Source organism: Streptomyces sp. NPDC050264, from assembly GCF_040655895.1.
Lineage (GTDB): Bacteria > Actinomycetota > Actinomycetes > Streptomycetales > Streptomycetaceae > Streptomyces.
The window spans coordinates 1-56,057 of sequence record NZ_JBFAKV010000036.1 but is presented as its reverse complement, the minus strand read 5'-3'; the positions used below and the strand labels follow the sequence as shown (position 1 = coordinate 56,057).

49 protein-coding genes, 1 pseudogene and 1 riboswitch are annotated in these 56,057 nt (G+C 72.1%); of the genes and pseudogenes, 26 read left to right on the top strand and 24 right to left on the bottom strand.

The annotated features are described in order from the left end of the window. Positions 1-89: 89 nt before the first annotated feature. On the bottom strand, positions 90-872 hold the full coding sequence (locus tag AB0J02_RS39800; RefSeq protein WP_363198786.1) for a hypothetical protein: 783 nt from the start codon (positions 870-872) through the stop codon (positions 90-92). 189 nt (positions 873-1,061) lie between these two features. On the opposite strand from AB0J02_RS39800, the gene AB0J02_RS39795 reads away from it, so the two are divergent. Both AB0J02_RS39795 and AB0J02_RS39790 read left to right on the top strand, forming a co-directional pair. Next, positions 1,062-1,649, top strand: coding sequence for a winged helix-turn-helix domain-containing protein (locus AB0J02_RS39795; RefSeq protein WP_363198785.1), 588 nt, complete (start codon positions 1,062-1,064; stop codon positions 1,647-1,649). Continuing rightward, positions 1,646-2,857 carry an MFS transporter gene (locus AB0J02_RS39790; RefSeq protein ID WP_363198784.1) on the top strand — a complete coding sequence of 404 codons (1,212 nt, stop codon included), beginning with the start codon at positions 1,646-1,648 and terminating at the stop codon, positions 2,855-2,857. Before AB0J02_RS39795 ends, AB0J02_RS39790 begins: the two co-directional genes overlap by 4 nt. On the opposite strand, the gene AB0J02_RS39785 is transcribed toward AB0J02_RS39790, so the two are convergent. Continuing rightward, positions 2,828-4,009, bottom strand: coding sequence for a methyltransferase (locus AB0J02_RS39785; RefSeq protein WP_363198796.1), 1,182 nt, complete (start codon positions 4,007-4,009; stop codon positions 2,828-2,830). The two genes, AB0J02_RS39790 and AB0J02_RS39785, sit on opposite strands and share 30 nt — an antisense overlap. Before the next feature lie 124 nt (positions 4,010-4,133). After that, positions 4,134-4,481, bottom strand: a complete 348-nt coding sequence (locus AB0J02_RS39780; protein WP_363198783.1) for a tetratricopeptide repeat protein — start codon at positions 4,479-4,481, stop codon at positions 4,134-4,136. Positions 4,482-4,730: 249 nt separating this feature from the next. Here AB0J02_RS39780 and AB0J02_RS39775 point away from each other — a divergent pair, with 249 nt between their 5' ends. Continuing rightward, positions 4,731-7,913: an amidohydrolase family protein gene (locus AB0J02_RS39775; RefSeq protein ID WP_363198782.1), complete on the top strand. Its 3,183-nt coding sequence runs from the start codon at positions 4,731-4,733 to the stop codon at positions 7,911-7,913. On the opposite strand, the gene AB0J02_RS39770 is transcribed toward AB0J02_RS39775, so the two are convergent. Continuing rightward, the gene (locus AB0J02_RS39770) at positions 7,910-8,434 is read right to left on the bottom strand and encodes an ABC transporter permease subunit (RefSeq protein WP_363198781.1); all 525 of its coding nucleotides are present in this window, start codon (positions 8,432-8,434) and stop codon (positions 7,910-7,912) included. The genes AB0J02_RS39775 and AB0J02_RS39770 overlap by 4 nt on opposite strands. Here AB0J02_RS39770 and AB0J02_RS39765 point away from each other — a divergent pair. After that, a complete protein-coding gene (locus tag AB0J02_RS39765) occupies positions 8,433-9,257 on the top strand; it encodes an N-formylglutamate amidohydrolase (RefSeq protein WP_363198780.1) in 825 nt (274 codons plus the stop codon). The two genes, AB0J02_RS39770 and AB0J02_RS39765, sit on opposite strands and share 2 nt — an antisense overlap. A gap of 604 nt (positions 9,258-9,861) precedes the next feature. On the opposite strand, the gene AB0J02_RS39760 is transcribed toward AB0J02_RS39765, so the two are convergent. From AB0J02_RS39760 to AB0J02_RS39750, 3 genes are all read right to left on the bottom strand, one after another. Further along, a complete protein-coding gene (locus AB0J02_RS39760) occupies positions 9,862-11,025 on the bottom strand; it encodes an alpha-hydroxy-acid oxidizing protein (protein ID WP_363198779.1) in 1,164 nt (387 codons plus the stop codon). Between the two features lie 99 nt (positions 11,026-11,124). Beyond that, the gene (locus tag AB0J02_RS39755) at positions 11,125-12,003 is read right to left on the bottom strand and encodes an alpha/beta hydrolase (RefSeq protein WP_363198778.1); all 879 of its coding nucleotides are present in this window, start codon (positions 12,001-12,003) and stop codon (positions 11,125-11,127) included. After that, complete coding sequence (locus tag AB0J02_RS39750; protein ID WP_363198777.1) at positions 12,000-12,557, bottom strand: quercetin 2,3-dioxygenase; 558 nt, start codon at positions 12,555-12,557, stop codon at positions 12,000-12,002. The genes AB0J02_RS39755 and AB0J02_RS39750 overlap by 4 nt, the downstream gene beginning before the upstream one ends. A gap of 118 nt (positions 12,558-12,675) precedes the next feature. Here AB0J02_RS39750 and AB0J02_RS39745 point away from each other — a divergent pair, with 118 nt between their 5' ends. Continuing rightward, on the top strand, positions 12,676-13,134 hold the full coding sequence (locus AB0J02_RS39745) for a MarR family transcriptional regulator (protein WP_363198776.1): 459 nt from the start codon (positions 12,676-12,678) through the stop codon (positions 13,132-13,134). On the opposite strand, the gene AB0J02_RS39740 is transcribed toward AB0J02_RS39745, so the two are convergent. Further along, the gene (locus AB0J02_RS39740) at positions 13,112-14,419 is read right to left on the bottom strand and encodes a phytase (protein WP_363198775.1); all 1,308 of its coding nucleotides are present in this window, start codon (positions 14,417-14,419) and stop codon (positions 13,112-13,114) included. The two genes, AB0J02_RS39745 and AB0J02_RS39740, sit on opposite strands and share 23 nt — an antisense overlap. 346 nt (positions 14,420-14,765) lie before the next feature. Between AB0J02_RS39740 and AB0J02_RS39735 the strand changes: the two genes are divergently transcribed. From AB0J02_RS39735 to AB0J02_RS39705, 7 genes are all read left to right on the top strand, one after another. Continuing rightward, a complete protein-coding gene (locus tag AB0J02_RS39735; RefSeq protein ID WP_363198774.1) occupies positions 14,766-15,419 on the top strand; it encodes a GntR family transcriptional regulator in 654 nt (217 codons plus the stop codon). A 43-nt stretch (positions 15,420-15,462) separates the two neighbouring features. Beyond that, positions 15,463-16,215: a PIG-L deacetylase family protein gene (locus tag AB0J02_RS39730; protein ID WP_363198773.1), complete on the top strand. Its 753-nt coding sequence runs from the start codon at positions 15,463-15,465 to the stop codon at positions 16,213-16,215. Then, the gene (locus AB0J02_RS39725) at positions 16,215-16,931 is read left to right on the top strand and encodes a 4-carboxy-4-hydroxy-2-oxoadipate aldolase/oxaloacetate decarboxylase (RefSeq protein WP_363198772.1); all 717 of its coding nucleotides are present in this window, start codon (positions 16,215-16,217) and stop codon (positions 16,929-16,931) included. The genes AB0J02_RS39730 and AB0J02_RS39725 overlap by 1 nt, the downstream gene beginning before the upstream one ends. Then, positions 16,928-18,052 carry a 4-oxalomesaconate tautomerase gene (locus tag AB0J02_RS39720; RefSeq protein ID WP_363198771.1) on the top strand — a complete coding sequence of 375 codons (1,125 nt, stop codon included), beginning with the start codon at positions 16,928-16,930 and terminating at the stop codon, positions 18,050-18,052. The genes AB0J02_RS39725 and AB0J02_RS39720 overlap by 4 nt, the downstream gene beginning before the upstream one ends. Continuing rightward, positions 18,049-19,017 (top strand): catechol 2,3-dioxygenase, encoded by a 969-nt coding sequence (locus AB0J02_RS39715; protein WP_363198770.1) that lies wholly within the window; start codon positions 18,049-18,051, stop codon positions 19,015-19,017. The genes AB0J02_RS39720 and AB0J02_RS39715 overlap by 4 nt, the downstream gene beginning before the upstream one ends. Before the next feature lie 213 nt (positions 19,018-19,230). Then, positions 19,231-20,565, top strand: a complete 1,335-nt coding sequence (locus tag AB0J02_RS39710; protein ID WP_363198769.1) for an aromatic acid/H+ symport family MFS transporter — start codon at positions 19,231-19,233, stop codon at positions 20,563-20,565. A 162-nt stretch (positions 20,566-20,727) separates the two neighbouring features. Further along, positions 20,728-21,147: a glutaredoxin domain-containing protein gene (locus tag AB0J02_RS39705; protein ID WP_363198768.1), complete on the top strand. Its 420-nt coding sequence runs from the start codon at positions 20,728-20,730 to the stop codon at positions 21,145-21,147. 490 nt (positions 21,148-21,637) lie between these two features. Here AB0J02_RS39705 and AB0J02_RS39700 read toward each other — a convergent pair whose 3' ends face one another. Beyond that, on the bottom strand, positions 21,638-23,224 hold the full coding sequence (locus AB0J02_RS39700) for a DHA2 family efflux MFS transporter permease subunit (RefSeq protein ID WP_363198767.1): 1,587 nt from the start codon (positions 23,222-23,224) through the stop codon (positions 21,638-21,640). A 127-nt stretch (positions 23,225-23,351) separates the two neighbouring features. After that, on the bottom strand, positions 23,352-23,825 hold the full coding sequence (locus AB0J02_RS39695; RefSeq protein ID WP_363198766.1) for a MarR family winged helix-turn-helix transcriptional regulator: 474 nt from the start codon (positions 23,823-23,825) through the stop codon (positions 23,352-23,354). A gap of 374 nt (positions 23,826-24,199) precedes the next feature. On the opposite strand from AB0J02_RS39695, the gene AB0J02_RS39690 reads away from it, so the two are divergent. Continuing rightward, positions 24,200-26,410: an MMPL family transporter gene (locus AB0J02_RS39690; protein ID WP_363198765.1), complete on the top strand. Its 2,211-nt coding sequence runs from the start codon at positions 24,200-24,202 to the stop codon at positions 26,408-26,410. A 260-nt stretch (positions 26,411-26,670) separates the two neighbouring features. Here the strand turns inward: AB0J02_RS39690 and AB0J02_RS39685 are convergent, their stop codons facing one another. After that, complete coding sequence (locus tag AB0J02_RS39685) at positions 26,671-27,273, bottom strand: TetR/AcrR family transcriptional regulator (protein WP_363198764.1); 603 nt, start codon at positions 27,271-27,273, stop codon at positions 26,671-26,673. Positions 27,274-27,444: 171 nt separating this feature from the next. Here AB0J02_RS39685 and AB0J02_RS39680 point away from each other — a divergent pair, with 171 nt between their 5' ends. After that, on the top strand, positions 27,445-28,206 hold the full coding sequence (locus tag AB0J02_RS39680) for a class I SAM-dependent methyltransferase (protein WP_363198795.1): 762 nt from the start codon (positions 27,445-27,447) through the stop codon (positions 28,204-28,206). Positions 28,207-28,230: 24 nt separating this feature from the next. Here the strand turns inward: AB0J02_RS39680 and AB0J02_RS39675 are convergent, their stop codons facing one another. The 5 genes from AB0J02_RS39675 to AB0J02_RS39655 form a co-directional block, all read right to left on the bottom strand. Continuing rightward, positions 28,231-29,676 (bottom strand): glycoside hydrolase family 43 protein, encoded by a 1,446-nt coding sequence (locus AB0J02_RS39675; protein ID WP_363198763.1) that lies wholly within the window; start codon positions 29,674-29,676, stop codon positions 28,231-28,233. A 102-nt stretch (positions 29,677-29,778) separates the two neighbouring features. Further along, complete coding sequence (locus AB0J02_RS39670; protein ID WP_363198762.1) at positions 29,779-30,720, bottom strand: carbohydrate ABC transporter permease; 942 nt, start codon at positions 30,718-30,720, stop codon at positions 29,779-29,781. Between the two features lie 2 nt (positions 30,721-30,722). Beyond that, positions 30,723-31,628, bottom strand: coding sequence for a sugar ABC transporter permease (locus AB0J02_RS39665; protein WP_363198761.1), 906 nt, complete (start codon positions 31,626-31,628; stop codon positions 30,723-30,725). Between the two features lie 28 nt (positions 31,629-31,656). Further along, the gene (locus AB0J02_RS39660) at positions 31,657-33,000 is read right to left on the bottom strand and encodes an extracellular solute-binding protein (protein ID WP_363198760.1); all 1,344 of its coding nucleotides are present in this window, start codon (positions 32,998-33,000) and stop codon (positions 31,657-31,659) included. A gap of 87 nt (positions 33,001-33,087) precedes the next feature. Next, a complete protein-coding gene (locus AB0J02_RS39655) occupies positions 33,088-34,923 on the bottom strand; it encodes a sugar-binding domain-containing protein (protein WP_363198759.1) in 1,836 nt (611 codons plus the stop codon). 159 nt (positions 34,924-35,082) lie between these two features. On the opposite strand from AB0J02_RS39655, the gene AB0J02_RS39650 reads away from it, so the two are divergent. Continuing rightward, on the top strand, positions 35,083-36,096 hold the full coding sequence (locus AB0J02_RS39650) for a LacI family DNA-binding transcriptional regulator (protein ID WP_363198758.1): 1,014 nt from the start codon (positions 35,083-35,085) through the stop codon (positions 36,094-36,096). Between the two features lie 25 nt (positions 36,097-36,121). On the opposite strand, the gene AB0J02_RS39645 is transcribed toward AB0J02_RS39650, so the two are convergent. The 3 genes and pseudogenes from AB0J02_RS39645 to AB0J02_RS39635 all read right to left on the bottom strand — a co-directional run bounded on the left by AB0J02_RS39645 (position 36,122) and on the right by AB0J02_RS39635 (position 38,515). Beyond that, a complete protein-coding gene (locus tag AB0J02_RS39645; RefSeq protein WP_363198757.1) occupies positions 36,122-36,541 on the bottom strand; it encodes a VOC family protein in 420 nt (139 codons plus the stop codon). Between the two features lie 10 nt (positions 36,542-36,551). After that, positions 36,552-36,926: a helix-turn-helix transcriptional regulator gene (locus tag AB0J02_RS39640; protein ID WP_363198794.1), complete on the bottom strand. Its 375-nt coding sequence runs from the start codon at positions 36,924-36,926 to the stop codon at positions 36,552-36,554. 93 nt (positions 36,927-37,019) lie between these two features. Then, a pseudogene (locus AB0J02_RS39635) lies at positions 37,020-38,515 on the bottom strand (carotenoid oxygenase family protein). A 174-nt stretch (positions 38,516-38,689) separates the two neighbouring features. On the opposite strand from AB0J02_RS39635, the gene AB0J02_RS39630 reads away from it, so the two are divergent. After that, entirely contained in the window at positions 38,690-39,052 is a 363-nt protein-coding gene (locus tag AB0J02_RS39630; protein ID WP_363198756.1) for a hypothetical protein, read from the top strand. Between the two features lie 18 nt (positions 39,053-39,070). Here AB0J02_RS39630 and AB0J02_RS39625 read toward each other — a convergent pair whose 3' ends face one another. Together AB0J02_RS39625 and malX are read right to left on the bottom strand one after the other, a co-directional pair. Further along, a complete protein-coding gene (locus AB0J02_RS39625) occupies positions 39,071-40,240 on the bottom strand; it encodes a MalY/PatB family protein (protein WP_363198755.1) in 1,170 nt (389 codons plus the stop codon). Between the two features lie 2 nt (positions 40,241-40,242). After that, the gene (gene malX, locus AB0J02_RS39620) at positions 40,243-41,835 is read right to left on the bottom strand and encodes a maltose/glucose-specific PTS transporter subunit IIBC (RefSeq protein WP_363198754.1); all 1,593 of its coding nucleotides are present in this window, start codon (positions 41,833-41,835) and stop codon (positions 40,243-40,245) included. Between the two features lie 290 nt (positions 41,836-42,125). On the opposite strand from malX, the gene AB0J02_RS39615 reads away from it, so the two are divergent. The 8 genes from AB0J02_RS39615 to AB0J02_RS39580 all read left to right on the top strand — a co-directional run bounded on the left by AB0J02_RS39615 (position 42,126) and on the right by AB0J02_RS39580 (position 49,431). After that, positions 42,126-42,530 (top strand): hypothetical protein, encoded by a 405-nt coding sequence (locus tag AB0J02_RS39615; RefSeq protein ID WP_363198753.1) that lies wholly within the window; start codon positions 42,126-42,128, stop codon positions 42,528-42,530. 579 nt (positions 42,531-43,109) lie between these two features. Continuing rightward, positions 43,110-43,628 carry a lytic polysaccharide monooxygenase auxiliary activity family 9 protein gene (locus AB0J02_RS39610; protein WP_363198752.1) on the top strand — a complete coding sequence of 173 codons (519 nt, stop codon included), beginning with the start codon at positions 43,110-43,112 and terminating at the stop codon, positions 43,626-43,628. A gap of 105 nt (positions 43,629-43,733) precedes the next feature. After that, positions 43,734-44,459: a chitinase gene (locus AB0J02_RS39605; protein ID WP_363198751.1), complete on the top strand. Its 726-nt coding sequence runs from the start codon at positions 43,734-43,736 to the stop codon at positions 44,457-44,459. A gap of 100 nt (positions 44,460-44,559) precedes the next feature. Beyond that, entirely contained in the window at positions 44,560-45,399 is an 840-nt protein-coding gene (locus AB0J02_RS39600; RefSeq protein WP_363198750.1) for a GNAT family N-acetyltransferase, read from the top strand. A 35-nt stretch (positions 45,400-45,434) separates the two neighbouring features. Continuing rightward, the gene (locus AB0J02_RS39595; protein ID WP_363198749.1) at positions 45,435-45,812 is read left to right on the top strand and encodes a metalloregulator ArsR/SmtB family transcription factor; all 378 of its coding nucleotides are present in this window, start codon (positions 45,435-45,437) and stop codon (positions 45,810-45,812) included. Positions 45,813-45,820: 8 nt separating this feature from the next. Beyond that, a complete protein-coding gene (mgtA, locus tag AB0J02_RS39590) occupies positions 45,821-48,394 on the top strand; it encodes a magnesium-translocating P-type ATPase (RefSeq protein ID WP_363198748.1) in 2,574 nt (857 codons plus the stop codon). Between the two features lie 81 nt (positions 48,395-48,475). Then, positions 48,476-49,168 carry an HNH endonuclease family protein gene (locus tag AB0J02_RS39585; RefSeq protein ID WP_363198747.1) on the top strand — a complete coding sequence of 231 codons (693 nt, stop codon included), beginning with the start codon at positions 48,476-48,478 and terminating at the stop codon, positions 49,166-49,168. After that, positions 49,165-49,431: a hypothetical protein gene (locus AB0J02_RS39580; RefSeq protein ID WP_363198746.1), complete on the top strand. Its 267-nt coding sequence runs from the start codon at positions 49,165-49,167 to the stop codon at positions 49,429-49,431. Before AB0J02_RS39585 ends, AB0J02_RS39580 begins: the two co-directional genes overlap by 4 nt. Here AB0J02_RS39580 and tatA read toward each other — a convergent pair. Further along, complete coding sequence (gene tatA, locus AB0J02_RS39575) at positions 49,428-49,628, bottom strand: Sec-independent protein translocase subunit TatA (protein WP_363198745.1); 201 nt, start codon at positions 49,626-49,628, stop codon at positions 49,428-49,430. The genes AB0J02_RS39580 and tatA overlap by 4 nt on opposite strands. Before the next feature lie 146 nt (positions 49,629-49,774). Between tatA and AB0J02_RS39570 the strand changes: the two genes are divergently transcribed. Further along, a complete protein-coding gene (locus tag AB0J02_RS39570; protein WP_363198744.1) occupies positions 49,775-51,310 on the top strand; it encodes an LCP family protein in 1,536 nt (511 codons plus the stop codon). Here the strand turns inward: AB0J02_RS39570 and metE are convergent. Together metE and AB0J02_RS39560 are read right to left on the bottom strand one after the other, a co-directional pair. Then, positions 51,301-53,625: a 5-methyltetrahydropteroyltriglutamate--homocysteine S-methyltransferase gene (metE, locus tag AB0J02_RS39565; RefSeq protein WP_363198743.1), complete on the bottom strand. Its 2,325-nt coding sequence runs from the start codon at positions 53,623-53,625 to the stop codon at positions 51,301-51,303. The two genes, AB0J02_RS39570 and metE, sit on opposite strands and share 10 nt — an antisense overlap. Positions 53,626-53,790: 165 nt before the next feature. Next, a riboswitch (cobalamin riboswitch) is annotated at positions 53,791-54,013 on the bottom strand. A 53-nt stretch (positions 54,014-54,066) separates the two neighbouring features. Continuing rightward, entirely contained in the window at positions 54,067-54,279 is a 213-nt protein-coding gene (locus AB0J02_RS39560; RefSeq protein WP_363198742.1) for a hypothetical protein, read from the bottom strand. A gap of 180 nt (positions 54,280-54,459) precedes the next feature. Between AB0J02_RS39560 and AB0J02_RS39555 the strand changes: the two genes are divergently transcribed. Continuing rightward, positions 54,460-56,010: a glycosyltransferase family 39 protein gene (locus AB0J02_RS39555; protein WP_363198741.1), complete on the top strand. Its 1,551-nt coding sequence runs from the start codon at positions 54,460-54,462 to the stop codon at positions 56,008-56,010. The last annotated feature ends 47 nt before the right edge of the window (positions 56,011-56,057 follow it).

Here is a 56,057-nt window from a genome sequence, read left to right as displayed (position 1 = left end):
GGCATGGTCACCCGGAGGAATCCATTCCGACAAGCACGGGGAGGCCTCGTTGGGGCCGGACCCCCGTGCCCGCGTGCGTACGGCCCGGCCTATCGCCCCGCGTACTGGTCGCCGGTGACCGTGACCTGGCGCCCGGCTCCCGTCTCCGTCGACGTGCTGCTCAGGCAGCTGCCGGACGCCGGATCGGTGACCGTGGGCAGGCCGCCCGTGTACGTGACGCCGCCCTCGGTGCCGCTCGGCTTCCCGTACGTCACCGTGACACGCTGCGCGCAGCCGGCGGTCTGGTACGGCTCGACGAACCCGGCGTCCGACGCCTTGAAGCGGCCCGACGCGACGGGCAGCCGGAAGCCGCCGATGTGGGCGACGGCGGCGCCGGTCGCGGTGTTGACCACGTCGCCGGTCATCAGCTGTGTGGTGCCGTCATCGCTCGCCCGTTGCAGTACGAGGCCGTACATCGTGCCCTTGGTGTAGTCGAAGCGGACGGCGCAGCTGACGCCGGCGCCGCCGTCCGCACCGTACTGGCAGTTGCTGTCGGTGGTCGTGGCATCCGCGTTGAACGAGCTGAAGACCGCCTGCAGCTGGGACTTGCCGTTGCTGCCGACGGGCTTGGGCTGGAACCCGGCGTAGGGGCGGGTGCCGCTCTCCAGGGTCGTGTAGTACGCGAAGTAGATGCCGGACGCGTCGGGGGCCGCTCCGAACGACATCGGCAGGGTCAGCTTCGTGACCGGCGTGGGCGCCCCGGTCGCCCAGCGGACGGTGGGTGTCGAGGCCCAGCTCTGGCCGCTCGCGCCCAGGGTGAGCAGTGCGGTGGCGCCGAGCGTGGTGAGGACGCGACGGAGTCGTGTGGAGGGAAGTCGCACGGGAGATCTCATGGGCGGCAGGATGTAAGCGGTTGCTATCAACTCGCAAGAGGGGGTGGAGAGTTACTGCTTTTTACTATGGTCGGCGCCACATGGGGATGAGTAATCGTTTGCTCCACTCCGGGTGCCGGGACCGCATCTGCGAAGAAGTCTTCGCGAATGACTCTTCCCGAAGGAGTCTTCTGAATCTATGGTCGGCGCATGGCCGACATGCCGGAACCCCAACTCACCACGCCTCACGACGAGATCACTCTCGACGCCGCCGCCCTGCGCGTCCTCGCCCACCCGACGCGGCTCGCGCTGCTGAACCGGCTGCGACAGCAAGGCCCCTCCACGGCACGCCAGTTGGCGCGACACTTCGCTCTCGACTCCGGGGCCGCGAGCTACCACCTGCGGCGGCTCGCGGCGGGCGGGCTCATCGAGGAGGACGCCGAGCGGGGCAACCGGCGCGAGCGCTGGTGGCGGGCTCTGCATCGCGCCTCGCAGCATGACCCGGGGGAGCGCGGCGGTCCTGAGGGCCGCGCATACGCCCAGGCCGTGGCCCTCGCCGCAGCGGAGACACTGCGCCGGGCCGCCGCGCAGACGGTGCCGGGCATGTCCGACGAGTGGTTCGCGGTGTCGGCCTTCACCGATGTCACCGTCCAGGTCACCCCCGACGAACTCGGCGCGCTCAAGAGCGAGTTGTATGCCGTCATCGCGCGCTATCGGGACAAGGAGCCCGCGCCGGGCGCGGCAACCGCCCTCGTGCAGTTCCAGGCGTTCCCCGCGGACCGGGCCGTCGAACCATGACCGTGACGATGCGGGTCCCCGCCGCCCACCGGGACCCGAACGTGCTGCGCTGGCTCGGCGCCCACACCTCGTCCGTCACCGGGGACGTCGTCTACTTCACCGCACTGACCTGGGCCGTCGCCCAGGCCGCGGGCCCGGCGCGGGCCGGATTCGTGCTCGCCGCAGGAGCTGTGCCGCGGGCCGCCCTGATGCTCGGCGGCGGTGTGCTCGCCGACCGGTTCGGGCCGCGCCGGGTCCTGATCGGGAGCGATCTCGTGCGCTGTCTGACGATCCTGGCCGCGGCCGCGGTGACGTACGCGCGCGGCGTCGAACTCGGGGTGCTGTGCGTACTCGCAGTCTGCTTCGGCGTCGCCGACGCGCTGTTCCTGCCCGCCGTGGGCGCGCTGCCGACCCGCCTGACCGGCCCTGACCAGCTCACCCGCGTGCAGGGCATGCGGTCCCTCGCGGTGCGGTTCGCCAACACCACCGGGCCGTTCGCCGCCGCCGCGGCGCTGACGGCGGGCGGCGCGGCGGGCGCGTTCGCCGGGGTCGGCGCACTCTTCGGTGTCTCGCTCGTCCTGCTCGTCGCGCTGCGGGTGCCGGGCGCCGGGCAGCGGGCCGAGGTCACCGGCTGGGCCCAACTCCGCGACGGTCTGCGGTACTTGCGTGGACGGCCCCGGCTGGTCCGCCTCGTCGCCGTCATCGGGCTCGGGGAGATGTGCTTCAGCGGCCCGGTCGGCACCGCCCTCGTCCTGCTGACCGGGGAGCGCGGCTGGAGCCCCGGCACGCTGTCGCTGCTCCTCGGCGCGTACAGCGTGGCGGGCGCCGCCGCGGGCGTCGCGCTGACCGTCGTGCGCCGTGTGCGGGCGCCCGGCGCCGTGCTCGCCGGCTGCCTGCTCGCCACCGCCGCCCTGGTCACCGCCCTCGGCCTGGCCCGGCCGGGACCCGGCGCCGCCGTGGCGCTGTGCGCACTGCTCGGCGCGGCGAGCGGCATCCCGATGGTCCTCGGGCACGCCCTGCTCCAGCGTTGGACCGAACCCGGTTACGTCGGCCGGGTCAGCTCCGTCACCTCGCTGTGCACGCTGGGGCTCAGCCCGTTCCTGTACCCGCTCGTCGGACTCGTCGCCGCGGCCTGGGGGACCGGGATCTTCCTCGCGGGGTGCGGCGCCGTGTGCCTGCTGGCGGCCGTGCTCGCCGCGTCACCCGCGCTGCGCGCCACGCCCCCGTGAGCCGTCCTGCCGCACGGCCTTCAGAACCACGAACTTCGGGTCACCGGCGACCAGTTCACTGTTTCCGAAGAGGCGGCGCAGTTTCAGGTGGTAGCCGAGGTGCCGGTTGCCGACGACCCACAGTTCGCCGCCGGGGCGCAGCGCGGCGTGGGCCTGCGTGAACATCCGCCACGCCGTCGCGTCCGTCGTCGCCTGGTGCGTATGGAAGGGCGGATTGGTGAGGACCAGGTCGAGGCTCGCGTCCGGCACGCCCGCCAGGCCGTCGCCGACCCGGAAGACGGCCCGGCCGGGCCGGTCGCCGCGGTTCTGCGCGTACGTCGCCTCGGCCGAGGCCACCGCCTGGTGGGATTCGTCGGTGAACAGGATCTCCGCGTCCGGGTGGGTGAGCGCGGCGCCCGTCCCCACGACGCCGTTCCCGCATCCCAGGTCGGCGATCCGGGCGGCTCCCGAGCCCTGCGGCAGGTGTTTCAAGAAGAACCGGGTGCCGATGTCGAGGTGTTCGGCGCAGAACACCCCGGCGTGGTTGACGACCGGACGCCCCGCCAACAGGCCGATGTCGTCCGGCAGTTGATAGCGGAACGGCCACGGATCGCGGCCCGGCGAGAGCGACAGGTCCGGTGTGCCGAAGATGAGCCGCGCCTTCTTCTCGGCGAGCGAGGTGCGGGTCGGGCCGACGATCCGCTCGAACAGGTTCAGCGTCGAGGTGTGGATCTCCTTGACCATGCCCGTGCCGACGACCACGGTGTCCGCGTGCAGGGCGGGCCGCAGCCGGTGCAGCTGGTCCTCCAGCAGGGCGAGACTCTTCGGCACCCGGACCAGCAGGACATCCACGCGCTCCGGCGGGGCGTCCTGCGTGGTGAGCAGCCGGGCCCCGGCCCCGGCGGGTCCGTTGCGCGCGAGGTTCTCCTCGGTCGCCCGCTGCCCGACGTAGGAGTCCGAGATCAGCGTCGGCGAGCAGCCGTCGACGCCGGTCAGCGCCGTGCCGAGGGCGCCCCACCGGTCGCCGACCACCACGACGGAGCCGGACAGGTCCGTGCCGCTCTCGGCGAGGTGCTTCAGCAGATACGCGTCGGAGGCGTCCCAGGCGCGCAGCTGGTCGCGGCGGTCCGCCGGGAAGCGGCTGAGGTCGACGTCTCCCCACGGTGTGGTCAGACGGTGGGCGGCCGGAGCGGGCTGATCAGTGCGGTTCATCGTCCGACCAGGCTAACCGAGCCCCAGCTCACAGCGGTGCGGCCGGGCATGTCACACCCCGGCCGCACCCCCGCCCTGCCGTGGCTCACTCCTCCGGGAACTCCCCGGCGAGGGCCGCCGCCATTCGCAGGTGCGGGGTCGCCTCGGCGTCCCGGCCCTGGCGCTCCAGCGTCCGCCCGAGCATCAGCCGGGCGTACTGCTCGACCGGGTCGCGCTCGACGATGACGCGCAACTGGGCCTCGGCGCGCCGCAGTTGGGCCGAGTGGTAGTAGGAGCGGGCGAGCAGCAGACGCGGGCCGACCTGCTCCGGGACCTCCTCGACGAGGCCGTCAAGGATCCCTGCGGCGGTCGTGAACTCCTTCGCGTCGAAGAACATCCGCGCCCGCTCCCAGCGCTCCGCGGCCGTCCCCTGCGTGTAGTACTTCTGCTCCACGGTTGCCTCCTTTGCGCCCCTCAACGGAGGCGGCACCCGGCATATTCCCCGGGCCCTCCCGCACAGCTCGCCGGGGGGCGGACCTGCCGCGCGCCCCCCGTCGGCCGGCGGACACGGAAGGCGCAGTGATCCGGCCGTCCTCGCGCGGGCCGGGGCCTTTCCGTGCGGTCGCCCCGTATGTTGCTGTGGGTCTCCTGTCCGACTCGCGCACCCTCCGGTCCCGCACACCCTCTGCGCCTTGGGAGCCCCATGGACACCACCCGTCTCTCCGGTCCCGCCCTTTCCCGTCGTCGCTTCCTGCAGACCACCACGGTCACGGCCGGCGCCCTCGCCGCGGGCGCCGGCCTCGATCCGGGCGCCGCGGCGGCCGACGCCCGCCCCGTCGCGCTGTCGTTCACCGCGGCCACGAACGGAGCCGCCACTCTCGATCCGGCCGGCGGCCGCGTCGTCGCCGAGATCCAGAACATGCTCTGGTCGATCCCGCGCGAGGGCGGCCGCGCGACCCCGCTCACCACGCCCGAACTGGAGCCCACCAGACCGCAGTTCAGCCCCGACGGCGGCCGCCTCGTCGTCAGCGCCTACCAGGGGGGCGGCTTCCACCTCTGGCTTCTGGACGCCGACGGGGACACACCGCGACAGCTGACGGACGGGCCGTGGGACGACCGCGGCCCCGCCTGGTCCCCGGACGGCACCCGCGTCGCGTTCGCCTCCGAGCGCGGCGGCGACCCCGTCACCGGCAGTCCGTACCGCATCTGGGTGATCGACGTACGCGTCGGGAAACTCGTACGACTGACCGGTCTGCCGGGACAGCCGGGCCCCGGACAGGCCGGGTCCTGGGAGGACTTCGACCCCACCTGGTCGCCCGACGGGACGCGCGTGCTGTTCGTCCGCGGCGTCGTCACGGCGGCCGGAACGCTGCAGGCGTCGACGGTCGCCTCGGTCGGCGCCGACGGCACAGGACCCGTCGCCACCGAGCGCACCGACGACTCCGGAGCCCAGGTCATGACCCCGGCGGTCTCGCCGCGCGGCCGCCTCGCCCACCTGCGGACCACCCCCGCGCCCGCAGCGAGCTGCACCCTCGTGGTCGACGGCAAGCCCGTCGAGGTGTCCGGCGACCTCGCCCCCGCGCCGCCCCGCTGGACCGGCGACGACGCCCTGCTCCTCACGGTCGACGGCACGTTCCGCGTCGTGCGTCCCGACGCACCCGAGGACGCGGAGCGCATCGCGTTCACCGCACGGCACCCCGTCGACCGGCCCCGGTACCGCGTCAAGCGCTACGACTTCGCGGCCGGGGGAGTGCACCCGGTGCGCTCCCCGCACCTGCCCGCCCTTTCCCCCGACGGACGCTCGATCGCCTTCGCCGCTCTCAACTCACTTTGGATCGGAGCCAGTTCGGGCGGTCATGCCCCGCGCAGAATCGTCCGGGCCCCGGCGACGCGCTACGTCCTCGCCCCGACGTGGACCCCCGACGGCAAGGGGCTCGTCTACGCCGACGACCGCGCGGGCCTGTTCTCCGTGCGCCGCCACGACCTGGCCACCGGCAAGGAGACCGTCCTCGCCGAGGGCGGCCGGGTCTTCCCCGCGCTCGCCCCCGACGGCGCCCGGCTCGCGTGCCTCGACATGTCCGGCAACCTCGTCGTCCGCGACCTCGCGGCAGGAACGGAGCAGGTCCTCGCCAAGCCGCTGGGCAGCGGTGGTCTGCCCGGCCGGCCCTGCTGGTCGCCCGACGGCCGTTATGTCGCCCTGTGCGACCGTGGCCGCCTCAACCAGCGCTTCCGCGAGGGCTACAACCTGATCCGCGTCGTCGACACCACCACCGGGCAGGCGACCTCGCATGCCGTCGCCCCGCATGCCTCGCTCGCCGACCGGTACGACTCCGGGCCCGCCTGGTCCCCCGACGGCCGCACCATGGCCGTCATCGTCGAGTCCGCGCTGTGGCTGCTCCCGGTCCGCCCCGACGGCACCCCCGACGGCCCGCCCCGTCAGGTCACCGAGGAGGCCGCGGACCACCCGAGCTGGGCCGCCGACGGCCGCCGTCTTCTCTACCTCTCGGCCGGGAAACTGCGGCTCCTGAACGTCGCCACCGGCAGCGCCCGCACCGTACGCATCCCCCTCGACCAGCGCCGCCCCCGGCCTGCCGACACCGTGGTGCACGCGGGGCGCCTCTGGGACGGCACCGGCGACACGGTCCGTGACGACGTCGACATCACCGTCGAACGCGGCCGGATCACCGCCGTCGCACCGCACCGCGCGACCCACCGGCCCGCCGTCCGCCGCGTCGACGCCTCCGACCGGACGGTCCTGCCGGGCCTCTGGGACTCCCACACCCACCCCTGGCAGTCCACCTACGGCGGCCGGCAGACCGCGCTGCAACTCGCGTACGGCATCACGACCGCGGTCTCCCTGGGCGGCTTCGCCTACGAACAGGCGCGCATCCGGGAGGCCGTGAACGCCGGGGCGCTCGCCGGACCACGCCTGCTCGCCACCGGCGAACTCCTGGACGGCTCCCGCGTCGCGTACAGCATGGGCCGAGCCCACCGCACCCGCGCCGGTCTGCGCCGCTCCCTGGACCGGGCGGCCGCCCTCGACTGGGACTTCGTCAAGACCTATGTCAGAGCCCCGGGTTGGGTGATGAAGGAGGCGGCGCGCTTCGCCCACGAACGGCTCGGCGTGCGCAGCGGCAGCCACCTGTGCACGCCCGGCGTCCAGCTGGGACAGGATCTGACGACCCATCTGCAGGCCACTCAGCGACTGGAGTTCGGGCACGCCACGACCGCCGGCGGCCGCTCGGGCCAGGACGTCGAGGAGATCTACACCCGGGCCGGCTTCCACCTCATCGCGACGCCCTTCACCGCCGCGCCCCTGCTCGGCGCGGCCCCCGAGCTCGCCGACGACCCCCGCGTCACCGTGCTGATGCCGCCGTGGGACACGGCCCTCGTCGACCAGCTGGCCAAGACGCCGCCCTCCGACACACAACTCGCCACCCTCGAAAGGGAGACCGGAATCTACCGGCGCATCCTCGCCGCCGGCGGCCTGATCGCCCTGGGTACGGACCAGCCTCTGGTCCCGGTCGGCCTGCACCTCCACCTCGCCCTGCGCGCCCTGCACCGCGGGGGCCTCACCCCGGCCCAGGCGCTGCGCACCGCGACCGTGCTGCCCGCGCGGGTCTTCGGCGCGGACGCGGATCTGGGCACCGTGGAGGAGGGCAAGTTCGCCGACCTCACGGTGGTCGACGGCGACCCGTTCGCCGACTTCGACGACCTGGTCCGTACGACGTCCGTGCTGCGTGGCGGCATCTCCTTCCAACAGACCGACCTGGTGGACGCGTTCGAGCCGGTGGCCACCAAGGACCGCGCGGCCGGGGCGCAGGACGACTGGCTGGAGGTCGGGCGCCACATGCGCCGCGAGGGCTGCTGCGACCCGGGCTTCTAGAAGCCCGGCTTCTGGAGGCGCGCGTTCTGCAGGCGCGTGCCGCGCGGGGCGAGCCGGTTGCCGACGGCCCCGGACAGGCCGTCGGCTGCCAGCGCCAGGACCGCCACCCACAGTGCGGCCGCGATCACGCCCGACAGGCCGTACGACACCTGGTTCAGGATGATGTCGCCGAGTCCGCCGCCCCCGGCGACCGCCGCCAGGGTCGCGCTGGAGATGACGTACACGGCGGCGATCCTGATCCCGGTGAACAACACCGGGAGCGCGAGCGGCAGTTCGACCCGCCGCAGGATCTGCCACTCGGTCGGACCCATGCCGCGTGCGGCCCGTACGAGATCGGCGTCGACCTGCTCCACCGACAGATACGCGTGGGTGAGCACCGGCGGCACCGCCATCACGACCAGGGCGGTCATGACGTTGACGAAGCCGATCCCGAGCAGTCCGAGGAAGATCGCGATGAGGGCCAGGGACGGCAGCGCGCGGTGTGGGACACGTGGGGGACGGCCGGGGGAGAGTACGGACATGGACACCACGGACACCCGCGTACAGGGCGACGGGCCCGCGTACCGCCTCATGCCGGGCGACCCGGCCTCGCCGGTCATCCTCCACGTGCCGCACGGCTCCCGCGCCGTCCCCGCGGACGTCCGCGCCGGCCTCCTGCTCGACGCCGCCGCCCTGGAGCGGGAACTGGACCTCATCACCGACGCCCGCACCCAGGACATCGCGGAACACGCCGCCCGCTCCGCGCCCGTGACGCCATGGCGCTTCGTCAACGAGCGGTCCCGGCTGGTCGTCGACCCCGAGCGGTTCCCCGACGAGCGGGAGGAGATGCGCGCGGTCGGCATGGGAGCCGTCTACACGCGCACCACACACCGCGCGCCCCTGCGCCCCGAACCGCCCGCCGACGAGACCGACCTCCTCGCCACCTACTTCCACCCGTACGCGGAGGCGATGACCCGGGCCGTCGACGACCGCCTCGCGGCGACCGGCCGGGCCGTGATCATCGACGTCCACTCGTACCCGAGCCGCGCCCTGCCCTACGAGCTGCACGGCACGGACCCCCGCCCGGCCGTCTGCCTGGGCACCGACCCCTTCCACACCCCCGCTTCGCTCCTGGCGGCGGCCCGCGCGGCCTTCGCGCCGCTCGGCGGGATCGGCCTCGACACCCCGTTCGCCGGGACGTACGTGCCGCTGCGGCACTATGGCGAGGACGCCCGCGTCAGCGCCCTGATGCTGGAGCTGCGCCGCGACATCTACCTCGACGAACCCGTCACCCCGCACGACGGACTGGCCAGGGCGGCCGCCTGTCTCGCGGACCTGATCGACGCGGCGCGCCGGGGCGGCTGACAGGTTCCGCTGCCGTGGGTCACGGGGGAGGGGTCGTGCGGTTCATGAGGGAGAGGCTGTCACCGAGAGGGCGGAGGGTGGCCTTCGCCGGTCTGGCGTCGGTGCTCGTCGCGGTGGCGGCCACAGTCGTCGCGCAGCGTACGGGCGGGTCCGAAGACGGCCATCTCGCGGCGAACCGAGCCCAGTTGAAGCGGGCGTGCGGTGGCCCGCTGCGCTACCCGGACCTCGCGGACCGGGTACCGGATGCCGTGGCCGGGCGCGACCAGTACGGCACCGAGCTCGAACCGGGGCAGGAGAGCCGCTCGTCGGTGAACTGCGCTACCACGAGGAGCGCGGCCACGGCGAAGGACCGACCCGCGACCGACCGGCCCGACAGCGCACGGCTGACAGCCGGGTCGGCTGGACCAGGGCCGAACGCACGGAGGGGCGGGCCCTGTTCACCGTGCACGCCGGCGCGGTCGATGTGAGCGGCTCCGTGCGAAAGCCCCCTTCCGCGGCGGCGGCCCTGGCGGCGGAACGCACACTCCTCACCGCCTTCGCCGCCCGCTCCGCGAAGGCCCATGGCTGCTCGGCTCCCCGCAGGATCCCCGCGGGGTGAGGCCGCTCAGGCGCGCGGGACGGTGACGAGCGCCTCGGGGGTCAGGTCCGCGAGGGTCGGATAGCCGTCCACCGCCATGGTCAGATCGGCCTCGGCGAGCAGCGTGCGCAGGACGTGCGCCAGGCCGTCCTCGCCGCCGACCGCGAGGCCGTACGCGTACGGACGCCCGACGCCCACGGCCGTCGCACCCAGGGACAGCGCCTTGACGACGTCGGTGCCCGAGCGGATCCCGGAGTCGAAGAGGACCGGCATGCCGTCGGCGGCTTCGACGACACCGGGCAGCGCGTCGAGCGCGGGGAGCCCGCCGTTGGCCTGGCGGCCGCCGTGGTTGGAGCAGTAGATGCCGTCGACGCCGCCGTCCCTGGCCCGGCGCACGTCCTCGGGGTGGCAGATGCCCTTGAGGATCAGCGGCAGGTCGGTGAGCGAGCGCAGCCAGGGCAGGTCGTCCCAGGTGAGGGGGTTGCCGAAGAGGCCGACCCAGGTGGAGACGGTGTCCATCGGGTCGGTGCTCGGGACGAGGGCGCGGAACCGTGGGTCCGAGGTGTAGTTGGCCAGGCAATGGCCGCGCAGCTGCGGGAAGTTGGAGGTCGACAGGTCGCGCGGGCGCCAGCCGGTCACCCAGGTGTCCAGGGTGACGACGATGCCCTTGTACCCCGCGGCCTCGGCGCGCCTGACGAGGCTCTCGGCGAGCTCCCGGTCGGTCGGCGTGTACAGCTGGAAGAAGCCCGGGGTGTCCCCGAACTCGGCGGCCACGTCCTCCATCGGGTCCACCGACAGTGTCGAGGCGACCATCGGCACACCCGTGCGCGCCGCCGCCCGGGCCGTCGCCAGATCCCCGTGCCCGTCCTGGGCACACAGTCCGATCACCCCGACCGGCGCCATGAACAGGGGCGAGGGCAGCCGCAGCCCGAACAGGTCCACGGACAGGTCCCGTCGGGCCGCGCCGACCATCATGCGCGGCATCAGCCCGTACCGCTCGAACGCCCGCACATTGGCGCGCTGGGTGTGCTCGTCGCCCGCGCCGCCCGCCACGTACGACCACACGGACGCGGGCAGCGCCGCCCGCGCCCGCTCCTCCAGGGCGCCGAACTCCATCGGGAGGGTGGGGACGACACCGCGCAGTCCGTCGAGGTAGATCTCGTACTGGTAGTCGCCGAACTGCGGGCTCATCGCACACCTCGTCATCGAAGTCCTGAAGGGGAGACGCCGGATCCGGGAACCGGTCCGGCGTACCCCAATCTGCCAGCACTTCCGCGCCCGGCAAAGAGATCAGCCCACCTTGCGGGCGAACTCCAGCGAAGCCGTGAAGATCTCCTCCACTCCTTCCTCGCCGAGGCCGATCCAGCCGTGATTCGCCCCGGGAACGGTCCGCAGTTCGACCGGCGCGCCGGCCGCCCGCAGCGCGGCCGCAAGATCCTCGCCGTGCCCGCACGGGACCATCACGTCGTCCTCGCCGTGCACGATCAGGAAAGGCGGTGCGTCCGCGTGCGCCTGTCGCACCGGACTCGCGTCGGCGGCGAGCCCGGGGACGGTCGCGGGCGCGGCACCGAGCAGCAGGGCTTCCGGCGTGGCCGTACTGGCCGGGTCGAACGGCGGCCGCGCGGTCTCCAGATCCGCGGGCCCGTACCAGATGACGGCCCCCGCGAGCGGCGGCTCCGTGTGCGTGAGGGCGAGGAGCGAGGCCAGGTGGCCGCCCGCGGACTCACCCCACGCCACGGTGCGCAGGGGGTCGATGCCCAGCTCGTCCGCGCGTAGGCCCAGCCAGCGCAGTGCGGCGCGCAGGTCGTCCAGCGGAGCCGGGAAGGTCGCTTCCCCGCTGAGCCGGTAATCGACGCAGGCCACGGCGGAACCGGCCGCGGCGAGCCGCTCGAACGGGCCTGGCTCCCAGGGCCGGGTGTGCACGCCCATGTCGTCGCGGCGCCCCCGCCGCCACGCCCCGCCGTGCGCGAACAGCACCAGGGGTGCGGGCAGTTGGGCCTCCGGGCCGGGCAGCCACAGGTCGAGCTCCAGCGGCCGGCCGCCTTCCACGACACCGTAGGGGACGCCTCGCAGCACGCGGACCCCGGCCGCGCGACCGGCGGCCGGCGGCAGTGGCGCGACGTCCGGGTGCGGGGCGGCGATCAGGGCAAGCAGCTCACCCGGTGTCACGCGGTCCGCCACTGGTGGTCGGGGAGGAAGCGGACGTCGTACTCCTGCGGCACGGTGCCGAACTTGTGCGGCTCGGGGACGAACGGCCGGTGCGGCAGCCCGTGCTCCTCGGCCGGGGTGCCCAGGTTCTCGAAGAACCGCTCGAAGGTGCCGCCGGGACCGGCCGCGACGCCGACGACCTGCGTGTGGTGGCGCTCCATGCGGTAGGCGTGCGGGCAGTTCTTCGGTACGAAGCCGAAGTCGCCCGGCGTGAGCAGGCGTTCGGTCTGCTCGCCCTCGGTGTCCTCGACGAACAGGCGGACCGCGCCCTGCGTCACGTAGAAGACCTCGTACGTGTCGGCGTGCATGTGCGCCGGGATGATGTCGCCCTTGGGGCCCTCGCAGGTGAAGAAGTTGAAGGTGTTCTCGGTCTGCTCGCCGCCCGCGTAGACGGTGATCAGATCGCCGAACAGATGGGCCCGGTCGCCCTCGCCCTTCTCGATGAAATACGGCTTGCCCGGCTCGGGCGGGATGCGGGACGCGCCCCGGTAGCGTGTCGCGAACTCGATGGTCATGGCGTGCTCACCTTCGCTCTGTCAGGCTGCCTGACGACTTGTGTCAGGTAGCCTGACATGTGACGCGGGTGGCGGGCAAGTGTCCTGACCGAGACCGTGCGAGAGCGCGAGGAAAACGATGACCGGGACCCGACGAGATCTGCCGCAGCTGCTGGGCGAGGCCAGGCGCTGGTTCGAGGAAGGAATGCTCGCGGCGCTGGAGGGCGAGGGCGTTCCCGCGGTGACACCACCGCAGGTGCAGCTGTTCGCCGCGCTCGACGAGGACGGCACCACCGTGGCGGAGCTTGCCCGGCGGATGGGCGTCACGCGGCAGACCGTGCACCAGGCCGTGCACTCCCTGGTCGCCGGCGGACTCCTTGAGCAGGTGCCGGACCCCTCGTCGGCGCGGCAGCGGCTGATCCGCCGCACCGCCGAGGGGCTGCACGCCCATGAGCAGGCGCGCCGCGCCCTCGACCGGCTGGAGGAGCGGCTCGCCGACCGGATCGGCGCGGCGGCGGTCGCGGCGCTGCGGTCCGCCCTGGAGGAGCCGTGGGGCGAGCCGCCGGCTGCTCGGGTCAGTCGTCGACCGCGTCCGTGACCTTGCCCAGGTCCACGAACTTGAAGTTCGTGGAGGCGCGCTCGGGGTCGCCGGGCGCGTCGTGCCCGTCCTGGACGACCAGGAGGCCGTGCGGGTAGCGCCGGCCCAGCGGCGCGTTCAGCGCGGCCGCGCCGTCGCACTCCTCGGAGCCGTCGAGGGCCGCCGAGGCGGGGGCGACCCGGAATCCGCCCTCGTACTCGTTGCCGTCGGACGCCTCGCGGTCGTACGCCGCGAAGGTGTTGTCGCCCTGGCTGGAGGCGAGCAGCAGTCCGTCGCCGTCCTTCTCCGTGACCAGGGTCAGCCCCTCGACGTCGGCGGTGAGGTGTGTGCCGCCGAAACCGGGGTCGGTGCCCGCGGCGCACTCTTCGGTCGCCTCGTCGTAGGTGCCGGGGACCCCGTACTCGCGCACCGTGTCGACCAGCTTCGGCTTGCCGGTGAGGTCGGCGCGCAGCCGCCAGATGCCGACGTCCTCCTGCCCCGCGTACAGCGTGCCGTTCTCCGGGTCCACCACCATCCCCTCGACCTGCGGGAGTTCACCGGGTTCGGCGCACGGCGACCATGAAGTCCCGTTCGGCAGGCGGAAGGTGGAGGGCAGGTCGAGGGTGCGCAGCGGGCGGTAGCCGACGGTGCCGTTCGGCTGGGCGGTCAGCTCCAGCAGGGCGAGCCGGGTGCGCTCACGCCGGCTGACGAGCGCGAACGAGCGGCCCGTTGTCCGGTCGGTCCAGGTGGCCAGGCCGTAGGCGGTGCGCTGTGCGTTGACCTCTTCCTGGGACGACGAGAAGACCGTGGGCGCCTTCGGGTCGGTGACGTCCGTGAGCGGGCCGCCGGGGTGGTCGCGGTCGATGCGGTAGACGCGCAGCCGGTCGCTGCCGCGGTCCGTGGTGACGGCGAGGTCCGACAGGCGCGCGCTGTGCACCAGGTCGACGTTGTTGAACCGGCCGGGCGCGTCGTCCGGGCCCGGCGCGGCGGGCGCCGGCACCGACTGGACCTCGTGCGCGTCCAGGTCGTACACGCGCAGGCCGCCCTGCTTGGCGGTGGCGATGACGAGGCTGCGGTCCGGGTCCGCGCCGTTGCGCCAGATCGCGGGGTCGTCCGCGTCGGCGTCGCCGCCCGCCGCGTCGTCATGCAGGGCGACCGTCTCGGCGCGCGGTGTCACGGCGGGCAGCGGGGCGGCGGCCTGTACGGGGGCCGGGGCTGTCACGGCGAGTGCGGCGACGGCGGTGGCGATGACCGCCAGGGGCGTCCGGGCGATGACCACGAAGGGGCTCCTCAATGTCGGGAACATGACGACAGCATCGTGTGATCTTGGCGTGAGGACGGAGGGGGCGGAATGTGGCGCGGGCCGGTATGGCGGGTGAATTCGCGGTGTTCGGGCGGTAGTTGCCGGAACTGAGGTGCAGGGGGCGGAGTCGCGGGCGGCCGAATTCTCGGTCCGGGGGCCGTCGGGTGGCAGGAGCGGCGCCCAGGGCGCCCGCGGCCGGACGTCGGCGCCGCAGGGACCTCCGCATCGCCCCGATCCACCGAATCCACCCACCGTGGGTGAAATACCCGCGCAGCTTATGCAAACAAAATCGTTGACAATCTTGTTGGCCTAGATTTAGCGTCGACAGGCACTCACTCAGGGAGGGCAGATGCCGAAGGAAGCCCGTCCAGGCTCCGGAGAGCAGGCCAAGCAGTACGCGCTGGAGCGGTTGCGGCAGGCGATCCTGCGCGGCGAGATGTCACCGGCCCAGCGGCTGGTGGAGAACGAACTCGCCGAGCAGTACGACGTCACCCGCGCGAGCATCCGGGCAGCGCTGCTCGACCTCGCCGCCGAGGGGCTGGTCGAGCGGATCCGCAACCGCGGATCGCGAGTGCGCGTGGTCACGGTCGAGGAGGCCGTGGAGATCACGGAGTGCCGGATGGTGCTCGAAGGGCTCTGCGCGGCCCGGGCGGCGGTGGACGCCACGGACGTGCAGCTCGACGAGCTGACCGACCTGGGCAAGGCCATGTCCAAGGCGGTCGCCGACGGCGATCCGCTCTCCTACTCCGAGCTCAACCACGAACTGCACGCCCGTATCCGGGACATCTCCGGCCAGCAGACGGCCGTCGGTCTCCTGGAGCGGCTCAACGCCCAACTGGTGCGGCACCGCTTCCAGCTGGCGTTGCGCCCGGGGCGTCCGCAGCAGTCCCTGAGTGAGCACCTGGCAGTGATCGAGGCGATCCGCGCCAGGGATCCACAGGCGGCCGAACGGGCCGTCCGCGCCCACCTCAGCAGCGTGATCGACGCCCTGCGCGCCGGCTGACGCCGCCCGGGCGGGCGCACCCCTGTAGCCAAGGAGAAGCAGCATGACCAACGGCAACGCGCCCGCCGCCCCGCCACGATCGACACTGGTCGTCACCGCCCACGCGGGGGACTTCGTGTGGCGGGCGGGCGGTGCCATCGCGCTGGCCGCATCCCGGGGCGAGAAGGTCACCATCGCGTGCCTCACGTTCGGCGAGCGCGGCGAGTCCGCGAAGGCCTGGCGCGAGGGCAGGAAGCTCGACGAGATCAAGGCGATACGCCGCGACGAGGCCGAGCGCGCGGCCGCCGAACTCGGCGCCGAGGTCCGCTTCTTCGACGCCGGCGACTACCCCCTCGTCGTCACGGCCGAGCTGACCGACCGGCTCGTCACCGTCTACCGCGAGACCCAGCCCGACGTCGTCCTCACGCATCCGGTCGAGGACCCGTACAACGGCGACCACCCGGCCGCCAACCGGATGGCCCTGGAGGCCCGCGTCCTCGCGCAGGCCATCGGCTATCCCGGCGAGGGCGAGATCATCGGCGCCCCGCCCGTCTTCTACTTCGAGCCGCACCAGCCGGAGATGAGCGGGTTCAGGCCCGAGGTGCTGCTCGACATCACCGAGGTCTGGGCCACCAAGCGCAGGGCCATGGAGTGCCTGGCCGCACAGCGGCACCTGTGGGACTACTACACCGATCTCGCCGTGCGCCGCGGCGTCCAGCTCAAGCGCAACGCGGGACCGAACCTGGGCCTCGCCCACACCACCATGGCCGAGGCGTACATGCGCCCGTACCCGCAGATCGCGAAGGAGCTCGCCTGATGCCCGGCGTCATCGTCACCAACCCGCCCAAGGCCGAGACCAAGGACGTCGATGCGCTGGCCGGCTACGGCGTCGCCACCGTGCACGAGGCGATGGGCCGCACCGGACTGCTCGGCCACCACCTGCGCGCCAATCAGCGGGACACCCGCGTCGCGGGCACCGCGGTCACGGTCCTGTCCTGGCCCGGCGACAACCTCATGATCCACGCGGCGGTCGAGCAGTGCGGCGAGGGCGACATCCTCGTCGTCACCACCACCTCCCCGTCCACGGACGGCATGTTCGGCGAACTGTTCGCCACCGCGCTCAAGCAGCGCGGTGTGCGCGGAGTCGTCACGAACGCCGGTATCCGCGACACCGCCGAACTGCGGGAGATGGGTTTCCCCGCCTGGTCGGCCGCGGTGTCCGCGCAGGGCACCGTGAAGGCGACCGGCGGCAGCGTCAACGTCCCCGTCGTGATCGGCGGCGAGGTCATCCGCCCCGGCGACGTGATCGTCGCCGACGACGACGGTGTCGTGGTCGTATCCCGCGAGACGGCCCGCGAGGCCGCACAGAAGTCCCAGGCCCGCGAGGACAAGGAGGCCGCCACCCGCGCCGCCTTCCTGGAGGGCCAACTCGGCCTGGACCGCTACGGGTTGCGGCCCACGCTCGAGCGGCTCGGTGTCGAGTACCGCACCTACGAGGAGCACACGGGTTCTTCTGAGGCGGCCGGCTCATGACCGGTCCCGCGGAAGAGGTGCGCTGCATGCTCATGCGCGGCGGCACCTCCAAGGGCGCCTACTTCCTCGCCGGGGACCTGCCCGCCGAACCGGCCGCCCGCGACGACCTGTTGCTGCGCATCATGGGCAGCCCCGATCCGCGCCAGATCGACGGCCTGGGCGGCGCGCACCCCCTCACGAGCAAGGTCGCGGTCGTCACGCCCTCGACGGACCCCGCGGCCGACGTCGACTACCTGTTCCTCCAAGTCGGCGTCGACGAGCCCGAGGTGTCGGACCGTCAGAACTGCGGCAACCTCCTCGCCGGGGTCGGCCCGTTCGCCGTCGAACGCGGCCTGGTCGCACCCGGCGGGGAGGAGACCGCCGTCCGCATCCACATGGTCAACACCGGGGACCTCGCCACGGCGACGTTCCCGACCCCGGGCGGGCGCGTCGACTACACCGGTGACGCGGAGATCTCCGGCGTCCCCGGCGCCGCCGCCGCGGTCGTCATCGAATTCCCGCCCGGCAGCGGCCCGCTGCTGCCCACCGGCCACATCCGTGACACCGTCGCGGGCATCGAGGTGACCTGCGTGGACAACGGGATGCCGACCGTCCTCGTCCCCGCGGAGTCCCTGAAGGTCACCGGATACGAGGGTCCGAAGGAGCTGGAGGAGGACGCGGAGCTGACGGCACGGGTCCAGGAACTCCGGCTGGCAGCCGGTGAGTTGATGGGCCTCGGTGATGTCTCGACGACGACCGTGCCCAAGGTGAGCCTCCTCGCCCCGCCCCGGCACGGCGGCGCGGTCACCACCCGCACCTTCATCCCCGTACGCTGCCACACCTCGATCGGCGTCCTGGGCGCCGCGAGCGTGGCGGCGGGGCTCCGGATCGAGGGCAGCGTCGGCGCGCCCCTCGCGGCCCCACCCGCCGACGGCGACCGGCTCCGCGTCGAGCACCCCACCGGCTTCACCGACATCGAGAGCAGCCTCACCACCGGCCCCGACGGGCTGCCCCGCGCCCGCCGCACCGCCGTGGTCCGTACCGCCCGAAAGATCTTCGACGGCACCGTCTTCCCCCGGCCCGCCGTCCCGCCCCTGCCCGCACCCTCCGCATCCGAGCCCCCTTCAGGAGGTCCCCGATGACTCCGCCCCTCGGCGACATCGCCCACGTCGGCCACGCCCAGCTGTTCACCCCGGACCTGGACGCCAGCGTCGCCTTCTTCACCGACTTCCTGGGCCTCACCGTCAACGGCCAGGACGGCGACACCGTCTACCTGCGGACCTTCGACGACTACGAGCACCACAGTCTCGTCCTCACCGCCCGCGAGCAGCCCGGCCTCGGCCGGCTCGCCCTGCGCACCTCCAGCGAAGAGGCCCTCCAACGCCGGGTGAAGGCGGTCGAGGAAGCGGGCGGCACCGGCACGTGGGTCGAGGACGAACCCGGCCTCGGCAAGCTGTACGTCACCACCGACCCGGACGGCCACGAGCACGCCCTGTACTGGGAGAGCGAGCACTACCAGGCCCCCGACGGACTCAGGCCGGCCCTGAAGAACCAGCCGCAGGCCAAGCCCAACCGGGGCGTCGGCGTCCGCCGCCTCGACCACATCAACTTCCTCGCGGCCGACGTCCTCGCCAACGCCGAGTTCCAGCAGAACGTGCTCGGCGCCCGTCCCACGGAACAGATCCGGCTCGACACCGGCCGGGTCGCAGCCCGCTGGCTGACCTTCACGAACAAGTCGTACGACGTCGTCTACACCGAGGACTGGACCGGCAGCGAGGGCCGCCTGCACCACATCGCCTTCGCCACCGACACCCGCGAGGACATCCTGCGCGCCGCCGACCTCGCCATCGACTCCGGCGTCTTCATCGAGACGGGCCCGCACAAGCACGCCATCCAGCAGACGTTCTTCCTCTACGTCTACGAACCCGGCGGCAACCGCATCGAGTTGTGCAACCCGCTCACCCGCCTCGTCCTCGCGCCCGACTGGCCGCTCATCACCTGGACCGAGGCCGAACGCGCCAAGGGACAGGCCTGGGGCCTCAAGACCATCCAGTCGTTCCACACCCACGGCACCCCGCCTGTGCAGCCGCCTCCCGTCGAGGCCTGAGGCCTGAGGCCTGAGGTCGAGGCCTGAGCGAGACCCCGGGGGACTGTCACACGTCGCCCGGGGCCGAATTGTTTCTGAGATTGTCAACAAAAGTGTTGACGACAGGGTGCGCGACTTCTTAGCGTGCCGCTCACACCCCCCGCTCCGGCCGCCGCAAGGCCGTCCCCATCCACCGCTCCAGGGGCCCTCCTCCCCGGACGAGAGGAAACAACGATGTCCTCCTCTGTCACCCCGCCGACCGCGCGCCGCGGCGCGCGAATGGCCAGACTGGTCTTCGCCCTGTGCTGGCTCGCCGTCCTCTTCGACGGCCTCGACATGTTCATCTACGGCTCCGTGCTGCCGCACATGCTCGAGACGAAGGCGCTCGGCCTCGACCCGGACCAGGCCGGTGACCTCGGCAGCTACGCCACCTTCGGCATGCTGATAGGCGCCCTCACCGCGGGCACGGTCTGCGACCGCATCGGCCGCAAGAGGATGATGGTCGGCTGCGTCACCCTCTTCTCGCTGGCCTCGGCCCTCTGCGCGCTCGCCCCGAACGTCGCGACGTTCGGCCTCGGCCGCACCCTCGCCGGCCTCGGCCTCGGCGGACTGCTGCCCACCGCGATCACGATGGTCTCGGACTACGCCCCCCGCGGTCGCGGCGCGCTCATCGTCGGCGGCCTGATGACCGCCCACCACGCAGGCGGCATCCTCTCCGCGTACGTGGCCACGTGGGTGGTCGAACCCCTCGGCTGGCGCGCCGCGTTCTGGTTCTGCGTCATCCCGCTGCTGTTCGTGCCGGTGATCGCCAAGGTCATGCCCGAGTCCCTGAGCTTCCTCGTCGCCAGGGGCCGCACCGAAGAGGCCCGGCGGCTCTCCACCACGTACGACGTGGAACTGCCCGCCGTGAAGGCGCCGCGCCCGGACGGCGCCGGCCGCTGGGACGCGCTGACCGACCTGTTCCGCGCGAACCAATGGATCCAGACCCTGCTGTACTGGCTGGCCTCCTTCGGCGGCCTCCTCCTCGTCTACGGTGTCGCGACCTGGCTGCCCACCCTGATGCGCGCCGAGGGCTACGACCTCGGCTCCTCGCTGCAGTTCGTCGTCGTCTTCAACCTCGGCGGCATCATCGGCATGCTGCTCGCGGGCCGCGCCGCCGACCGCTTCGGCGCGCCGCGCATCTCCGCGGTCTGGTTCCTGCTCACGGCGGTCAGCGTCTACCTGCTGAGCATCCACATGGCGCTCGCGCTCACCTTCGTGGTGGTCTTCCTCGCGGGCGTCTTCCTCAACAGCGCGCAGACCATGATCTACGCGACGGTGTCGATCCGCTCCGCCCCCGAGAACCGTGCCACCGCGGTCGGCTGGACCTCCGGCATGGGCCGCTTCGGCGCCGTCTTCGGACCCTGGCTCGGCGGCCAGCTCCTCGCCTCCGGCAACGGCGACTGGGGCTTCACGGCGTTCGCCCTGACCGGTCTCTTCTCGATGGTCTTCATCGGTATCGCTTCCCTGCGCAAGGCGCAGCAGGCGCCGCGGCAGACGACGGACCTGCCGCTCCCGGCCGCGCACTGACACCGTCGGCCGACAGCAGTGCCGTGGCCCGGACCCGCACGGGGTTCCGGGCCACAACACTGTTGACGCATACGGCAGTTGGGCTACTTCACGCGGCCCGTAGCCTTGGCGACCCACGTGTGCCGCGCCTGTGTGCCCGTCGAGTCGATATCCTGCGGCACCATGACGCGCGCCTGGATACTGCCGATGTTGCTCGTGCTCTGTGGCTCGGCCGTCGCGACGGCGCTGACCCTTGGCGGGAGGCCCGCCGAGGCCGTAGTCCTCCTGCTGGTGTTCGTGCTGCTCGCAGCCGTGAACTCGCCCCTGATCCTCCCGAGGTCGGTCGGCGCGTCCGAAGCGCAGCGCCGCAGCGCGGTCGACGGCCGGCCGGGCTGCACGTACTGTCTGCGGCTGCGCCTCCGACTCGGCCGCGGCGCACGCCAGTTGCACTGGGTGAACATCTGGCGCGACCCGGCCGGAGCGGCAGCGGTGCGGGCGGTCAACGACGGCGACGAGACGGTGCCGACGGTCTTCGTCGCGGGCCGGCCATACGTGAACCCCGATCCCGCGTGGGTGCGCGAGCAGTTGTCCTCACCCGCGTAGGCGTGCGAGTCGGGCCCGGGCCGCGCTTCGGACCGGGTTCAACCGGCCCATAAGGCAGGGCTCTTGACCTCCGCGCTCAGTACCGTGCGCTCCATCCCGGCAGCGCGCCCGCCGAGGCGGCCGCGCACGGCACACCGGTCACTTCGTCGCGGGCCGGTCGCGCGTGAAGTCCGATCCCGCGTGGGTGCGCGGGCAGTTGGCCTCACCTGTGGAGGCGTGCGAGTCGGGCCCGGGCCGCGCTTCGGACCGGGCTAAATCAGACGGTAAGAGAGGCTGTTGACCTGCGCGCTCTGTCCCGGCAGAACACCCGCCGAGGCGACCGCGCACGGCACACCGGTCACTTCGTCGCGGGCCGGTCGCGCGTGAAGTCCGATCCCGCGTGGGTGCGCGGGCAGTTGGCCTCACCTGTGGAGGCGTGTGAGTCGGGCCCGGGCCGCGCTTCGGACCGGGCCCAATCAACGTTCTGCGACAGGGCTGCTGGCCCCCTCGTTCAGTGTCGCGCGCTCTGTCCCCGCAGCACCCCCGCCGAGACGACCGCGCCGAGTGCGCACAGCACTCCGGTCACGAGTACGGCGATGTGCACGCCGTTCATGAATGCCGCGTGGCTGCCCTCGGCCACTGCCGCCCTGAGCTGGGCGGGCATCGCGTCGGACACCGGTGCCGCGCCCATCGCCACGGCGTCCTTCGCTTCGGCGAGCCGGTCGGTCACCTGGTCCGGGACGCCGGCCGAGGTGAGCTCGGAGCCGAGGGTCGCGCCGACCCGGGCGCTGATCAGCGACATCAGTACGGACGTGCCGAGCGCGCCGCCCACCTGCAAGGCGGTGGCCTGCAGCCCGCCGGCCACTCCGCCGTCCTCGACCGGCGCGTTGCCCACGATCGCCGCGGACGACGCGGACATCACCATGCCGACGCCCAGGCCGAGCAGGATGAAGGGCGGCCACATCGCCGCGTACCCGGACTCGGCTCCCCAGTCGAGCATCAGGAACGAGGCGGCGCCCTGCAGCACCATGCCCAGCGGCATCGTCAGACGCGGTCCGAAGCGGTCGGTGAGCGCCGCGCCGAGCGGTGACGCGACGACGGACGCGAGGCTCAGCGGCAGCGTGCGGACACCTGCCTCGACCGGCGAGAACCCGCGCACGTTCTGCAGGTACAGCATCACGAAGAAGATCCCGCCGAGCAGCACGAAGAAGTTCAGCGCGGTGACGAAGGTGCCGACGCTCAGCGCCGAGCTGCGGAACAGCCGCATCGGCAGCAGCGGATGCGCGATCCGCGACTCGTACAGGCAGAACAGGACGAGCAGCACGAGGCCCGCGACGATCGCGCCCAGCGTGCCGGCCGAACTCCAGCCCCACGTCTCGCCCTTGACCACGCCGAACACCACGACCAGCATGCCGAGTGCGAGCAGTACGACGCCGAGCACGTCGAACTTCTGGCCGGCCGCCGCCGCGTTCCTGCTCTGCGGCAGGACGAGGACGCTGACGATCAGGGCGACGATGCCGACGGGCGCGTTGATGTAGAAGACGGACTCCCAGTTGACGTGCTCGACGAGCAGGCCGCCGACGATCGGGCCGAGCGCGGTCGACACCGAGGACACCATGGCCCAGATGCCGACCGCCATGCCGAACTTCCGCGGCGGGAACACCGCGCGCAGCAGTCCGAGTGTGTTCGGCATCAGCAGCGCGCCGAAGAAGCCCTGCGCGGCGCGGAAGGCGATGACGAGTTCGATGGAACCGGCCAGGCCGATGGCGACCGAGGCCAGCGTGAATCCGGTGACGCCGATCAGGTAGAAGGTGCGCCGGCCGAACCGGTCGCCGAGCTTGCCGCCGAGGATCAGGGCGGCGGCGAGGGCGAGCAGGTAGGAGTTCGTCACCCACTGCAGGTCGGCGGTGGAGGCGTTGAGGGAGCGGCCGATCTCCGGGTTGGCGAGCGCGACGACCGACCCGTCGAGCCCGACCATGAACAGGCCGAAGGCAACGGCGATCAGCGTCAGCCAGGGGTTGGCTCGCCGCCCCGTGGGCGCCGGGCCCGGTGGGGCCTGCACCTGGGCAGGGGAGGGGGCAACAGAAGAGGAGGGCATACGACTGCCTTGTCTGGTACGAGGTCCGACGAGCGGATGAGGGGAGGGCGCGTGCCGACGGGGGCACGGAAGCGCCCTGCTCCCGGCGGGCGGGGGCAGGGCGGAGGCGCGGCGGAGCTGCGGGGCGTCAGCCCGCGGTCGGCCGCAGCTGGGTGTCGAGCGAGTTCAGCGCGCCCAGGGCGGAGCCGAGCGCGTCCAGCTCGCCGCCGGTTAGATGCCGCAGCGCCTCGGCGAGATGGCGCCGGGCGATCCCTTCGGCCTCGGCGATGCGCTCACGGGCCACGGCGGTGGTGTGCAGATGGGCCACGCGCCGGTCCGCGGTGTCGCAGCGGCGCTCCAGGAGACCGGAGCGGGTGAGCTGCGAGACGAGCGCGCTGACATTGTTCGGCTGCATCAGCAGCTCGTGCGCCGCCTCGCGCACGGTGATGCCGTCCCGGTCCGCCACCAGACGGAGCAGGGCGATCTGCGCCTCGGGCAGCCGGTCGTGCGGGAAGTCCCCGAGGATCCGGCGGTCGAGGGTCCGGTGCAGCGTCGGCAGGGACGCCGCGAGCGCGGAGGCGACGCGGTCGATGTCCTTGCGGGCGGCACGAGAGGCGGGCATGACGGTGAGATTAGGTATGACGGCATAGGTATGTCAAAAGAGCTGTCCGGCCGGCGCCTCCCACCGGCGCCTCCCACCGGCGCCTCCCACCGGCGCCTCCCACCGGCGCCTCCCACCTGCGCCTGCGGACCCGTGGCCGCACTGTCGACTGCACCCGGGGGTCTACACGCATCGCACACGGCTCCTCCCCGGGTATGACACGCACCGCCCGCGCCTACCGCAGGCGTGGGTCCGGAGTCCGACTCAGAGGCTTACCCGAAGGCTTGCGGGAGCGGAGACGATGGAAGCCGATCCTGCCGACCGCCCTGACGTGCGACGACGCACTGTCGGGTAGTCGCTCCTGCCTCACAACTCCGACGGGAGCCCTTTTCGCCGTGGCTACGTTCCTGTACAAACTCGGGCGGCTGTCCTTCAGGCGCCGCCGCTATGTGGCTCTGCTGTGGGTGCTGCTGCTCGGCGGGATCGGCTTCGCGTCGTCGGCCGCGCCGGCCCCGCCCGCCGACTCGTTCTCGATGCCGGGCACCGAGGCGCAGAAGGCCTTCGACCTGCTCGACCAGAAGTTCCCCGCGGCCGGTGCCGAGGGGGCGACCGCCCGCGTCGTCATCCGCGCTCCCCAGGGCGAGAAGCTCACGGACCCGGCGCCCAAGGCCGACGTCCAGAAGCTGGTGACCGCCCTCGGCAAGGGCCCGCAGGTCTCCTCCGTCGCCGACCCGTACAAGGCGAACGCCGTCAGCAAGGACGGCACGACCGCCTACGCCTCCGTGGCGTACAAGGTCGCCTCGACCGAGCTCACCGACGAGGCGCACGACGCTCTCACCAAGGCGACCGACGACGCCCGCGCCGAGGGCTTCACCATCGAGTCCGGCGGCGACGCCGTAGAGGCCGAGCAGGAGATGGGCGGCAGCGCAGAGCTGATCGGTATCGCGATCTCCGCGGTCGTGCTGCTCGTCACGTTCGGCTCGCTGGTCGCCGCGGGCATGCCGCTGCTCACCGCGATCATCGGCGTCGGCATCGGCGTCTCGGGCATCGCGGCGCTCGGCAGCGTCCTGAACCTCTCCAGCACCACGTCCACGCTGGCGACGATGATCGGCCTCGCGGTCGGCATCGACTACGCCCTGTTCATCGTGAGCCGCTTCCGCGCCGAGATAGCCGAGGGCCGGGAGGGCGAGGAGGCGGCGGGCCGCGCGGTCGGCACCGCGGGTTCGGCGGTCGTCTTCGCCGGTCTGACGGTCGTCGTCGCCCTCGCGGGCCTGTCCGTGGTGAACATCCCGATCCTGACCAAGATGGGCATGGCCGCCGCGGCGACCGTCGCCATCTCCGTCCTCATCGCCCTCACCATGATCCCGGCCCTGCTCGGCTTCGCGGGCAAGAAGGTACTGCGCCGCAAGGACCGCAAGGCCGCCGTCCCCGCGCAGGGCGCCGCCGCCGGCAAGCCGAACCTGGGCACCCGCTGGTCCCGCTTCGTGATGCGCCGCCCGCTCACCGTCCTGCTCGTCGCCGTCCTCGGGCTCGGTGCCATCGCCGTCCCGGCCACCAGCCTCGAACTCGGCCTGCCCGACGAGGGCACGTCGGCTCCCGACAGCACGCAGCGCAAGGCGTACGACATGCTGTCCGAGTCCTTCGGCGCCGGCTTCAACGGCCCGCTGATGGTGACCGTCGACGGCAAGGGCGCGGCCGCCGCGGCCAAGTCGGTCGGCGCCTCGCTCACCAAGGTCGACGGGGTCGCCGCTGTCGCCCCGGCCCAGGTCAACGAGGCCGGCGACACCGCGATCATGTCGGTCGTCCCGACCACGGGCCCGAGCGACCACCAGACCGAGGAACTGGTCAAGACGATCCGCTCCGAGGCCAAGGCGTGGGAGGCGGACACCGACTCGGACGTCCTCGTCACCGGTCAGACGGCCATGACGATCGACTTCTCGCAGACCCTGAACAACGCGCTCGTGCCGTATCTGCTCCTCGTCGTCGGTCTGGCCTTCCTGCTCCTGATGCTGGTCTTCCGCTCGATCCTGGTCCCGCTCAAGGCGGCGCTCGGCTTCCTCCTGTCGGTGGCGGCGGCGCTCGGTGCCGTGGTCGCGGTGTTCCAGTGGGGCTGGCTCGCGGACATCGTGGGCGTCGACCAGCCGGGCCCGATCATGTCGATGATGCCGATCTTCATGATCGGCGTGGTCTTCGGCCTCGCGATGGACTACGAGGTGTTCCTCGTGACGCGGATGCGTGAGGCCTACGTCCACGGGGCGCGGCCGGGCGAGGCCATCGTGACCGGGTTCCGGCACGGCGGCCGGGTCGTCGCCGCCGCCGCGATCATCATGATCAGCGTCTTCTCCGGCTTCATCATGGAGAACAACGACATGATCAAGATGATGGGCTTCGGACTGGCCGTCGCCGTCCTGTTCGACGCGTTCGTGGTCCGCATGGCGATCGTGCCCGCGGTCATGGCGCTGCTCGGCAAGTCGGCCTGGTGGCTGCCCCGCTGGCTGGACAAGCTGCTGCCGAACGTCGATGTCGAGGGCGAGAAGCTCCAGAAGAACCTGACGGCGTCGCCGCCGGCCGAGGACGACCGGGAGCTGGAGCCCGTACGCGGCTGAGTCCCGCTCCATCCGTCGCACACGGGCCCGCTCCGATCCACCGGAGCGGGCCCGTCGCCGTCTGTCCACCCTTGCGTGGGCAGGCGGCGGTCACGTCGAACACACCCGCACAGTGCCGTGACCGCCGCCCGGACGCGCACACTCGGCAGGCCGCCGGGGCACATCCACAGACCTCAACTGCCGTGCCGGGCCCGGGGTGACGGGTAACCCGGCCATCCCCTCAAACGGTTGTCCGGTCGATTGGATGTGCCCCCGCGTCGCTAACGGGGGCCCGCCCCGGTCAGTACCCCGGAGACGACCGACGTGACGACCTTGCGGACCGCCGCCGCGTCCGGCGGACCCTCGTCCCCGCCGGTGAAGAGCAGATGTCCCGTACCGATGAGGGTGAGCGCCAGCGTGTCGATGTCGGCGTCCGGCGCGATCCGGCCCAACTCCCGTTCCGCGACCAGGTAGTCGACGACCATCGCGGTGGCCTGCGTGAGGATCGGGAGGCCGCGCTGCCCGGCCGCGCGCAACCGGGCACGCAGCCCGTCCCGGAACGTGATGAGGCCGACCATCGCCACGGCGGCCGGGGTGAACAGGTCGGTCAGGGCGTCGGTGAGGTGCCGGACGGCGGTGCCGGTGCCCGCGGACGCGCGCAGGGCGGAGGCGAGGGCGGAGATCCGGGACACGCGGTCGAGGACGAGTTCTGCCAGGAAGGCGTCGAAGTCGGCGAAGTGCCGGTGCAGCACGCCCTTGGCGCAGCCGGCCTCGGTGGTGACCGCCCGGCTGGTCAGCGCGCCCGCGCCGTCGCGCAGGAGCACGCGCTCGGCGGCGTCGAACAGTTGGGTGCGTACATCGCGCAGGGCCACACCGGTGGGCATGTGCGGCTCTCCTCTTGGTCGGCGGGACTGGAGCAACCGTAGACGAGAGAACGACCGTAGACCGAGTGGGCGACCGCCCATTAGAGTGGGCGCATGCCCACTCATCCTCGCGACGCCGAACTCTCGAACCCCGCCCGCGAACCGGTGAACGAACCGCACAAGGCCCGGCACATGGCCGAGTCCTTCGGCACGGACCCCGCGCGCTACGACCGGAGCCGCCCGCGCTACCCCGGTGCCCTGGTGCGGCGGATCGCCGCCTCGGCTCCCGGACCCGAACTCCTCGACGTCGGATGCGGCACCGGCATCGCCTCCCGCCAGTTCCGGGAGGCGGGCTGCACCGTCCTCGGCGTCGATGTCGACGCGCGCATGGCCGCGTTCGCACGCGATCAGGGATGCACGGTCGAGGTGGCCGCGTTCGAGACCTGGGACGCTGCGGGCCGCACCTTCGACGCGGTCGTCGCCGGACAGACCTGGCACTGGATCGACCCCGCGGCGGGAGCGGCGAAGGCCGCCGGGGTACTGCGCCCCGGCGGCCGGCTCGCCCTCTTCTGGAACGTGTACCGCCCCGCTCCCGACCTCGCGGAGGCCCTCCGCGAGGCCCACGAGCGCGCACTGCCCGACGCGCCCCGCAACCCCTGGGCGCGACCCGCCCTCGACGGGTACGCGGCGATCTTCGCCAAGGTGGCCGACGGTCTGCGCGCCGCGGGCGGTTTCGACGGGCCCGAGGAGTGGCGCTTCGACTGGGAGCACAGGTACACCCGCGACGAATGGCTGGAGCATGTGCGGACCACCGGCGACGCGGCGCACCGGACGCCGGAGCGGACGGCGGACCTGCTGGCGCGCACCGGCGCCGTGATCGACGACGCCGGTGGCGCGTTCACCATGCCGTACACCGCGGTGGTCGTCACGGCGGCGCGGAAGGACGCCCGTTGACCGTGTGAGGCCGCGCGGCCGGCGTCAGTCCGTGTACACCTCGGCCCGGTCGACGCTCACGAACGACGCCCCGGACGACCCGTTGCGCTCGCCCGTCACCCGGACCCGCAGCGTGTGCTTGCCGTTCGACAGGCGCGGGCTGAGGTACTGGAGCGTCTCGCCGGTACGGATCGCGTTGTAGTAGTCGACACGCTGTTCGGGGCCGCCGTCCACGCTGATCGCCGCGATGCCGTTGCCGGTGTCGCGGACGGAGAGCAGCGCGATCCGGGTGCCCGTGAAGGTGTACGTCGCGGTGTTCCCCGCCTGGTCGCTCCAGTGGTCGTCACTCCAGAAGCACTGCGTGGCACAGCCTGTCCCCGAGTTCCAGGTGCCGGTGTACGCGACGGTGCCGGCGCCGCTGGAGCGGCCGTCGTCGTTGATCCAGTAGTTGCCCGAGCCCGGGTCGCCCGAGGGCAGGTCCTGGGTCGCGCCCATGGCGAGGGGGACGCCGAGGTTCGGGCTGCCGTCCGCGTTCCAACTGATCTTCTGGGCACGGGTGGTGCGGTTGGTGTACGTGTTCGTCGAGGTGGTCTTGGCGTGGTAGATCAGCCAGTCCTGGGTGCCGTCGGGGGACTTGAAGAAGGCGTGGTGCCCGGGGCCGAACACGCCGTGGTCGTCGGCGCGGGAGAACACGGGACCGGCGTGCTGCGTCCAGTTGCCGGCGACGAGCGGATCGGCCCCGTTCGCCAGCGACATCATCCAGACCTGGTAGTCGGGCTTGCCGGTGTCACAGGCCGAGTACGTCATCCACGTACGGCCGTTGCGGTTCAGGAACTCGGGGCCCTCGCGGACCTCGGGGCAGCCCCCGGCGGCGTTGATCGCGGTCGCGTTGCCCGAGACGGTCCACGGGTTCGACAGCGGCGCGATGTTCAGGCCGTTGTGCTGATAGGCGTTGATGCCGCTGTACGCGAGGTAGAGGCGGCCGTTGACCTGGAGGATGCCCGGGTCGATGGCGAAGTCGTTCGCGTGGTTGGGCGGGACGAGCTTCGCCTTGAAGTGGTACGGGCCCGCCGGGTCGTCGCGCTCCGACTCCAGGACGTACAGGCGGTGATGGTCGTCCGTGCCGTCGTCGGCGGTGTAGTAGAGGTACCAGCGGTTGCCGGAGCGGTAGAACTCCGGCGCCCAGATGTGCTGGTTGCGCGTGGTGTCGGTGTCCGTCCAGACCGTGATCGGGTCGGCGTCGAGCAGTGTGGCCAGGGACGGCGAGCGCCACATCTTGATGCTGTCGCCCTGGGTCGTGGTGAGGTGGTAGGCCCCGTTCGCATAGGCCATGAACGGGTCGGGTCCCGTGTTGAGCGGATTGCGGAAAGTGCTCGAGGCGGCTGCGGCGGCGGGCGCCTGTCTCGCCGCGCCGGCCTGCGGCGCGCAGACCAGTCCGACGAGCAGCGCCAGGAGTGCGGTGACCAGAGCGGTACGGGGCCGGGTGCGCATGAGCGGCTCCTTACATCGATGTAAGTCTCACGGCTTCAGGACGGTAGGGAAGTGGCGCCGGGCTGTCAACGGGGCGCGTGGGCGGGTGAGTTGGCGGTCACCTCACTGGCCACCGAGGCCGGTGGTCGCCACGGACTTCACGATGTGCCGCTGGAAGAACACGAACACCACCACGAGCGGCAGCGCGGCGAGCACGGCCGACGCCATCGACTGCGCGTACTGGACGCCGTACGCGTCCTTCACCGAGGTGATGCCGACGGGCAGCGTCATCAGGGACGGGTCGGAGGTCGAGACGAACGGCCACAGGAAGTTGTTCCACGCGCCGATGAAGACGAAGATCGCCACGGCGGCGAGCATCGGCCGCGACAGCGGCAGCAGCACCGACCAGAAGATCCGCCAGTGCCCGGCGCCGTCGATCCTGGCGGCCTCCTCCAGCTCCTTGGGCAGCGAGTCGAAGTGCTTCTTCAGGATGAACACCATCACCGGCGCCACCGTCTGCGGCAGGATCACCGCCGCGTACGTGTCCAGCAGGTGCAGCGTCAGCATCTGCTGGAACCACGGCACGATCAGGATCTGCGGCGGCACCAGCACGGCCGCGATGGTGAGGACGAACAGCCAGCGGCGGCCGGCGAACACGGTGCGCGAGAAGGCGTATCCGGCCATCGCGGAGACCAGCACCGTGATCACGGTGACGGCGGCCGAGATGAGGAAGCTGTTGAGCATCCACAGCGGCAGGTCGCCGCGCTCCCACACAGTGCTGAACCCGTCGAGCGTGAGACCGTGCTTCGGCCACAGCCAGTGCAGCGGATCGCTCGCGTCCTGCTCGGACTTGAGGGCGGTCAGCAGCGCCCACGCCATCGGCAGCAGCCAGACCAGAGCGGCGACGGCGAGCACGGCGAGGGCGAGCACCCGGGCCGTGCGGCTCGCGCCGAGCGTGAGGTTCGTCTGCGACCGCTCGGGGCGCCGGGGCGCTCTCAACGGGCGTACGGGCTTGAGCACTTGCGGCTTGGGCGTGGGGCGGGAGGGGGCTTCGGTGGAGGTCATGGTCACTTCTCCCGGCGGCGGAGTACGGCGAACTGGACGGCGGAGGCGAGGACGACGAGGGCGAAGAAGATGTAGCTGATCGCCGAGGCGTAACCGAGCCGGTAACCGGTGAAGCCGACGTCGTAGATGTACTCGACGACGGGCCGCGTCGAGTTGTTCGGACCGCCCTTGGTGAGCAGATACACCTGGTCGAAGACCTTCAGGGACGCCAGGATCTGCAGGACCGTGATCACCACCGTGATCCGGCTCAGGCTCGGCAGCGTGATCGAGAACAGCCGCCGCCACGCCCCGGCGCCGTCGATCGCCGCGGCCTCGTAGAGGTGGTCGGGGATCGACTGGAGCGCGGCCAGGTACAGCAGGAAGTTGAAGCCGACCGTCCACCACAGGGTCGTCAGCGCGATCGCCCAGATGGCCACCGACTCATCGCTCAGCCAGGCGAGTTGGCCGAGGCCGAGCTTGTCCAGGAGATGGTTGTAGAGGCCGAGGTCGGGCTGGTACAGCCAGAGCCACAGCAGGCCGACGACGCCGACGGGCAGCAGGTACGGCGCGAAGAACGCGAGCCGCCAGACCCACTGTCCCGGCAGACCGGTGTGCACGAGCAGCGCCATGCCGAGCGCCACCACGACCAGCGGGACGGTCGAGATGAGCGTGAACAGGACGGTGTGCCAGAGCGCCTTCCACATCTCGGCGTCCTGGAACGCCTCGGTGAAGTTGTCGGCGCCGATGAACGACGGGGTGTGCGCGGACAGGGCCCGGTCGGTGAGGCTCATCCACAGTCCCTGGCCCAGCGGCCAGAGCATGAACACGGCGAACAGGATCAGGAAGGGCAGCGCGAAGAGCAGGCCGGGGGAGAGGAACCGCCGCACCGACAGGGCGCCTGGCCGGGGCGAGGCGTGAGGAGAGGACATCGTTGTGTCTCCTAGGGGGCGCGGCCGGTCAGGCCGGGCTGGGCTTGGCGAGGAAGGTGTTGAGGCGCCGCACCATCGCGCGCGCCGCACGGTCGGGGGAGAGACCGTCGAGCAGGGCCTGTTGGAGCACCTGCGACATGGCGTTCTGGAAGTCGGAACCGGCGCCGGCGAACCAGGCCTCCGGGTCGAGGACGACATGGTCCGCGGCCGCCTTGTAGTGCGCCTGCGGCAGCAGAGCGGCGTACTCCTTGGTGCGGGTGACCGGCGTGTACGCGGGGATGTGCCCCGCGGTCGCCCAGATCTGACCGGCCTTCAGGAGCGCGGCCACCGCACGGTGCGTACGGCGGCGGTGCTCGGCGTCGGGGTTCTCGCGGTGGGGCAGCACGAACGAGTGCGAGTCGGCGTACACGGCCGGAGTGCCGAAGACGGTGGGGAACGGGGCGGCGCCCACGTTCTTGTCCGCGGCCCGGTAGGTGCCCAGCTCCCACTCGCCCGACAGCATCATCGCGGTCTGCCGGTTGTTGAAGGCGGCCATGCCCGCGTTGTAGTCGAGCCGCTTGGGGTTCACCCGGCCGTCGACCAACTTGGCCATGAACGCGATGACTTCGGCCATCCGGTCCACGTCCACCTCGGCAGGGCCGCCCGGCGGCACCTTGAACGCGCCGCCCGTCTGCGTGTACAGGCCGTAGAACAGCCGCCAGCCCTGCGCGGTGTCGGTGACGTACCCGAACGAGATGCCCTGCTTCCCGGACGCCTTCGCCAGCTCCCTGCCGGCCGCGAGGAACTTGTCCGGCGAGGAGAACGCCTCCGCGTCCAGCGTGCCGTCCTTCGTCAGCAGCCCGGCTTTCTTCACCGGCTCCGGGTGGAAGAACACGATGAAGGGGTGGGTGTCGAGGGGGATCGCGTAGGTCTGCCCCTCGTACTGCGTACGCGACCACACGGCGTCGGTGAAGTCCTCGCGGTGGACGCCGTACTCGGCCAGCAGGTCCAGGTCCCACGGGTCGACCAGACCGGAGGGCGCGTAGCCCGCCAGGCGTGACATGTGGGAGACGGCCACGTCCGGGCCGCGGCCGCCGGCCGAGGCCATGGCGAGTTTCGTGTAGTAGGGGGTGCCCCACTCCAGGACGGTGCGTTCGATGCGCGTGCCCGGCATGTCGGGTCTCGCCGTGCGCACCATGTCGTTGAGCAGGCCGCCGTCGGCCCCGCTGAACAGGTCCCACAGGCGAACGGTCGAGTCGCCGGCCGCCAGCGCGCTGCCACAGCCGCTGAGTGCCCCGGCGCCGAGGACCGTGGTCCCGGCGGCGAGAGCGGCCGTCAACGCGCGTCGTCTGGTGAGTGCGGGGCGACCGACGGGTGCGGGTGTGCCGGTCATCTGGCTCCTTCCCCGGGTGACGGCGGCGGGTTGGACCGCCTCCGTCACCCCGGATATACATCGATGTAAATCGTGGATACGACGAAACTAGAGAGAGCCCTCGAAAGCCGCGGGACGGAGCTGGGCGGCCCGCAGCAGCGCGGTGTCGACCTTCTCGCCGCGGTCGAAGCCGTAGACGCCGTTGCGCTCCTGGAAGACGTCCGTGAGTTGGGTGTAGCAGTAGCCGAACATGTCCGGATCGTCGAGCAGTACGCCCGTCAGGCCGACGAAGCGGTCCACGAACTCCTGGGCGCTGCGCGGCCGTTCGCCGTAACCCCACGACTCGTCCCGGGCCTCGCCCGAGACCTCGGCCGCCGCCTGCGCGTCCCACCAGATGCCGCCGAACTCGCTGCAGAAGTACGGCTGTCCGGCGTACGGCACGGACCAGGCACGCCCGTCAGGACCGGTGTTGAGGTACGGCTTGTCCTCCGAGAGGCCCGCCATCGTCTTCGCGAACGCGGCCGGATCCTGCTCGTAGCAGTGCGAGTCGTAGACGTCGGTCTCCGGGACGCGGTGCGCGTAGCCGGATGCGTCGATGACCGGGCGGGTGCCGTCGGCCTGCTTGGTGGCCAGGAACATCGCGTGGGTGACGTCGTCGAGCTGGGTGATGCGGTCGTGCAGGTGCTGGTACGTCTCGTTGAGCGGGCACCAGCCGATGATCGAGGGGTGGGAGTAGTCCCGCTCCACGGCCTCCAGCCACTGCGTCACGTACGACGCGTCGGGGCGCTGGTTGTCGTCGCGGACGCCGACCTCGCAGCCCCAGTCGCCGAACTCGCCCCACACCAGGTAGCCGAGCCGGTCCGCGTGGTACAGGAACCGCTCCTCGAAGACCTTCTGGTGCAGCCGCGCCCCGTTGAAGCCGGCGGCGAGACCGAGTTCGATGTCGCGTACGAGAGCGGCGTCGCTCGGCGCGGTCATCAGGCCGTCCGGGTAGTACCCCTGGTCGAGCACGAGCCGCTGGAAGACGGGCTCGCCGTTCAGGAGCAGCCGCTTGCCGTCGACGGAGACCGAGCGCAGACCGGCGTAGGAGCGGACACGGTCCACCAACGCTCCCCCGGCGTCGAGGACTTCGAGGGTGAGGTCGTACAGGTGCGGGTCGTCCGGCGACCATACGCGCAGCCGGTTCGCGGGCATGACGAGGGCCAGGCGGGGCGTGAGGTCGAGGTCGGCGCGGGCCTCGGCCGTGACGACGACGCCGCTCTCGTCCGCCAGGGTCGCGCGGACCCGGTACCCCGGCGCGTTCCCGGTCAGGGGCAGCTCCAGGAAGAACGAACCCGAGGCCAGGTCGGGCGTGATGCGCGGCCGCTTCAGGGCCACGGTCCGCGGCACCGGCTCCATCCACACGGTCTGCCAGATGCCGGTGGTGCGGGTGTAGTGGCAGTGCGTGTTGGCGTACCAGGTGGCCTGCTTGCCGCGGGCCTGCGGGCCGTGGCGGCTGTCGCGGGCCCGCACCACGAGCGTCAAATCCCGCCCGGGTACGGCCACGTCGCCCAGGTCGGCGGTGAACGGGGTGAACCCGCCGCGGTGCCGCGCCACCTCGACGCCGTCCGCCCACACGGTGGTGTCGTGGTCCACGGCCCCGAAGTGCAGCAGCACCCTGGTCCCGCCGGCCGCGCTCCACTCCGCGGGCACCGTCACGGTCCGCCGGTACCAGACGGCCTCCAGGAAATCGGTGTCGCCGATCCCGGACAGCTCCGACTCCGGGCAGAACGGCACGGTGATCCGTCCGCTCAGCTCGGCTTCGCGCAGGCCGCGCTCGAGGCCGGTGTCGGCCCGGTCGATCTCGAACTGCCACTCGCCGTTGAGATTCAGCCAGGCCTCACGGGTGAACTGCGGCCGCGGGTACTCGGGCCGCGGCAGGGCCGTGGGGTGCGGGACGGGCATGGTGCTCCTTGCCTCAGGGTGCTGCTCCAGTCGAACTGAGGCTCATGGCACCATGGCGATTACATCGATGTAAATATCCGGGGCGGTGCGGAATCCGGCTCGAAACCGATTCGTGATGCTCGATACGATCGCGGGTGGCAGACGGAAGGAAAGAACAGCGTGGCGGCCAGACCCAGGATCAAGGACGTGGCGGAGTACGCGGGCGTCTCGCCCAAGACCGTCTCCAACGTGATCAACAACTTCGAGCACGTGTCGGACCGGACCCGCGAGGCCGTGCGCGAGGCCATCGACGCCCTCGGCTACCGCGTCAACATCGCGGGGCGCCAGCTCCGCCAGGGCCGCACCGGCATGATCACGCTCGCCGTCCCCGAACTCGACGTCGCGTACTTCTCCGAACTCGCCAGGCACGTGATGACCGAGGCCGACCGGCGGGGCCTGACCGTGCTGCTGCACCAGACCGGCGGCGTCCGCGAGCGCGAACTCGCCGCGCTGCACGGCTTCGACGCCCAGTTCACCGACGGCGTCATCCTCAGCCCGCTCGCGCTCCACCCCCGCGACCTCGCCACCCGCGACCGCAGGCTCCCGGTCGTGCTGCTCGGCGAGCGCCCCGCCGAGGGCAGCACCGACCACGTCGCCATCGACAACGTACGGGCGGCGCGCGAGGCCACCGAGCACCTACTGGCGCGCGGGCGGCGCCGCATCGCCGTCGTCGGCGGCACCGTGCGCGGCCGCCAGGGCACCGACCGGTTGCGCACCGACGGCTACCGCGAGGCGCTCAAGGCGGCCGGCGTCCCGTTCGACAGCGCCCTGGTGGTGCCGGTGGACGCGTACCACTGGAAGGACGGGGCGCGGGCCGCCGCCGCCCTCATGGACGCGGAGCCGCGCCCCGACGCGCTGCTCTGCCTCAACGACCACCTCGCCCTGGGCGCGCTGCGCGCCCTGCACGAGGGGGGCCGGAGCGTGCCCGGGGACCTGGACGTGGTCGGCTTCGACGACATCGAGGGCTCCCGCTTCAACGTGCCCAGCCTGACCACGGTCTCCCCGGACAAGAGCGAGATCGCCCGGGCCGCCGTCGAACTTCTGCTCGCCCGGATCGAGGAGCCGGCTGCCGGTCCGCTGCAGGACCATGTCGTGGGCCACGAGCTGAAGGTGCGGGAGAGCACCGGCGGCTGAGCGCCCGTCTTCGGCAGCGGCGAGATCAGTCCGCGAGGGGCTGGGTGAAGCGCAGCAGGTTGCCCGCGGGGTCGCGGAACGCGCAGTCGCGGACCCCGTAGAACTGGTCCATCGGCTCCTGCACCACATCGGCGCCCGCGTCGCTGATCCGTTTGAACGTGGCGTCGCAGTTCTCCGTCGTGAACAGCACGCCGCGCAGCAGCCCCTTGGCGAGGAGCTCCGACATGACCCGGCGGTCGTCCTCGGAGGCGTTCGGATCGGCCAGCGGCGGCTCCAGGACGACGCTCACGTCCGGCTGCGCCGGCGACCCGACCGTCACCCAGCGCATCCCCTCGTACCCGACGTCGTTGCGCACCTCGAGGCCCAGCACGTCGCGGTAGAACGCGATCGCCTTGTCGGGGTCGTCGACGGCGATGAAGCACGTGGAAAGCTTGATGTCGTCCATGGGACGCAGCCTACGACCGAGCGGCGGGCCCCGCGTCCCCGTTCCGCACAGGCCGCGTATGGATCTTCACGATGCAGGCCGGGATCATGACCGCGTCGTCGTGGTCGCGGGCCCGGTACACGCTCGGGGTCTCCCCGACCAGCTCGGTGAAGCGCGAACTGAACGAGCCCAGTGACGTACATCCGACGGCGAAGCAGACCTCGGTCACCGAGAGATCGCCGCGCCGCAGCAGCGCCTTGGCCCGCTCGATGCGTCGGGTCATCAGATAGCTGTACGGCGTCTCCCCGTACGCGGCGCGGAAGCTGCGCGAGAAGTGCCCCGGCGACATGAGCGCGACGCTCGCCAGCGCCGTGACGTCGAGCGGCTCGGCGTAGTCCCGGTCCATCAGGTCCCGGGCCCGCCGCAGCCGCACGAGATCGTCGAGCTCCTGCCTCTTCACCCCTCGAGTTTCCCACAGGGCGCGGGGCGGTGCGGGCGGCTAGGCATCCGCGACCCAGCTTCCGTGGAATCCCAGCGGGATCCGGCCGGGAAGGTGGACGCGGGCCAGGGGGCGGGCGGTGAAGTCCTGGGCGGAGAGGATCACGAGGTCGCTCGCGCCCCGGTCGGGGTCGTGGACGTAGGACAGGAGATATCCGTCGTCCTCGTCACGGGCGCCGCGCCGGGGGACGAACACCGGCTCGCTCGCCGCCGCGCCCCGCGGGAAGCGCTGCACCTGCCGACTGCCGCGCAACATGTCATGTTTCACGAGGCAGTTGGAGAACGTGCCGTCCGGGGGCACCCCGTCGACCGTCTCGTACGCGCGCCACATCTCGGCCGCGCTCGCCGCGTAACCGTAGCGGTGGCGACGGGAGACCAGGGCTTCGTTGACACGGGGAACTCCTGGGGCAGATCGTCCAGGCGGGTGCCGGTGACCCGGCCGGCCCGCAGGTCGACGACCCAGCGGTCGAGCGTCGGCGTGCCGGTCGTGGAGGGCCCGCCGTTGCCCCGGCCCGCCGCGTAGAACGGGGCGGGCATGGACGTGTACTCCAGGACCACCGTGTCGCCCTGGTCGTAGGCGTTGAGGGTGTGCGAGTAGAACACCGGGTCGATCTCGAACCAGCGGGTGGCGCCCCCGGCCCGCGGCATCACCCCGACCCGCATCGGATGGCCCTCGCTCCAGACATACGGCACCGGGACACCCGCCTCGGCCGCCGCCGCGTCGAACGTGACGGGCACGTCGACGACCACCACGTACTTCCCGGTGAGCGCGAAGTCGTGCATCATCGGCGCGCCCGCCACCGGGATCCGGTGCGACGCGGCGACCCGTCCGGTCCGGTCGATCATGATGTGCCGCACGTGGTCCCACGTCGGGTAGTACGCCACCGCGTGCAACTCGTCGGCCGTGGCGTCGTACTTGGTGTGCGCGGTGAACGCGCCGGTGAGCGTCGAGCGGAAGTCGTAGGGGCGCACGGTGGCCAGCTCGCCGTCCAGCTCGTAGGGCAGCGGCCCGCTCTCCTGCAGCGCCAGAATCCGTCCCTTGTACGGGATGACGTGCGTGTTGCACGCGAAGTCGTCCGGCGGCGCCTCGCCCGGATACGCCTCGCCCAGCTTCTTCGCCACCTGCGAGGAGCGCACCCAGCGGTTGCGGTACCACTCGGCGCGCCCGCCCCGCAGCCGCACGCCGTGCACCATGCCGTCGCCCAGCATCCAGTGGTGCGCACGCGGGTCCTCCAGGCCGAGCGCGTTGGGGCCGGTGCGCAGATAGCGTCCGTCGAGGTCGCGGGGGATGCGGCCGCTCACCTTCAGGTCGAAGGCCGTCAGCTCTTCGGTGACCGGGGCGAAGGCGCCCTCCAGGAACGGCAGCGAACCCGTGCCGCCCGCTGCCGGCCGCGCCGCGGCGACGGCGTCATGAGCGGGACCGAACCCGCCGACCACACTGCCCGCCGCCGCGAGCGCCGCACCGTGCAGAACCCTGCGTCGTGTAGGACCACTCATTGTCCGGCTCCCCGTCCGTCGATACGGCTACGGGACGAAATCCTGCTCCGGCGAAGACAGTTGGGGAGGAGGCCTGAGGCCCGGATCGGGGGTGTTCCCAGGGACACCCCCGGCGGCCGGACCGGCGCCGTCCGTGTGGCAGAGTGCGGCCGACGACCGAGGTACGGGGGAGCGGTGACGGACGACTCGACCAGGATGACCTGGGGCTTGATGATGGCGGCCCTGGGCGGGGGTCTCGGCGGTGTGCGGATGGTGACCCGCGCGGTCGGGCACGTGAGCGGGACCCGGCGCGAGGCGCGGGAGGCGCTGCACCGCCATGTGCTCGCCTTCGAGCCGAAACACCCGCTCAACCTGCAACGGCGTACGGTCTACGAGCACGGCGACGACGGGTACCTCGTGATCGCCGAGGGCATGACGCAGACCTTCGAGTACGAGTTCACGCTCGCCCGTGTCGTGCACGACACCCGGCCCGACATGCCGGTGGTGCCGCCGCAGCCGATGGCACCGCCGCCTCCCGTCGCGCCGCCGTACCAGTGACGCGGCAGGAGGCGCCGGTCAGCCGGCGACGGCCCGCAGCGCCGCGATCACAGCTTCGGTTCCGCGCTCCGCTTTGACGCGCGGGCAGCCCACGTTCAGGCGCAGGAAGCCGGGCGCGCCGTAGGCGGCTCCGGGCATCACGGCGACCTTCTGCGTCTCGATGAGCTCGCGCTGCAACGCCTCGTCGTCGACGCCCAGCGGCCGTACGTCGATCCAGGCGAGGTAACCCGCTTGCGGCGGCGCCCAGTTGAGTCCCGGGAACGCGGCGCCGAGCTGGTCGGCGACGGAGGCCAGATTGCCGCGGAGGTAGTCGCCCAGCGCGTCCAGCCAGCGGCCGCCCTCCCGGTACGCGGCGATGTGCCCGACGAGCGACAGCACGGCCGGAGACGAGAGGCCGTCCGCCTCCTTGAGGTGGCGCAGATACGCGTCGCGGCTCGCCGGATCGCCGATGATCCCGTAACTCCCGGTCAGCGCCGGGATGTTGAACGACTTCGACGCCGACGTGACGACCGCCCAGCGCGCTCCAGGACCGCCGTGCAGGGCCCACGGGCGGTGGACGTGGGGCGGGTGCGCGAGGTCGGCGTGGATCTCGTCGCTGATCACCGCCACGCCGTACCGTGCGCACAGGGCGGCCGTCCGGTCGAGTTCCTCCCGGGTCCAGACGTGGCCGGTGGGGTTGTGCGGCGAGCACAGCAGGAGGATCGCGGTGTCGGGCCGCGCCAGCAGTCGCTCCAGCGCGTCCCAGTCGCCCAACGGGCAGGCGAGCAGGCGCCGTTCGTGCGCGGCGATCGTCTTGGGGAACGCGTCGTACATCGGCGTGTGGACCACGACACCGTCCCCCGGCCGCGACCACAGGTGCAGCAGCCTGCCGATCTGGTAGACGACCGACGGACCGTAGACGATCGCGTCGGGGTCGACGGCGGTCCGGTGCCGGGAGCCGTACCAGTCGACGATCGCGGAGAGGAAGTCGGACTGGCGCCACCGGGAGTAGCCGAGCACGCCGTGATCCAGACGGCCGCGCAGCGCGCGCAGGACCTCGGGCGCCGTCTCGAAGTCCATGTCGGAGATGGTGAACGGCAGCAGATCCGGGACGCCGAAGCGGTCCTCGACGTAGTCCCACTGCGTGCACCAGGTGCCGTGCCGGTCCACGGGCGCGTCGAAGTCGTAGGCGGGGGGCGGGAGTCGCACGTTCAGTCCACCGGGACCATGGTGGCGAGCGCGTCCTTCACCGACTGCACCTGCGGGCCGATGACGACCTGGACGTTGTGGGCGTCGAGCTTGATGACGCCGACGGCGCCGAGCTTCTTGAGGCGTGGTTCGTCGACGAGTTCGGCGTCCGCGACGGTCATCCGCAGACGCGTGATGCAGTTGTCGAGCGACTGGATGTTGTCGGCGCCGCCGATCGCTCCGAGGATCGCCACCGCGTCGTACTTGCCGGCGACCAGTTGGCGGGGGATCGCGTCGGCGTCCGGTTCTTCGTCGGCCGCCTCCTCCGCGGGCTCGTCGCGGCCGGGCGTCTTGAGGTCGAAGCGGACGATGGCCCAGCGGAAGAGGAAGTAGTACGCGGCGAACCAGACGGCGGCGATCACCGGGACCAGGTACCACTTCGTGGTCGTGCCCTGGAGCACGCCGAAGACGAGCCAGTCGATGACGTTGCCGTCCGTGTTGCCGATGAACACGCCGAGGACGGCCGCCGTCAGGAAGCCGAGGCCGACCAGTACGGCGTGCAGGAGGTACAGCCACGGGGCGATGAAGAGGAAGAGGAACTCGAGTGGCTCGGTGATCCCGCCGACGACGCACGCGACGACGCCGGAGACGAGGAGCGCCTTGATCTCGGGCCGCATCGCCTTTTTCGCGCAGTGGTACATCGCGAGGGCCGCGCCCGGCAGTCCGCCGAGGTAGACCGCCATCTTCCCCTGGGACAGGAAGTGGGTGGCGTTCGTGACGGACGCGTTGGGCGCGTCCGAGCAGTTGAGCTGGGCGTAGAAGAGGTTCAGGGCGCCGGACACATGGTCGCCGCAGACGGTGCCGGAGCCGCCGACATCGGTGAAGCGGAACATCGCGACCAGGATGTGGTGCAGGCCGATCGGGCGCAGCAGCACCTCGCCCATGCCGAAGAAGAACGGACCGAAGACGCCCGTGTGCCCGATTCCCCGGCCCAGGTCGGTGATCCAGCCGTTGAACGTCGGCCACACCAGCGGGATCAGCAGACCGAGCACGCTGAGCGTGAGCGCCGAGACGATCGGCACGAAGCGCAGGCCGCCGAAGAAGGCCAGTGCGTCGGGCATCCGCTGGGTACGAAAGCGCCGGTGGAGGACGCTGACAACGATGCCAACGGCGACCGCGCCGAGCAGTCCCGTATCGATGGACTGGATGCCGATCACGTCGGCGATGCCGTAGTGGGCGATGGCGCGCTCGTCGTCGAAGTCGACGCCCTTGGCGGTGAGGTAGAAGTTCACCGCCAGGTTCATCGCGGCGAAGCCGACGAAACGGGAGAACGCGGCGACGCCCTTGTCCTCGCGGGCCAGGCCCAGCGGGATGGCTATCGCGAACATCACGGGCAGGAACTGGAAGGCGACGAGCCCGGTGTTGGCCATCCAGGTGAAGACGAGGTGGAAGCCCTCGCCGCGCAGGAAGGTCAGGTTGTCGGTGACGGCCTCGCTGGAGAGCGACGAGCCGATGCCCAGCATGATGCCGCAGAACGCGAGCAGGGCCACGGGGAGCATGAAAGTCTTGCCGAGCCCCTGGAGGAATTCCCAGAGTGCGGCCTTGGTCTTCTGCATGGGGGGTCTTTCGGCCTGGGCGGAAGGCGTGCGGGACGGATGAGATCACAGCAGGTGGGGGACTGTCCATGGGGTGCCCCGGCCACGGCGGACAGGTCGGTGGCAGGTGCGCCGGGCAATGGCCACCCGGCGGCCCTGTGCGCCGCCGTGTGCCTCAACCTCCGCTCCGGGCGCCCCGCGCCCTCTCTGCGCGTGCTGTGCGCCCCCCGTGCGGAGGTTCGCTCCGGGTGAGCGCCGGTGATAACGCTGGAGACATGGGCGCAGCGGTTGGGGTGATGAAAGGAATCGGCATGGCATCTCAGGCAGTTCTGGAGGCGGGCCGACTGTCCGCCATAGCGAAGATCCTCGACCGGGCGGGCGGCCATCTCAGCGCCGCGGTCCACGACGAGGCGGAGATACCCGGGGTCCAGTCGCTCCTCGCGCTCTCGCGCAGCGCGTCGTACGACGTGACCTGCGCGGTGCGGCACGCCGTCACCGGCGAACTCGGCCTGGCACAGCAGCACTTGGAGGCGGCCCGCACCGCCCCCGACAAGCACGAGGTGGCAGCCGCCGGCATGCCCCGCCCCCTGCCCGCCGGAGTGCGCACCGCGCTCCAGCTCCTGCGCGGCATCACGGGGTTCTTCAGCGCGGAGACGGAGGCCGCGTTCGTCCGGGCCCTGAGCGCGGACGGCAACGGGGGGCGCACGGGCGCCTGACGCGGCGCGGCCACATCGCGCGGGGCGCCGACGCTCCGCGCTGTCGCCGTTTCCTCCGAGTATTTTTCGCTGCCTGCTCGCGGTCTCGTGCGGGCGGCCCGTGGGGTCGAACTCGCCGCGTGGGCCGGGGAGCACCGCCGCGCGCCGGCCGTGCGCCGTGCTTGTCGCCGGCGTGGCGCGGCCGGGGATCCGTACGCGGAGGCGTCCGTACGCGCCGGTGAACTCGCCCGGCCGTGAAGTCCTCGCGATGAGCGCCGCTATGCCCGCGCTCCGGCCCCATCGGCGCGGCGGCCCGTGTGCCACCAGGACTGACCCGCCGCCGGTTGACCAGGGCGAGCACGGTTGCCGCGCCACGGGTGCCGGTGGCGCGTCGCAACGGATGCCTTGACAGGGTCACGACCGCTTGTATGGTCTAGTCCAAGCAGCAACGGCCGTTCCGCTTACGGAAGTTCGCCCTGCGTTCACGGGCGGACATTCCGCTGTCCCTTCGCGCCTCTTGGCCCCACCCACGAGAGGCCGGCCCGACCGCGCGCCCCCACATTCCGCGCTGTCGGGAAGACCTGCAGTGAAGGAGTACGTATGAACGCCAGAAGGAAGACGGCCGCGCTCATCGGCGCGGCGCTGGCCCCCGTCATCGCCGTCAGCCTGCCCGCCGGATCGGCGAGCGCGCACGGCTACATCTCGACCCCGCCCAGCCGTCAGGCGCAGTGCGCCGCGGGCACCGTGTCCTGCGGTGACATCACGTACGAACCGCAGAGCGTCGAGGGCCCGAAGGGGCTGACGAGTTGCAGCGGCGGCAACAGCCGGTTCGCCGAACTCGACGACGACTCCAAGGGCTGGGTCGCCACGTCCGTCCCGCGCAATGCCAGTTTCGAATGGAAGCTGACGGCCCAGCACGCCACCAGCACCTGGCAGTACTTCGTCGGCGGCCAGGAGATCGCCGAGTTCAATGACAACGGTGCCAAGCCCGGCGCCACGGTCACGCACCAGGTCGACTTCGGTTCGCTGACCGGCCGTCAGAAGGTGCTGGCCGTCTGGAACATCGCGGACACGACGAACGCGTTCTACGCCTGCATCGACGTGAACGTCGGCGGCTGACGCCCCCCGATCGGCGGCGCCGCGAGCCTTCCCCCCACGGCACGCATGCGCGTCATGGCTCGCGGCGCCGTACCCCCCACTTCTCCATCCGATTGGAGCACCCCCATGCGCCGTCGCATCCTCGCCCTGCTGACCGCCACCGCGTCAGCGGCCACCATCGGATCCCTTGCCCTGGCGGCACCCGCGTCCGCCGAGAAGACCGACGCCCAGGCCGACTTCGTCGTCACCCAGGCGCAGTTCGACCAGATGTTCCCGGGCCGGAACTCGTTCTACACGTACGAAGGGCTGAACGCCGCGCTCAGCGCCTACCCGGAGTTCACCGGTACGGGCAGTGACACGGTGCGCAAGCAGGAGGCCGCCGCCTTCCTCGCGAACGTCGGCCACGAAACGGGCGGCCTTGTCTACGTCGTCGAGCAGAACACCGCCAACTACCCGCACTACTGCGACACTTCGCAGTCGTACGGCTGCCCGGCGGGTACCGACAAGTACTACGGTCGCGGGCCCATCCAGCTCAGCTGGAACTTCAACTACAAGTCCGCGGGCGACGCTCTCGGCATCGACCTGCTCCACAACCCCGACCTCGTACAGAACGACGCGGCGGTCTCCTGGAAGACCGGCCTGTGGTACTGGAACACGCAGACCGGCCCCGGCACCATGACTCCGCACAACGCGATGGTCAACGGCGCCGGATTCGGGGAGACCATCCGCAGCATCAACGGCAGCCTGGAGTGCAACGGCGGCAATCCGTCGCAGGTCCAGAGCCGCGTCGACAACTACAAGAAGTTCTCGCAGATCCTCGGGGTCGACCCCGGTGCCAACCTGAACTGCTGACGGCGCATCAGGCCGGGTCGGCGTTCGTACGGACGACCGGCCCGGTCTCGGCGCGCACGCGCCCCGGGCGATTCGTCCAGGTGTGATGTGATCGACCACTATGAGCGCTCAGCCGGATTCCTCACGTGACACAGCCGACCTGTCGGACCGGACGGAGCAGAACCTCGCCGAGCACGCCGGCCATCTGCACCGCCGCCTCCCGGGCGCGACGGTCACCGCGACAGACGACCTCCTGATCGCCGACAGCGGTCTCGACGACGACACCTTCAACATCGTCGCCGCGGCCCGCTTCACCCCCGACACCGCCCAGGACCGGATCACCGAGACGATCACGGCTCTGGCCGCCACCGGCCGCCCCTTCTCCTGGTGGGCGGGGCCCGCCTCGACGCCGCCCGACCTCACGGCCCGGCTCACCGACGCCGGCCTGCCCGCGACCGAAACCGAGACGGCCATGTGGGCCGAGCTGACCGACACACTGCCCCAGCCCTACGTCGACGGCCTGGACGTGCACCCGGTGACCACGCCCGAGCGGCTCTCCGACTACGCCGCCGTCCTCGCCGCGAACTGGGAGCCGCCCGCCGGGACGGTCCGCAACTTCTTCCTGCGGACCGCGCCACAGGCCCTGGCGGCCGACTGCCCGGCCCGCTACCTGGTCGGCTACGCCGGGGGCCGCCCGGTCTGCTCGGCCGAGGTCTTCCTGCACGCGGGCGTCGCCGGGATCTACAACATCAGCACCCTCGCCGCCCACCGCCGTCGCGGCTACGGCGGCGCCATCACCCTCGCCGCCCTGCACACGGCCCGCCGCGGCGGTCACCCCCTCGCGGTGCTCCAGGCCTCCCCGGACGGCGAACCCGTCTACCGCCGGCTCGGCTTCCGGGCCTTCGGCCGCTTCACCGAACATGCCGTCGTCCCCGGAAGGGCGCCGTCCTCCGGCATCTAGACTGGGGCGTCGGTCTGCGCGGAAGGACGGAAACAGTGGCGGCAGGTTCACGAGGGTCGGCCGAGGCCGGGTTCAGCGACCCGTCCGCCGAGGTGCTCGACCAGGCGGCCGAGGCGTTCGGCCTGCTCGCCGCCCCCACGCGGCTGCACATGATGTGGGCCCTCGCCGGCGGCGAGTGCGACGTGACCGGGCTCGCCGAGCGGGTCGGCGGCGCGCTGCCCGCCGTCAGCCAGCACCTGTCCAAGCTCAAGCTCGCCGGCCTCGTACGGTCCCGCCGCGAAGGGCGCCGTCAGGTGTACTACGTAGACGACCCGGACGTCGTGACGGTGGTCCGGCTGATGGTCGGCCAGCTCACCGAGCGGGCCGAGCAGTCCGGCGCGTCGGTACGCCGGCTGCGCGGCGGCGGAGCCTGAGCGACGCGGTGTCCGTCCACGACCACGCCGTCTTCCGCACGGCCGAGGCCCCCGCCGTCGGCCCGGCCCCCGGTGACCTGTCCGCGCTGCAGGTGCTGCGCGCCCTGGACAGCACACCGCGCGGACTGACCGAGGCACAGGCGGGGGAGCGGCTGGCCCGCCGCGGAGCGAACACCGTGCCCGGCCGTCGTCCGCCTTCGAGGCCGGCGCGGCTGTGGCGGAGCCTGCGCGACCCGTTCACCGCCGTCCTGTTCTGCCTCGGCCTCGTCTCCGCCGTGGTCGCCGCGTGGGGCACCGCCTGTGTGATCCTCGCGCTGGTCGCCGTGAGCTGCGTGCTGCGGGCGCAGGGCGAGCACCGCGCCGACCGCTCCATGGACCGGCTGCGCGGACTCGTCGCCACCACCGCGAGCGTGCAGCGCCGCACCGCGTCCGGCGCCGCGCCGCGGGTCCGGGAGATCCCCGTCGACGACCTGGTCCCCGGCGACGTGGTCCGCCTCGCCCCCGGCGACCTGGTCCCCGCCGACGTACGCCTGCTCAGGGCCCGCGGCCTGACCGTGCACCAGGCGGCCCTGACCGGCGAATCCGCGCCGGTGCCCAAACAGCCGGTGGACCTGCCCGGCGCGGGCGACAGCGCGCACCTGCTCTTCCAGGGCAGCAGCATCGCCTCGGGCGCCGGCACCGGCGTCGTGGTGGCGACCGGCGCCGACACCCGCTTCGCCGCTGTGCGCACCGCCGGGCACGCACGGACGGGCTCCAGCGCCTTCGACCGTTCCGTGCACGGCATCTCCTGGGTGCTGATCCGCTTCATGCTGCTCACGCCGCCGCTCGTCCTGATGGCGAACGCGGCCCTGCGCGGCCGCGGCCTGGAGACCCTCCCGTTCGCGGTGGCCGTGGCGGTCGGCCTCACCCCGGAGATGCTGCCGGTCATCGTGACCACCTGTCTGGCCCGCGGCGCCTCCCTGCTCGCCCGCACCCACGGCGTCATCGTCCGACGGCTGCCCGCGCTGCACGACCTCGGCGCCGTCGACGTCCTGTGCGTCGACAAGACCGGCACGCTCACCCAGGACCGCCCCGTCGTCGACCCCGGCCGCACCGACGCCGAGGCCCTGCACTGGGCGGGCGCGTCGGCCTGGTGGACGCTGCAGACCGCGGAGCCCGCGGACCCCGACCCGCTCGACGAAGCCCTCCTGGCGGCCACGGGCCCCGACGACTGGGAGGCGTACGACGGTGTCGACGCACTCCCCTTCGATCCCGTACGCCGTCTCGCCACCGCCGTCGTACGGGAACCCGGCGTCCTGGGGACACACACCCTCGCGGTGAAGGGCGCGGCGCAGGAGGTCCTGGACCGCTGCGTGCTCGACGCGGACGAGCGTGCCGAACTGCTGCGCCGGGCCGCGGGCCGCGCGGCCGACGGGGTCCGTCTGCTGGCCATCGCCACCGCGCGGCGCCCCGCCCGCACCCGCGCCTACACCCCGGCCGACGAGCGGGGCCTGACCTTTCGCGGCTTCGTCGCCTTCCACGACGCCCCGGCCGACACCGCGCACGACGCCGTACGCGCCCTCACCGAGCGGGGCGTCACCGTCAAGGTCCTGACCGGCGACGACCCGGTGACGGCGGCCCGCGTCTGCCGCGACCTGGACATCGTGCCCGGGGACGTGACCACGGGCGAGCACATCAGGGACCTCACGGACGCGCGGCTCGGGGAGCTGGCCGCCCGCACCACCGTGTTCGCCCGCTGCGCCCCCGAGGACAAGGCCCGCGTCGTCACCGCCCTGCGCGCCCATGGCCGCACCACCGGCTACCTGGGCGACGGCGTCAACGATCTGCCCGCGCTGCGCGCCGCCGACGTCGGCATCTGCCCGCGCGACGGTGTCGGTGTGGCCCGCGAGAGTGCCGACGTCGTTCTCGCGGAGAAGGACCTCACGGCCATCGAGCACGCCGTCGTCGCGGGCCGGCACAGCAGCGCCAACATCGCCTCGTACCTGCGCATCACGCTCTCCTCGAACCTGGGCAACGTGATCGCGATGCTCGTGGCCGCGCTCCTGCTGCCCTTCCTGCCGATGCTCCCGGCGCAGGTCCTCGTGCAGAACCTGTGCTTCGACGGGGCGCAGCTCGCCCTCGCCCACGACCGCCCGGACCCGGCCGACCTGTGCCGCCCGACGGTGCTGCGGCCGCGCGCGTTCCTCCGTCTCATCACCGGATTCGGTGCCCTCGGCGCGCTCGCGGACCTCGCGACCTTCGGTGTACTCGCCCTGTGCCTGCCCGGCGCGCTCGACCTGAGCGACGAGGCCGCCTTCCACGGGGGCTGGTTCACCGAGAACCTGCTCACCCAGGCCCTCGTCATGCTCCTGCTGCGCACCGGCCGCCGCGCGGCCGAGGGCCGCACCCCGGGTCCCGTGCGCTGGGCGGCCACCGGCCTCGCGGTCATCGGCATCCTGCTTCCGCTCACTCCCCTCGGCCCGCTGCTGGGCATGACGGGCCTGCCCGTCGTCTACTACCTGCTGCTCGCCGCCGTCCTCGCGCTGTACGCGGCAGCGCTGCGGCGGGTGACGCACACATGTGCCCATGTCCTGACGCAGTAGGGACGTCGCGGGCGCGGGTAGGCGGTTCCCGAACGCACCCGACGCGGGGTGTGCGCGTCGAGCGAGGGGAAACAGCTGCTCATGCGGCGTCAAGTACGGCTGTGGCGACGGGGACTGACCGTCCTCGCCGTCTTCGCGGCAGCAGGCTGCTCGGCCACCGCGGACATGGGGAGCGACGGCGCGCCCGGTCCCGAACCCTCCCCGACGGCGTCGGCCGGCACCCTGCCCGGTCTGCCGACCGGGCAGGAGGCGCGCAAGGAACTGTCCGGGCTGGCCGTGGCGGCGCAGGGCTCGATGGCCGGCTACAGCCGCGACAAGTTTCCGCACTGGGCCGAGCAGGGCGACTCCTGCAGCACGCGTGAAGTGGTCCTGGAGCGGGACGGCAAGGACGTGCGCCGCGACGACGAGTGCCGCCCCCTGTCCGGGACATGGGCCGGCGTCTACGAGAACAAGTCGTTCACCGACCCCGAGGGCCTGGACATCGACCACACCGTTCCGCTCGCCAACGCCTGGCGCTCAGGCGCGCGTTCATGGACCGAAGAGCGGCGCAAGGCCTTCGCCAACGACCTGACCCACCCCCAGCTCCTGGCCGTCTCCGCCGCCACCAACCGCGCCAAGGGTGACCAGGGACCGGACGAGTGGCGGCCGCCCGCGAAGACGTACTGGTGCGTGTACGCGAGGTCGTGGGTGTCGGTGAAGACGACGTACGAGCTGTCCGTCACGGACGCGGAGAAGAGAGAGCTCGGCTCCATGCTGGGCACCTGTTCCCCATGAGCGGGCACGAGGAACTTCGGGACACGGTCCGGGCGGGCCCCGGCGGCGCCATGACCGATGAGGTCGGTGTGATCACCGGCGACGTCACCATCGCCACCACCCTCCTGCCCGACGGCCGGGCGCGCGTCGCCGTCCAGTACACGCGGGCCGAGGAGTGGTACACGCTCACCGGCACCCCCGTGGCGCTGCCGCCAGGCGGCCTCGCGGCCCTGCACGCCGACGCCCTCGGACGCGTCCGGCGCGGCGGCGGGGCCGCGTACTAGGAGCTGCTCTCGGGGCGCCCCGTGCTCCCGGCGCCTTCGGCGCTCTCCTCCTTCATCGCCTTCGTCTCGCTCTTCAGGATGCGCAGGGACTTGCCCAGGGAACGGGCGGTGTCCGGCAGCTTCTTCGAACCGAAGACCAGGATGATCACCAGCCCCAGGATGAGCAGGTGCCAGGGCTCCAGTGCGTTGCGGAACATAAGGGGCACTCCTTGTCGTGATCGCGCCTATGGGCACGGCGTGCGTACCGCATCCTCAGCATTACTTGCTACATTGCGCAACCGTACAACCCTGAGGGGACTTCGCACGTCACCTCCAGTAGGACGCAGAGGATGAGGGCACGTCGATGACGCAGACTCCCGAGGCACCGGCCGAGCGCACCCGCCGCAAGGGCCGGGCGGCGCGCGGCGACACGGGGCGCCGGGGCGCCCGCCGACGCCGACGCGGCAGGCTGCGGTTCGGCCTCGCGGCGGGCCTGGCCTTCCTCGTCCTGGTCACGGCCGGCGCGGGCTGGGTGTATCTGCGGCTGAGCGGCAACATCGACACGTTCGGCGCGGACGGAGTGTCCAAGAACCGCCCGGACGCCGACGCGTCCAAGGGCGAGAACGTCCTGGTCATCGGCACGGACGCGCGGACCGGCGGCAACAGCGAGCTCGGCGGCGGCGACAAGAGCGACGTCGGCCGCTCCGACACCGCGTTCCTGCTGCACGTCTACGCCGACCATGAACACGCGGTCGGGGTCTCCGTGCCCCGCGACACCCTGGTCACCATCCCGCCGTGCAAGCTCCCCGACGGAACATGGAGCGAGACCCGGACCGGGGTGATGTTCAACGCGGCCTACTCGACGGGGGAGACGGCCGAGGGCAATCCGGCGTGCACCCAGAACACCGTGGAGAAGCTGACCGGGCTGCGCGTCGACCACACCGTCGTCGTCGACTTCAAGGGCTTCTCGCAACTCACCGACGTGGTCGGCGGCGTGAAGGTCTGCCTCCCGCAGGACGTCTACCAGAACGACCTCAACCCGAACCGCGCCACCCGCGGCAAGCTCCTCTTCGAGAAGGGCGAGCAGACGGTCTCCGGGCAGCGGGCCCTCGACTACGTCCGCATCCGGCACGGCATCGGCGACGGCTCCGACATCGGCCGCATCAAACGCCAGCAGGCGTTCGTCTCCAGCCTCATCAAGAAGATCAAGGACGACGGGTTCACCCCCACCAAGCTGCTGCCGCTCGCCGACGCCGCCACCAAGTCGATGACCGTCGACCCCGGCCTCGGCTCGGCGGACAAGCTGCTGAAGTTCGCGATGACGCTGAAGGACGTGGACCTGCACAACACCAAATTCGTCACCATCCCCTGGAAGTACGACGGCGACCGCGTCGCCGTCGTACAGCCGGACGCCGACGCGTTGTGGGCCGCGCTCAAGGACGACCGCACCCTCGACGGAAAGGACGCCGGGGCCAAGAACGGCGGGAAGGCGGCCGCTTCGCCCACCCCCTCGCCCACCGTCCAAGAGGTCTCCGGTGCGGGCGTGTCCGTCGCCGTCTACAACGGCACCATGACCAAGGGCCTCGCCTCCACCGCCGCCGAGGCGCTGACCGACCACGACTTCACCGTCACCGGCACCGCCAACGCGGCCGCCCAGGACCACGCCACCACCACGATCGAGTACGGCCCCGGGCAGCGGACCGACGCCGAGGAAGTCGCCCGTCTCTTCCCCGACGCCGAGGTGCGGGCCGCGGACACGGAGGGCATCGCCGTCGTGCTGGGAGCGGACTACACCGGCAGCGCGTCCCCGTCACCGGCCCCCACGTCCGTCCCCTCCGGCGTGGCCGAGGACGCGCGCTCGGCCGACGAGGACCTCTGCTCCAACCTGTCCTACGGATGACCGCCGGGCAGTTCGGCGCGCACGGTGCGGGCCGCCGTGACCAGGGTCTCCAGGGAGGCCCGCACCTCCGGCCAGCCGCGGGTCTTCAGTCCGCAGTCCGGATTGACCCACAGCCGGGACGCCGGTACGGCCCGAAGTCCCTTGCGCAGCAGGCCGGTCACCTCGTCCGCGTCCGGCACACGGGGGGAGTGGATGTCGTACACGCCGGGCCCCGCCTCGCGCGGGTAGCCGTGCGCGGCCAGTTCGTACGCGACCTGCATGTGGGAGCGGGCCGCCTCCAGGCTGATGACATCGGCGTCGAGGTCGTCGATGGCCCCGACGATGTCACCGAACTCGGCGTAGCACATGTGCGTGTGGATCTGGGTGTCGGGACGCACGCCGCCGGTGGCGAGCCGGAACGCCTCGGTGGCCCACCGCAGATAGGCGGGCCGGTCGGCGGCCCGCAGCGGCAGCGTCTCGCGCAGGGCGGGCTCGTCGACCTGGATCACCGAGGTGCCGTTCGCCTCCAGGTCCCCGACCTCGTCGCGCAGGGCGAGCGCGACCTGGCGCGCGGTGTCGCCGAGCAGCTGGTCGTCGCGGACGAACGACCAGGCGAGCATGGTGACGGGCCCGGTGAGCATGCCCTTGACCGGGCGCGGGGTCAGTGACTGCGCGTACGTCGTCCAGCGCACCGTCATCGGTTCCGGCCGGGAGATGTCACCGGCCAGGATCGGCGGCCGCACGCAGCGGGTGCCGTAGGACTGCACCCAGCCGTGCCGCGTCGCCAGGTATCCGGTGAGCTGTTCGGCGAAGTACTGGACCATGTCGTTGCGTTCCGGCTCACCGTGCACGAGAACGTCGAGCCCGGCCTTCTCCTGGAAGGTGATGACCTCGCCGATCTCCGCCGCGATCCGCTCCTCGTACGCGGCCGTGCCGATCCGCCCGGCCCGCAAGTCCGCTCGTGCGGTACGCAGTTCACCGGTCTGCGGAAAGGAGCCGATGGTCGTGGTCGGCAGCAGGGGCAGGCCGAGATGGGCGCGCTGGGCCGCGGCCCGTTCGGGATATGACGTCGAGCGGCGCGTGCCGGCGTCCATGACGGCGGCGGCGCGGGCCCGCACGGCGGGGTCGCGGGTGATGGGGGAGGCGGCGCGGGAGGCCAAGTCGGCCCGGTTTGCGGCGAGTTCGGCGGTGATGGCACCCGTTCCCCGGGTCAGTCCCTTGGCGAGGGTGACCACCTCGGCCGTCTTCTGCCGGGCGAAGGACAGCCACCGCAGGATCTGCGGATCGAGGTCGCGTTCCCGCGCCGCGTCCAGCGGGACGTGGAGCAGTGAGCAGGAGGCGGCCACGTCGACCCGCTCGGCGAGCCCGAGCAGGGTGCCCAGTGTGGCGAGGGACTTCTCCAGGTCGTTCACCCAGATGTTGCGGCCGTCGACGACGCCGGCGACCAGCCGCTTGCCGGGCAGTCCGCCGGCCGCGGCGAGCGCGTCGAGGTTCGCGGCGGCCGGCCCGGTGAAGTCCAGGGCGAGCCCTTCGACGGGGGCCTTGGCCAGCACCGGGAGGGCGTCGCCGAGACGGTCGAAGTACGAGCCGATCAGCAGCTGCGGACGGTCCGTGAGCGAGCCGAGATCGCGGAACGCCCGCTCGGCTGCGTTCAGTTCGGCCGCGGTGCGGTCCTGGACGAGAGCGGGCTCGTCCAGCTGTACCCAGTCGGCTCCCGCGGCGCGCAGATCGGCGAGCACCCGCGCGTACACGGGCAGCAGCCGGTCCAGCAGGGTCAGCGGCACGAAGTCCGCGGCGACGCCCGGCGCGGGCTTGGCGAGCAGCAGGTAGGTGACGGGGCCGACGAGCACGGGCCGCGGCGTCAGCCCGAGCGCGAGAGCCTCGCGCACCTCCTGGACCTGCTTGGCGGAGTCGGCCGCGAACACCGTGTCAGGACCCAACTCCGGGACGAGATAGTGGTAGTTGGTGTCGAACCACTTGGTCATCTCCAGCGGCGCCACGTCCTGGGTGCCGCGGGCCATCGCGAAGTAGCCGTCGAGGGCGTCCGCGTCGACGGCGGCGCGATGGCGCGCGGGCACGGCCCCCACCATGACGGTCGTGTCCAGGACGTGGTCGTAGTACGAGAAGTCGCCGGCCGGGACCTCGTGGAGGCCGGCGTCCGCGAGGTCCTGCCAGTGTGTGCGGCGCAGTTCGGCGGCGGTGGCGCGCAGCGCGTCGGCGTCGACGCGGCCCTTCCAGTACCCCTCGACGGCCTTCTTCAGTTCCCGGTCGCGCCCCTGGCGCGGGTAGCCGTACACGGTGGCGCGCGCCGATCCGGCTGTGTTCCTGCTGGTCACGGAGATCTCCTTCGCGAGATGAATCCCTGAGATCCCGGCGACGGGACGAGAGACGCGAAGGGGTGACGGACCGGGCGGCCCGGACCGCCGCGAGAGGGCACGGTCGTCCGCCCGATATGTTCGCCGACCCGCCCTCGAGGTCGCCAGGATGTCCGCGCACGCGTCGTACGCACACGGGCAGTTGGCAGGTCTTCGGACTCGCGGGCACGCCTCGTGTCGTACGAGACATCTACTGGCCGTCGCTTCCCAGGCCCTTGGCGGGGCCCAGTGCTGATGACGGCGGTCGTTCCCACTCACCGCTGCGGGGCAGTCCCGGATTCCCACCGGGTTCCCTCTTGCGACGCATCCCGCCTGGCGGACGGGGCGAACCAGCTGCGTCGATCAGCGTACGGGGTCGCCCGCCGGTGCTCAATGCCGACCCGACGACGCCCCGGGCCGGCGCTACCAGGGGGCGGGCCAGGTGCCGGGGCCGCCGCCGCGCCAGTCGATCAGCGGGGACTCCGCCACGTCCGACGCGTCCACGTCGAGTCCGGCCCGGCGCAGGAACTCGGCGACGTCGCGCGGCTCGTGCGCGAGTCCGAGGATCTCGCCGTCCACGCGGACACGGCGCCCTCCGTCGGGCGAGGGCTGGTGGACGATGACCGGTTTGCTCATGCTCCCACCGTCCGGCGTGCCCGCCGCTTGCGCATCCTGAGACCCGGCGCCCCTGAGGCTGGGCGCATCAGGTGACCCGTCCCGCGTGGCGTCACACGTCGTGTGCGGGCCCTTTTCAGGATGGTCGCGTCAGGCGCCGGCGGTCGGCCGCGCACGGCTCGAACAGGAGAGAGAGCCCTGGTGGCCGTCGCCCTCGTCCGCAACGATCCCGCGCCCGCGACCCCGCCACGACAGCGGAACCGTCCACACGGGGACCCCGGCACCGCGGTCGCCGTCGCCGTACCGGCCGCCGTGATGGCGGCCGTGGGGACCTGGGGGCTCGACCGCGACGGGGTGTGGGGCGACGAAGGCGTCACGCTGCAGATGGCCCACCGCACGCTCCCCGAGATCGCCCGCCTGGTGTCGCACATCGACGCGGTGCACGGCCTCTACTACGCGCTGATGCACTTCGTCCTCGCCCCGTATCCGGGCGAAGTGCTGCTGCGGCTGCCCTCGGTGCTGGGAGCGACGCTGACAGCCGGCCTCGTGGGCCTGCTGGGCTCGCGGCTGGCGCGGCCCCGGGTCGGGCTGTGGGCGGGACTGCTGTACGCGGTGACCCCGTTCGTCGGCCGCTACGCACAGGAGGGCCGCTCCTACGCGTTGGTGGCCGCCGGTGTCCTGGCGGCGACCGTCGCGCTGACGCGTGCCGTGCACGAGGGCGGACGACGACGCTGGCCGGCATACGCGCTACTGCTCGTCGGAACAGGGTGGTTGCACGAGATGTCGGTACTCGCCCTGGCGGCGCACGCGTGCACGCTGTGCTGGGCCCGGGTGCCCTGGGCGGTGTGGCGGGCGTGGCTGGCGACGGTGGCCTGCGTGACGATCTCGCTGCTGCCGCTCCTCTTCGTCTCGCACGGGCAGAGCGCCCAGGTCGCCTGGCTGGACGTGCCCGGCAGGGAACAGGTGCGCGGCCTGGCGTACTCCTTCGCCGGCCCCACCGAAGCGGTGTGCGCCGTCGTGCTGGCGTTCGTGGCGGTGGGCGTCTGCGCGTCGCTTCCCCGCCGGGGGCGGCTGTCGTTGCGCGGGGTGGCGTTGCCGTTGGCGGTCGTGCCGCCCGCCGTGCTGCTGGGCATCTCGCAGTACCAGCCGCTCTACTACGACCGCTATCTGCTGTTCTGCCTGGCAGGCGTTCCGCTGCTCGCGGCCGCGGGCGCGGAACGGATCGTGCGGCTGGTGCCCGGGCCGAGGAGCCCTCGGCGCCCGGCCCCGGGCCTGCTGCTCGCGGCGGGCGGCGCGGTCGTGGTGGGGGTGTCGTTCCTCGCGCAACTGCCGGTGCATGAGCACGACCGCGGGCCGTCGGCGAGATCGGACGACCTGAGGGGCCTCGCGGTGCTGGCCGCGCGCGAACTGCGGCCGGGAGACGCGGTGCTGTTCGTGCCGTCACCGGGCGCCCGGCGCGCGGCCGCCGCCTACCCCGCCGACTTCCCGCACCTCCACGACGTCGCGCTGGCCCGCACGGGCCCGGAGGCGGGCGAACTGTACGACGCGGAGACACGGGCGGCGACGCTGACCCACCGGCTGCGGACGGTCGGCCGGGTGTGGGTGGTGATCGATCCGCGCGCCCTGAAGCCGGGCTGGACGCCCACGAGCCCGACGGACCGGACCAAGGTCGACGCCCTGCGACGGGACTTCGAACTGCGCGAGGAGCACACCACCCGGAGCGGCACGCTCCGGCTCTACGTGCGGCCCTAGGCGCCGTTTCTCGGATCGCCTGACGTGGCAGGGTTGTTGAGGTCAGG

Bases quoted from the DNA above. Each gene is read 5' to 3' on its own strand.
- AB0J02_RS39800 (WP_363198786.1), bottom strand. From the start codon at position 872: ATGAGATCTCCCGTGCGACTTCCCTCCACACGACTCCGTCGCGTCCTC.
- AB0J02_RS39795 (WP_363198785.1), top strand. From the start codon at position 1,062: ATGGCCGACATGCCGGAACCCCAACTCACCACGCCTCACGACGAGATC.
- AB0J02_RS39790 (WP_363198784.1), top strand. From the start codon at position 1,646: ATGACCGTGACGATGCGGGTCCCCGCCGCCCACCGGGACCCGAACGTG.
- AB0J02_RS39775 (WP_363198782.1), top strand. From the start codon at position 4,731: ATGGACACCACCCGTCTCTCCGGTCCCGCCCTTTCCCGTCGTCGCTTC.
- AB0J02_RS39765 (WP_363198780.1), top strand. From the start codon at position 8,433: ATGGACACCACGGACACCCGCGTACAGGGCGACGGGCCCGCGTACCGC.
- AB0J02_RS39770 (WP_363198781.1), bottom strand. From the start codon at position 8,434: ATGTCCGTACTCTCCCCCGGCCGTCCCCCACGTGTCCCACACCGCGCG.
- AB0J02_RS39760 (WP_363198779.1), bottom strand. From the start codon at position 11,025: ATGAGCCCGCAGTTCGGCGACTACCAGTACGAGATCTACCTCGACGGA.
- AB0J02_RS39750 (WP_363198777.1), bottom strand. From the start codon at position 12,557: ATGACCATCGAGTTCGCGACACGCTACCGGGGCGCGTCCCGCATCCCG.
- AB0J02_RS39745 (WP_363198776.1), top strand. From the start codon at position 12,676: ATGACCGGGACCCGACGAGATCTGCCGCAGCTGCTGGGCGAGGCCAGG.
- AB0J02_RS39740 (WP_363198775.1), bottom strand. From the start codon at position 14,419: ATGTTCCCGACATTGAGGAGCCCCTTCGTGGTCATCGCCCGGACGCCC.
- AB0J02_RS39735 (WP_363198774.1), top strand. From the start codon at position 14,766: ATGCCGAAGGAAGCCCGTCCAGGCTCCGGAGAGCAGGCCAAGCAGTAC.
- AB0J02_RS39730 (WP_363198773.1), top strand. From the start codon at position 15,463: ATGACCAACGGCAACGCGCCCGCCGCCCCGCCACGATCGACACTGGTC.
- AB0J02_RS39725 (WP_363198772.1), top strand. From the start codon at position 16,215: ATGCCCGGCGTCATCGTCACCAACCCGCCCAAGGCCGAGACCAAGGAC.
- AB0J02_RS39720 (WP_363198771.1), top strand. From the start codon at position 16,928: ATGACCGGTCCCGCGGAAGAGGTGCGCTGCATGCTCATGCGCGGCGGC.
- AB0J02_RS39715 (WP_363198770.1), top strand. From the start codon at position 18,049: ATGACTCCGCCCCTCGGCGACATCGCCCACGTCGGCCACGCCCAGCTG.
- AB0J02_RS39710 (WP_363198769.1), top strand. From the start codon at position 19,231: ATGTCCTCCTCTGTCACCCCGCCGACCGCGCGCCGCGGCGCGCGAATG.
- AB0J02_RS39705 (WP_363198768.1), top strand. From the start codon at position 20,728: ATGACGCGCGCCTGGATACTGCCGATGTTGCTCGTGCTCTGTGGCTCG.
- AB0J02_RS39700 (WP_363198767.1), bottom strand. From the start codon at position 23,224: ATGCCCTCCTCTTCTGTTGCCCCCTCCCCTGCCCAGGTGCAGGCCCCA.
- AB0J02_RS39695 (WP_363198766.1), bottom strand. From the start codon at position 23,825: ATGCCCGCCTCTCGTGCCGCCCGCAAGGACATCGACCGCGTCGCCTCC.
- AB0J02_RS39685 (WP_363198764.1), bottom strand. From the start codon at position 27,273: ATGCCCACCGGTGTGGCCCTGCGCGATGTACGCACCCAACTGTTCGAC.
- AB0J02_RS39680 (WP_363198795.1), top strand. From the start codon at position 27,445: ATGGCCGAGTCCTTCGGCACGGACCCCGCGCGCTACGACCGGAGCCGC.
- AB0J02_RS39675 (WP_363198763.1), bottom strand. From the start codon at position 29,676: ATGCGCACCCGGCCCCGTACCGCTCTGGTCACCGCACTCCTGGCGCTG.
- AB0J02_RS39670 (WP_363198762.1), bottom strand. From the start codon at position 30,720: ATGACCTCCACCGAAGCCCCCTCCCGCCCCACGCCCAAGCCGCAAGTG.
- AB0J02_RS39665 (WP_363198761.1), bottom strand. From the start codon at position 31,628: ATGTCCTCTCCTCACGCCTCGCCCCGGCCAGGCGCCCTGTCGGTGCGG.
- AB0J02_RS39660 (WP_363198760.1), bottom strand. From the start codon at position 33,000: ATGACCGGCACACCCGCACCCGTCGGTCGCCCCGCACTCACCAGACGA.
- AB0J02_RS39655 (WP_363198759.1), bottom strand. From the start codon at position 34,923: ATGCCCGTCCCGCACCCCACGGCCCTGCCGCGGCCCGAGTACCCGCGG.
- AB0J02_RS39645 (WP_363198757.1), bottom strand. From the start codon at position 36,541: ATGGACGACATCAAGCTTTCCACGTGCTTCATCGCCGTCGACGACCCC.
- AB0J02_RS39640 (WP_363198794.1), bottom strand. From the start codon at position 36,926: ATGGACCGGGACTACGCCGAGCCGCTCGACGTCACGGCGCTGGCGAGC.
- malX (WP_363198754.1), bottom strand. From the start codon at position 41,835: ATGCAGAAGACCAAGGCCGCACTCTGGGAATTCCTCCAGGGGCTCGGC.
- AB0J02_RS39615 (WP_363198753.1), top strand. From the start codon at position 42,126: ATGGCATCTCAGGCAGTTCTGGAGGCGGGCCGACTGTCCGCCATAGCG.
- AB0J02_RS39610 (WP_363198752.1), top strand. From the start codon at position 43,110: ATGAACGCCAGAAGGAAGACGGCCGCGCTCATCGGCGCGGCGCTGGCC.
- AB0J02_RS39605 (WP_363198751.1), top strand. From the start codon at position 43,734: ATGCGCCGTCGCATCCTCGCCCTGCTGACCGCCACCGCGTCAGCGGCC.
- AB0J02_RS39600 (WP_363198750.1), top strand. From the start codon at position 44,560: ATGAGCGCTCAGCCGGATTCCTCACGTGACACAGCCGACCTGTCGGAC.
- AB0J02_RS39585 (WP_363198747.1), top strand. From the start codon at position 48,476: ATGCGGCGTCAAGTACGGCTGTGGCGACGGGGACTGACCGTCCTCGCC.
- AB0J02_RS39580 (WP_363198746.1), top strand. From the start codon at position 49,165: ATGAGCGGGCACGAGGAACTTCGGGACACGGTCCGGGCGGGCCCCGGC.
- tatA (WP_363198745.1), bottom strand. From the start codon at position 49,628: ATGTTCCGCAACGCACTGGAGCCCTGGCACCTGCTCATCCTGGGGCTG.
- AB0J02_RS39570 (WP_363198744.1), top strand. From the start codon at position 49,775: ATGACGCAGACTCCCGAGGCACCGGCCGAGCGCACCCGCCGCAAGGGC.
- AB0J02_RS39560 (WP_363198742.1), bottom strand. From the start codon at position 54,279: ATGAGCAAACCGGTCATCGTCCACCAGCCCTCGCCCGACGGAGGGCGC.